A 56,397-nucleotide genomic window follows, 5' to 3' on the forward strand; every position below is an offset into this window, starting at 1 on the left:
ATCTTGAGGAATTCTTCTTCGAAACCCCCTATGTCATCAAAGAGCCAGCCCCATGACCGGACTGACGACACATGTGCTCGACACCGCCCTCGGCAAGCCCGCCGAGGGCCTCAGGATCGATCTTTTCCAGCTCGACGGCGAGATCCGCAGACATCTGAAAACGGTGGAGACCAATGCGGACGGCCGAGTCGATGGTGGCCCGATGCTTGCCGGCGAAAACTTTCACGTCGGCACCTACGAATTGGTCTTCCACGCCGGTGAGTATCTCAGGGCCTGCGGTACGCCGCTGCCGCATCCGGCCTTCCTCGACCTAGTGCCGATCCGCTTCGGTATCGCGGATGTCACTGCGCACTATCACGTGCCGCTGCTGCTTTCGCCCTATGGCTATTCCACCTACCGGGGAAGCTAGATGCGTTTTGCCGCAATCGCCGACATTCACGGCAACTATCTGGCGCTCGAGGCGGTGCTTGCCGATATTCAGGCGCAGGGCATCGAGGAGATCGTCAATCTTGGTGATTTCTTCAGCAGTCCGCTGAATGCCGGCCGGACAGCTGATCTGCTGATGGCGCTCGGCCTGACCTCGGTGCGCGGCAATCACGACCGCTATCTCATCGAGCAGGACCCGGCCCTAATGCACGCCTCGGATGCCGTCGCCTACCGGCAACTGACGCCATCCCATCTCGATTGGCTGCGGGGTCTGCCGTTCGATACCGTCTATCGCGGCGAGGCCTATCTCTGCCACGCGACGCCGAAGGACGACAATCTCTACTGGCTTGAGTCCGTCTCGCCGGAAGGGCTTGTCTTCCTGAAGCCGATCGAAGCGATCGAGGCGCTCGCCGAAGGCATCGACCTGCCGCTGATCCTCTGCGGCCACAGCCATGTGCCTCGCGCCGTTCGCGTCTCCAATGGCCGGCTTATCGTCAATCCCGGCAGTGTCGGCTGCCCTGCCTATGATGACGTGCTGCCCTATTATCACAAGGTCGAAGCCGGCCATCCGTTGGCCGGCTATGCCATTCTAGAAAAGACGGCGGCGGGATGGACATGGCAGTTCAGGAACGTCGCCTACGACCATATGGCGATGTCGGCACTGGCCGCCGAAAGGGGCCGTGCCGACTGGGCGAGCGCGCTGGCGACAGGCTGGGTGCGATAGCCCGGACCTGTCTGCGCTCTGATCAATCCTTCTCCGGCGCCTGAGGGGCGATCGTCTGTGCAGGAGCCGCGGCCGGTGCCACAGGCTTTACTGGCGTGGCAGGCGGGGTTGCCTGTTTTGCAGGAGCCGCGGCTGAAATTACCGGTTTTGCGCCATCAAGCTTTCCAAGCAGGGATGAAATGGCATTGTCGCCGTCGAAGCCGGCCTCCTTCAACAATTTGTCGAGGATCGGCTTGTTGGCCTGATAGGAGAGCAACTGGCCGGCCAGCCCATCGCCGAGACCAATGCCGCTTTCACCGTTCGCGCCGTTTCCGCGGCCGAGCATGCCGCCGGTGTCGAAGATCCTGATGTCGGAGATCTTCTCGATCGGCTTGACCGCCTCGGCGAGTGCCTCGGGAATGATGCGGATACGCTCGCGAGTGATCTCGAACTCGATGATGGTCTGGCTGAGCTTGTTGCGGGCTTCGTTGAGCAGGGCTTCGCTTTCAGCCTGAGCCCGGCCGGTTTCGAGAATGCCCTTGGCCTTGATGATCGCCGCATCCGCTTCGGCGGTCGCAAGCGTCTTGATGGCTTCCGCCTGGTCGATCGCGGCCTGTTTCTCGGCTTCGGCGCCGACGGTGACGGCGGTGGCTTCGGTTTCGGCAGTCTTGCGCGCGTCGATCACGGCGATCTGCTTTTCGCGCTCGGCGATTTCGATGGCCTTGGCGGTGCCGACCTTTTCCTCTGCCGCGATGGCGCGGGCGCGGGCCATTTCGGCAGTGGCCTTCGCCTCGGATTCCTCGCGGCTCTTGTTGGCAACGGCGATGGCGCTTTCCTGGGCGACGATCTGAAGGTCGCGCTTGGCTTCGGTATCGCGCTGCTGGACGGCGCGGGCGGCATCGATGTTTGCGCTTTCGCGGGCCTGCTTGGCGGCTGCCTCGCGCTCGGCGATCGCCTGTTCGGAGGCGATGCGGGCCTCCTCCTCGGCGCGTTTGGCCGCCTGTTCCTGCTGCGCGGTTTCGGCGCGGGTCGCGGCGGATTTGTTGGCGATGTCGCGTTCCTGGTTGAGCTCGGCTTCGCGCTTCGTCCGTTCGATCGCCAGCGACTGCTGGCGGGCTTCCAGATCCTTCTGGGCAATGGCGACTTCGGTATCGCGAACGATTTCGTTTCGCTCCTTCTTGCGGCCCTCGGTGATGCGGGTCAGCGCCGCCAGACCCTGGGCGTCGAAGAAGTTGTTGGCGTTGAAATGCTTGATGTCCGTTTGATCGAGGCGGGTGAGCGACACAGATTCCAGCTCGAGACCGTTCGACTGGAGGTCGGCGCCGACGGCTTCCTGCACCGCCTTGACGAAATCCATGCGCTGCTCCTGCAGCGCGTCGAGGTTCATGGTCGCCGCCACCGAGCGAAGGCCATCGACGAATTTCGCTTCGATGAGGATGCGGAGCGCCTCGGCGTCGTTGGTGCGGCTGCCAAGCGTCTGGGCGGCCAGCGCGATCGAGGAGCCGTCGGGTTTGACGCGGACGTAGAATTCGGCGCCGATATCGACGCGCATGCGGTCCTTGGTGATCAGCGCATCGCCTTCGCCGCGGCGGACTTCGAGGCGCAGCGTCTTCAGGTTCACCCGGGCGATCGAGTGGAAGATCGGCAGAACGACTGAACCGCCGTCGAGCACGACCTTCTGGCCGCCGAGACCGGTGCGCACATAGGCCTCGTCGCGGCTGGAGCGCGTATAGAGAGAGGCGAGGACAAAACCGATGCCGAAGATCAGAACGATGCCGATGCCGGCCGGTAGAATAATGTCATACATCATGGCTGCTCCCTGAAAGATTGATTATCCGCTGCAGCGGGATCCGCCAGTGCGGGAATGGCGATAAATACATCTGCCTTGCGATCGACGAGGAGAACCTCGGTGCCGACCTTGAGAGGGCCTTGGTCTCTGGCGGCCTTGGCTCTCAGCACGTGCCAGTTTCCATGCTGGTCCTTGACGCGGACGCGTCCGGGCAGTCCCTGGTCGAGCGGGCCGAGCGATACTTCGGCGGTCCGGCCGATCAGCGCGTCGAGATCGACGGCATAGGTCTCGTCGTGCGGCACGATCCGCGCCACGGTCCTGCTCGATGCCCTGACCATGGGAACCGTGACCAGGATGGCGGGAATGGCGGCGACGGCGGCGGGAAGCGGCGCCCAGAAGGCGTTGGCGACGGCCTGTATGGCAAAGCCCGTCATGGCGAAGAAGCCGAGCGCCAGCATGATGAGGATGAGCAGGGGAACGCCGCCGACATTGAGCCAGGACAGATAGCCCGAAAGCCCGTCATGGCCATGGAAATCCGGTTTTCCCAGAAATTCCATGATCGAAAAACCCATGACGGTCGCAAGCATTTCGATTGCGGTCAGGCCTGCGAGCACGGCGGCGGCGATGGCGAAGGGAGCACATTCGGGGGCGAAGAGAAGTGCCATCGGCGTTACCGGTTATCCGCCTTGAAGCGCGCGAGGCGCGCCTCGATTGCCTGTTCGCGGTGCAGCCGGTCGAGTTCGTCCAGTTCGGAACTATGGATATGCTCGTCTGATGGAACGCCGGTCAGCCGCGAGACCGCGGCGGCGGCGCGGGCCGCACCCGCGCCCGGCGTGGGCCTGCCGTGCCCGGCCGCGGCCTGTTCGGGATGCTGGGCGATGCTACGCTTGAAATCGGCAAGGCGGGCGTCGGCCTCGCGGCGCGTTGCAAGCACAGCCTGCAGGGCTTTCTGGCCGTCGTCCACCTGCTCGCTGGCATCGGCCAGCGCCTTGTCGAGCGCGGCGATCTGGGATTCCAGATCGATCTGGCGGGCGACGCCGGCCTTTGCAAGATCGTCGCGCCCGGAGGAGACGGCGAGGCGGATCTTTTCATCGAGCGCATTCATGTCCTCGACGATTTCGTCCCTGCGGCTCTGGATACGGTATTCCTCGGCGCGCGCCTTGCCGAGGTCGGTGCGGGCCTCGTCCGCCGCCGCATCGATCTCGCGGATCGCCTGTTCGATAACGGCGATCTTGTTGACGCCTTCCGCCTTGTCGACCGCTGCATTCGCGATGCCCGCGATCAGGCGACCCATGCGTGAAAGAATGCCTTCATTCGCCATGTTTTCCTCCATCCGAGCGGAATTCGGCGTGACGCCGATGTGAATCTCGTAATGATTGTGGCCGGCAACAAGATAGGCCGGAAAAATACTCTCCCATCCCCTGGAATAACCTGCGACGTCGAAGGGTACGGCAACGCGTCCGTGCACGGTGGCGATCGTCAGGTCCGCAGGGCCTTTGATGGCGAAGAGCTTGTCGTCGAGCGGCAGCTGCGGCGGATCGGCGATCACGCCGCGATTGGCGGCGAAATCGCGAAGGCCGAGTGTGACCAGCCGTGCCGGCAGGCCCGTCTGGTCGCGAACGGTTTCATAGGCAAGCTCATGCAGGACGACGAGATTGGCGCCCGCCTTGTCGTCGATGATCTCAGTGAGGATGTCGATCATCCTGCGATAGGCGGCAATGGTGTCGTCAAGCGCCTGCCGGGCCTGATGATCCGGCGCCAGTGTGTAGCGCAGCAGCGATGGGTGAGATGTCTTACCTATGTTTGCCATAGCATAAAACATAAAGCACCGCTTTTGTGCTTTCAAGAGGTTGCGCTGAAAATACAACCTGGTTTTAACGGAGGGAGGTTTGGAAGGAGCACGTGCCAAGCAACTCGAAAGAAACAGCGTTCGACATAGTTTCCGGAATACCTTGCCGATGCAAGGACCAGCGCCCGATCGGCTCCGCTTCCTATCCGGCGGCCGTTTGCGCCTCACGAATACCGGCGCGGATACGGTTGATGGTGGTCCATACGAGAAGCAGAGCCACAACTGCCCAAAGCCACGAGGTCCACGCTGCAAATGTACCTCCAACCGCGATAAAGATGCCGAGCGCGCCGAACAGCACCGCACGGTCGCTCTTGCCCAGCGGCCCGTCGTAACGCCGGCTTGCGCCGACCGTTTGACCGAGGATGCCGGCAACTTCCGTCAGCGCCGAGAGGAATATGACAGCCATGACCGGCATCAGATCGTTCGGATCGATGAGCGCAAACGGCAAATAAAGGGCGGCATCCGACACGACGTCCCCGATCTCGTTGAGATAGGCGCCCAAAATGCTCGTCTGCCCATGTTCGCGCGCCAGCATGCCGTCAATGGCATTGAGGCCCATGCGCAGCAGAAACCATACAGGCACCAAGAGAAACCAATGCGGAAGCGGGGCGACGCTCAGAAAAAGGCCAAGTGCAACCGAGATGGCGGCAGCAACCGAGGTCACCTGATTGGCGGTGACGCCTCGTGCCGCCAGGGAGCGCACCAGAGGGCGGAGAATATCCTGAAATCGGGACTTCAATTGGTAAACGGACATGCTACCTCAGTGGAATTTCGTGGCATGATCATAGTCTATCGGCTCGGACGTGCAGATCGTCGTACTTGTGAGGAAAGTCCCATTCCATGTCGGTCTTCTCAAGGACTTACATTTGCAGCTAGACTTTTGCAATAAAAGCAAATCACTGTTGCCGCTAATGGTTGCAACTCATCCATCAATCAGAATTGGAGAAGATCATGCTGCAAACTGCCGATAGCGTGCAACCGGCCTTGACGGCCAGACCAGTGCGTGAATCCGAATTTGTCTCGCATGACGGCACCCGACTGTTTTATCGGACATGGCCTGCGACCGGCGCTGTAGCGAAGGGCGCGATCATTCTTCTCCATCGCGGCCACGAGCACAGCGGCCGGGTCGCCCATCTCGCCACCGAACTCGGCCTCGATGATTTTGCCTTCTACGCCTGGGACGCACGCGGCCACGGGCGTTCGCCGGGAGAGCGCGGTTATTCGCCATCCTTTGCCGCCTCGGCGCGTGATCTCGATTGCTTCGTCCGTCATGTCAGCGAGACCAGCGGCACTGCTGTCGAAAACATCGCCGTCATTGCGCAGAGCGTCGGCGCGGTGCTGGCCAGCACCTGGGTGCACGACTATGCGCCGCCGATCCGTGCGCTGGTGCTGGCCTCGCCGGCCTTCAGCGTCAAGCTTTACGTGCCGTTTGCCAGGGAAGGCATTGCGCTCCGGGAAAAGCTCAAGGGAACGTTCTTCGTCAATTCCTATGTCAAGGCGAGGTTTCTGACGCATGATCCCGAGCGCATCGCCTCCTTTGAAGCCGACCCATTGATATCTAGGCCGATTGCCTCCAACATTCTGTTGCAACTCTATGAGGCGGCAGCCCGCGTCGTCGACGACGCCCGCGCCATCACCGTTCCGACCCAGTTGCTGATTTCCGGCAGCGACTCGGTGGTGCGGCATGCGCCGCAGCACCGGTTTTACGAAAACCTCGGCAGCCGCATCAAGGAACGGCATGTGCTCGCCGGCTTCTACCATGACACGCTTGGCGAAAAGGACCGCGCGATTGCGCTCGCCGAGATCCGCCGTTTCATCGATGCGCGTTTCGCCGAGCCTCGGGCGCCTGCCGACCTTCGCACAGCCCATGTCCAGGGCTATACCAAGGACGAGGCCGACCGGCTCGCGAGCCCTCTGGAGGCCACATCCCCGCGCGGCATCTACTGGGCGCTCAGTCGTCTCAACATCAGGCTCGGCGCTCTGGTGTCCGAAGGCATAAAGACCGGGGTGAAGACCGGTTTCGATTCCGGCTCGACGCTCGATTACGTTTACGAGAACGAGCCGCGCGGGCTCGGTCCCGGCGGGCGATTAATCGACAAGGTGTTCCTCGAGGCGATCGGCTGGCGCGGCATCAGGCAGCGCAAGCTGCACTTGCAGGAACTGATCGACCTGGGGCTGCAGCGCCTGAAGGCAGCCGGCCGGAGCACCCACATGCTCGACATCGCGGCCGGGCACGGCCGTTATGTCCTCGATGCCATCGAGACGGCTGTCGTGCGTCCCGATAGCGTGCGGCTGCAGGATTATTCCCCCATCAACGTCGAGGCCGGCCGCAACAGCATCGCCGCGCGTGGACTGGGTGATTTCGTGAGCTTCCGCCAGCAGGACGCCTTTGACGGCGAGGGGCTGGCTGCAATCACGCCGGCTCCGGATCTCGCGATCGTCTCCGGCCTTTACGAGCTGTTTTCCGACAATGCGATGATCGCCGCTTCGCTCGATGGGATCGCCCGCGCGATTCAGCCCGGTGGCCTGCTCATCTACACCAACCAGCCATGGCATCCGCAACTGGAGATGATCGCCCGCGCGCTCACCTCCCACCGCGGCGGCCAGGCGTGGGTGATGCGGCGGCGGACGCAAGAAGAAATGGACCAGCTGGTCGCCGCCGCCGGTTTCCGCAAGATCGAACAGCGCATCGACCAGTGGGGCATTTTCACCGTCTCGCTGGCGGAGAGAGTTTGAGGGCAAAGCCGTTGGAGCAGGCACGTTCTCCTCTTTCCCGGACAGCGCCGGTCCTGAAGCGGGCCGCACTCTGGCTCGCCTTCCTGGCGCCGTTCTTCTATCTGACCTATGGCGGCGCCAACTGGCTGGCGTCGCAACGCGCTGATGTGCCGAACATCGCCTTCACATGGGAAAGCGCCATTCCGTTTCTCGGATGGACGATCATTCCATATTGGTCGATCAACCTGTTCTACGGGCTCTGCCTGTTCATCAACACGACGCCGCGCGATGTGGATATGCTGGCGAGGCGTTATCTGACGATCCAGTTGATCGCGGTCGCCTGCTTTATCGTGTTTCCGCTCGAAGCGATCTTCGTGCGGCCGGCAACGAGCGGCCTGCCTGGTTTCATGTTCGCCGTCCTCGGCGGCTTCGATAAGCCGTTCAACCAGGCGCCGTCGCTGCATATCGCGCTGCTGGTGGTGATCTGGGACCATCTGCGCGGCCGGCTGCCGCGGAGGGCGCGGCTTGCCTGGCATGTCTGGTGCTTCCTCATCGGTGCCTCCGTGCTGACGACGTGGCAGCATCACGTCATGGACATACCGACCGGCGTGCTGCTCGGCCTTTTTGCCACCTGGCTTTTCCCGCGCGATGCCCGTTCCCCTCTTGCCGATTTTGCGTTGAGCGGCGATCCGAAGTCGCGCCGTCTCGGCACTTATTATCTGTGCGGTGCCCTGGCATTTCTCGGCATCGCAGCACTCTTTACTCCTCTATCGCCTGCAGCGCTTCTGTTGCTCTGGCCGGCCGTTGCGCTGGCGATCGTCGCAGTCGGATATCTCGGCGCCGGCCCGCAGATATTTCTGAAACGTGCCGATGGTCGAGCCGCACTTACCAGTCGCTGGCTACTGGCGCCCTACCGGCTCGGCGCTCTCATCAACGTTTGGCTCTGGACACGCAGAATGCCGGCATCCGTGGCGATCGCCGATGGCGTCCATCTCGGCCGTTTTCCGCGTCGCCACGAGGCCGACCGTTTTGCCACGGTGATCGATCTTACCGGCGAACTTCAGCGCCCGAGCGGGACGTCAACGCAATGGTGCAGCTTTCCCACCCTTGATCTCATAGGCCTCGACAAGATCCAGACGCTTGCCGCGGCGGACCTTATCGAGGTTGCCCGCCACCAGGGACCGGTTCTTGTCTGCTGTGCGCTCGGTTTCCAGCGGAGCGCCGGCGTCATCGTGCGTTGGCTGCTCATCAGCCGACGTTGTGAAAATCCAGCCGAAGCGCTGCGGCTGATCGAACGGGCGGGGCGGCGGGTTCATCTGCCCTTGGAAAGCATTCATGCCGTGACGGAGGGCTTGCAATGACGCAGTGGAATGCCACGGCCTCGGCGGCGGCGCGAAGTCTCGGCCGCAATTCGATCGTCTGCGGGCTGACGGCGCTGTTGCCGCTGACCGCCGGCCCGATCCTCGGGGGATATCGAGGCTTCGCTCCCGGGCTCGGCTGGCTCTTGATGCTCGTTTTCTGCGGGATCGTCCTTGCGCTGGCGATCCATCTCCTTTTCGATGCGCTGTTGTTCCGCCTCGCGTCGAGCCACGAGACAGAGGCCGCCGCTCTCGCCGCCGTCGACGACGTGCTGTCCCGGATGCAGCTTCGCAAGTTTGACGGGGCCGCGCGTGGCCTCGAGCGGCGGATTGCTGGATCGCGCCGCATCATCTGGCGGCAGCGTTTTGCGCTCGCCATCTATCTCGTGATTTTCGCGATCCTTTTGTTCAATGCCGCCGATGGCCAGCCGCTATGCTGAATGGCACGGCAGGTGATTGAGAGGCTCGCCAGCACGTCTGGCCGGCCTCGCCCGCGCAATCAGAGCAGGTCATTGCCGCCCTGATATGATCGACGAGTCTATGTCGTTGATGTCGCGCTTGCCGCAGAGCGCCATGGTGATGTCCATTTCCTTGCGGATGATGTTGAGCGCCAGGGTGACGCCTTCCTTTCCCATGGCGCCGAGCCCGTAAAGAAAGGGGCGGCCGATATAGGTACCCTTGGCGCCAAGCGCCACGGCCTTCAAGACGTCCTGGCCGGAGCGGATGCCGCCATCGAGATGGACTTCGATGCGGTCGCCGACGGCATCGACGATCTTCGGCAGCATGCTGATCGAGGAGGGGGCGCCATCAAGCTGGCGGCCGCCGTGATTGGAGACGATGATCGCATCGGCGCCGGTGTCGGCTGCGGCCTTCGCATCCTCCGGATCGAGTATGCCCTTGATGATCAGCGGGCCGCCCCATTGTTCCTTGATCCAGGCGACATCCGACCAGGACAGCCGCGTGTCGAACTGCTCGTGCGCAAATGTCGGCACCGAGGCGACATTGGCGACATTCTTTGCATGGCCGACGATATTGCCGAAATATCGGCGCTTCGTCTTCAGCATATCAAGGCACCAGAGGGGCCGGGTTGCCATCTGCCAGAGATGTTTCGCGGTCAATTTCGGCGGGGCCGAGAGACCGTTGCGCAGGTCCTTGTGGCGCTGGCCGAGGATCTGCAGGTCGGCGGTCAGCACCAGCGCCGAGCATTTCGCGGCCTTGGCGCGACGGATGAGGTCGAGGACGAAATCCTTGTCTCTCATCACGTAGAGCTGGAACCAGAAGGGACGCGTCGTCACTGAGGCGACGTCCTCGATCGAGCAGATGCTCATCGTCGAGAGCGTGAAGGGAACGCCGAATTCTTCCGCTGCGCGCGCGGCCAGCATCTCGCCGTCGGCATGCTGCATCCCGGTCATGCCGGTCGGCGCGAGCGCCACCGGCATGGACACTTTCTGGCCGATCATCGTCGTTTCGAGCGTGCGGTCGCTCATGTCGACCAGCACGCGCTGGCGCAGCTTGATGTCGCCGAAATCGCTTTCATTCGCCCGATAGGTGGATTCCGTCCAGGCGCCCGAATCCGCATAGTCGAAGAACATTTTCGGCACGCGGCGCTGCGCGAGTTTTTTCAGATCGTCAATGGTGAGCGGAGTGGCCATGAATCGAACCTTCTACACGTATAAATGCGACCATCGCCCATAACATGAATCCCAAAAGGAGCGTTACGGGAAACGGCCGCCCCAGACGGTCTTCACTGTACCTTGTTGGCGGGAACCGATATCGTCAAAGCCCTGTTTTCAAGGCAATGCCGGAAACGTAGGTCTCGGCGATCGCTCTGTCGTCGCCCATCGTCTGAAGCAGGAAGAGTTCCTCGGGCAGGGTCTTTACCGTTTCCATCTTCAGCGCCATGGCCGGCGTCGCGGCCGCGTCGAGGACGACGAGGTCGGCTTCGGTGCCAGGGTCCAGCGTGCCGATCCGGCCGGCGAGCGACAGCGCCTCGGCATTGCCGCGGGTCATCAGGTAGTAGCTTTCCAGCGGGTTCAGCCGTTCACCAAGCAACTGCTGGATCTTATAGGCCTCGTCCATTGTTTTCAGCATCGAATAGCTGGAGCCGCCGCCGATATCGGTTGCGACACCGATGCGGACCGGCTTTTCGCGTCGCGCCAAGGCCTTCAATGGAAAGAGGCCGGAGCCGAGGAAAAGGTTGGAGGTCGGGCAGTGAACGGCGACGGCGCCGGCCTCGCTCATGACATCGGCCTCGCGTTCGGACAGGTGGATGGCGTGGCCGAAGAGACTCTTCGGCCCGAGCAGACCATAGCGGGCGTAAATGTCGGTATAGTCGATCGCCTCGGGATAGAGCTCGCAGGTGAATTTGATCTCGTCGTGGTTTTCCGACAGATGCGTCTGAATGTGCAGGTCGGGAAATTCGCGGGCGAGCGCTGCTGTCGCTTCCATCTGCGCCGGCGTCGAGGTGATGGCGAAGCGCGGGGTGATGGCGACGTGGTTGCGGCCCTTGCCGTGCCAGTCCGCTATCACCTGGCGGGTCTCGTCATAACCCATCTCGGGCGTGTCGAGCAGGCCCTGGGGGGCGTTGCGGTCCATCATCACCTTGCCGCCAACCATGCGCATATTGCGCTTCATCGCCTCGGCGAAGAAGGCGTCGGCCGAGGTCTTGTGCACGGAGCAGTAGGCGACCGCCGTCGTCGTGCCGTGGCGGATCAACTCGTCGTAGAAATGTGTGGCGATCCTTTCGGCATGCGTGCTTTCGACGAAGCGGCATTCCTCGGGGAAAGTGTAGGTGTTCAGCCATTCGAGCAGGTTGGCGGCATAGGAGGCGATCACCTGCATTTGCGGAAAATGCAGGTGCATGTCGATGAAGCCGGGGAGGATCAGATGCGGGCGGTGATCGATCTCGGCCGTGCCTTCGGCGGCTTTCGCCTTGATCTCGGCATAGGGGCCGACAGCGGCGATCAGCCCATCCTCGATCAGCAGGCCGCCGTCTTCCTCGTAGAGATGACTCTGGCTGTCGGCGAGACTCAGGGGCGCGCGATGGAAAGAGAGGAGGCGGCCGCGAAGAAGTGTCGACGTCATTGTTTTTTGCCTTCGACTGCGCTTTCGAACCAGGCGACGAGCAGCCTGCGTTCGTCCGGCGTAATATCGGTCACGTTGCCGGGTGGCATGGCATGGCTGCGGCCTGCCTGTATATAGATTTCCCGGGCATGGGCGGCAATTTCCGCGTCGTTTTCGAGCATCACGCCTTTCGGTGGCCGCACGATGCCTTCATAGGCGGGCTCGGCGGCATGGCACATGGAACAGCGCGTCGAGACCAGCTGCTTGACGGCAGGAAAATGCGGATCGCCGGCGAAGTGCCGGAAGGCGGGGGCGACCGCCGCCGTATCCGCATCGCCGGTCAACAGCTTTGGCGCGGTCGAAAGCCACATGATCAGGATGAAGAGGACGACGGTGACGATCCAGGTCCAGGTCGGGCGGCCTTTCCTCGCATGGGTGGTGTTGAACCAGTGGCGGATGGTGACGCCCATCAGGAAGACGAGCGCCGCAATCACCCAGTTGAACGCCGTACCGAAGGCCAGCGGATAATGGTTCGACAGCATGAAGAAAATGACGGGCAGCGTCAGATAGTTGTTGTGCAGCGAACGCTGCTTGGCAATTTGACCGTATTTCGGATCGGGCGTGCGCCCGGCGATGAGATCGGCGACGACGATCTTCTGGTTCGGAATGATGATCATGAAGACGTTGGCCGACATGATGGTCGCAGTGAAGGCACCGAGATGCAGGAAGGCGGCGCGGCCGGTGAAAAGCTGCGTATAACCCCAGGCCATGAAGACGAGCACGACATAGAGCACTGCCATAAGACCCCAGGTATTCCGGCCAAGCGGGGATTTGCACAGCAGATCGTAGACGACCCAGCCGAAGGCCAGTGACGCCAACGAGATCAGGATTGCGACCGTCGGCGTGATATCAAGGACGTGGCGATCGATGAGAAAAAGGTCGGCACCGCCATAATAGACGATGCAGAGCATCAGGAAGCCCGAGATCCAGGTGAAATAGCTCTCATATTTGAACCAGGTCAGATGCTCAGGCATCTGAGCGGGCGCCACCAGATATTTCTGGATATGATAGAAGCCGCCGCCATGAACCTGCCATTCCTCGCCATAGGCGCCGGGCGGCAGATGCGGGCGTTTCACCAGTCCGAGATCGAGCGCGATGAAATAGAAGGACGATCCGATCCAGGCGATCGCGGTAACGACATGGAACCAGCGCGCCGCGAAGGCGAGCCATTCCCATGCTATGGCATATTCATACATCGAGTTCCCCTATCTTCCTCCGACTCGTGACATTGCGGAAAATTTGCCGGGGAGGGAAGAGGAGAATGATGAACCGCACATGCCCTTTGCAACGTGGCGAGCGTCGCGGGTCACGCCAGTTGCCAGCGATGTTGCCGAGGTCGCCAATCGCGGACGCACAGCCGATCTGTTACCCCCGTGCCTAAAAGCTGCCGAGAAGGCCATGCATTATTACTGTCTCATATTGGATCTGCTAAAATTGGCGGATCTTGAAACTATGATGAGCGGATACAGTTAGGTTTGCAGGCCGCCGGCATGAAATAACAAGAACCGTTGGAGATCGGCGGCGCATTCATCGACGGAGAGATGCCCATGCGCAGCATTCTGACGTGTGTAATGATGGCATACGCATCGTTGGCGATGGCTCACGACGCACCTTCGGGGTGGAGTTATGACCCCTATTGTTGCAATGGCGACAGTCATAATGGCGATTGCCAGATGATTCCGTCCAAAAGCGTCGCGGTGACACCAAACGGATATCGTGTGACATTGATGCCGGGCGACCACCGGCTGGTCACGCATGCTCACGTCTTTCTGCTGCCGATGACGAAGGCGATGCAGTCCGGCGATGGTGATTATCACCTCTGTCTGTTCCCCAACGAGAACACGCCGCGCTGCTTCTACGCGCCGGAAATGGGATTTTGAAGCCGAACCTACTAAGCCCTGTTCAGGTTGATTGGCCCTGATGCGTTTGTCGGGTCAGGTTCCGGCGGCGTTCATCTCCTCCAGGATCCAATTGCGGAAGGCCTTGATCTTCGGCACGTTGCGGCGATTTTCGGGATAGGCGAGCCAGTAGGCCTTGCCGTCGCTGCGGGTTAGATCGAAGGGCTGGTAGAGCCGGCCGAGCGCGATTTCGGCCTCATAGAAGGCAGGGTGAAGGATGGCGATGCCGTGGCCGGCCATCGCCGCGTCGGCTTCCATCGCCTGCGAGCCCAGCTGGTTGCGCGGGCGTCGATCGAGATCCGTATCGGTGACGCCGGCAGCCTCGAACCATTGTTTCCACCAGATGTCGCCGGCATCGAAGAGATCGAATTTCAGCAGATCGCGCGGCTCTTTGATGCCCCCTGCCGATTCCGCCAGCTTGGGGCTCAGCATCGGCGTGAACTCCAGGCCCATCAACCGGTGCAGCGCGAGCCCCGGCCAGTTACCGTCGCCCCAGCGGATGCCGACGTCGATCTGCTCGCGGCCGAAGTCGATGATGTCGGAGGTCGCCTGAAACCGAACCGCGATCGCCGGATGCTTCAAATGGAAGGAGCCGAGGCGCGGCGCCAGCCATTTCGACGCGAAGGTATGGGTCGAGCTGATGGCGAGCGTGCCTTCGACGCTGTCGCGCGCCGTCGCCATCGCGTCATGCAGCATGGCGAAGGCTTCGGTCACCTTCGGGGCCAGCCGTACACCGGTCTCCGTCAGCGCGATCTGGCGTGGGCGACGCAGGAAGAGCGGCTCGCCGACATTATCCTCCAGGAGCTTGATCTGGTAGCTGACGGCCGTCTGCGTCATTCCGAGCTCGTCACCCGCCTTGGTAAAGCTGCCAAGCCGGGCGGCGGCTTCGAAGACGCGCAGCGCATTCAGCGGAAATTGCTTCGAAAGTTTCATGGATAAGTTCTCTTGATGCAGGCAGACGATCGTTCGATTGGAATTGCACCATTTTTCGCGGCAGACTGCAACTCATACCATCAATCTGATGAGGTGACGTCATGGATTGCCATGCTATCGAAGAGAGCCAGCCGCAACGGAACAGCAGTGTTTTCCTACGTCTTGCCGGCTGGCTCATGGCCAGTTTCCACAGCTTGCCGCGCCTCGATCTTACGGCCGCGCCCGATCGGGTTAAGCGCGATCTCGGTTTCCTCGACGGGCGCGATCCCTATTATGAGGACGAGCGCATGCGGTAGGCCGCAAGCGCCATCAGGATCTCGGCAGCGGTCATGGCGGCGATCACTTCGGGGCGCTTGTCCCTGACCGTCGAGCCGCCGATCGGCAGCGTCAGCCGCTCCATCCAGCCGTGCTCGCCGTCGCCTTCGCGTGAAAGCCAGCTTGCGAGGGTGGCGCGCTTGGTGGCGGAGCCGATCATGCCGGTATAGGCGAGGTCGGTTCTCGCAAGCGCCTCGCGAGCGATGAGGAAATCCAGCGCGTGGTCATGGGTCAGGATGACGACCGCGCCGCCGGCGGAAATATCTTTCACCAACGCTTCCGGCATTGGCACGAGCCGGGCCTTGATTTCATCCGGCAGGTTGGCAAGCTCTTGCTGTCTCGTTTCGACGACCGTCACCGACAGCGGCAGCGGCGCAAGGGCTGCCGCCAGCGCCCGGCCGACATGGCCGGCGCCAAAGAGAAAAACCTCCGGCAGGCGCTCAATCTCGCCTGCAAGCCTTGCCTTGAGCTCATCCGTCAGCGCTTGCGTCAACCGCCGAAACCGCAGTTGCGTGCGCCCGCCGCAGCATTGGCCGATTTCGGGGCCGAGCGGGATGTCCATGATGGCCGTTCCGCCGGTTCCAGCCAGAATCTCGCGCGCATTTGCGATTGCCATGAACTCGAACTGCCCGCCACCGATCGTGCCCCAGAGGGCGTTCGCCGAAACAAGCATGAAAGCGCCGGCCTCGCGCGGAGTGGAGCCTTGCGTGCCGGTGATGTCGACCAGGACGCTCTCGGGGTGGGCGGCGAGGAAGGTGGGGAGGTCCTTCATGGCAAGGCAACCGATGGGTATGTGGCTGCGGTCCCCCCCTCTGTCCGGCAGGACAGAGGGGGGTGCCACCCACTCGGCCCGTCCTGCTCAAACAACAAATCAGCCGGACGCATCCTACACCCGCTTCATCCGCTCCACAGCCATCAGCACCCGTTCCGGAGTCGCCGGCGCATCGAGTCTCGGACAGACGTTATAATCGGCGACGCTAGCGACCGCCATCGACAGGGCTTCCAGCACCGAGATCGCCAGCATGAAGGGTGGTTCGCCGACCGCCTTGGAACGGCCGATCGTCGCTTCGGCATTCTCTGACCATTCGGCCAGCCGCACGTTGAAGATTTTCGGCCGGTCGGAGGCGAGCGGGATCTTGTAGGTCGACGGGGCATGGGTGCGCAGCCGTCCCTTGTCGTCCCACCAGAGCTCTTCCGTCGTCAGCCAGCCCAAACCTTGGACGAAGGCCCCTTCGACCTGGCCGAGGTCGATCGCCGGGTTCAGCGAGCGGCCGACATCGTGGAGAATGTCGGTGCGGTCGATCAGATATTCACCGGTCAGCGTATCGATCGAGACCTCGGTGCAGGCGGCGCCGTAGGCGAAATAATAGAAGGGGGTGCCGCGGCCGGCCTTACGGTCCCAGTGGATCTTCGGCGTCTTGTAGAAGCCGGCGGCTGAAAGCTGGACGCGGGCGAAATAGGCCTGCTTGATGAAATCACGGAAGGGGATCTCGAACTCGCCGACGCGCACGCGGTTCGGCAGGAAGACGACGTCGGAGGGGGCCACATCCCATTTTTCGGCGGCAAAGGCCACCAGCCGTTCCTTGATCTGGCGGGCGGCATCGTAGGCCGCCATGCCGTTCAGGTCCGAGCCGGAGGAGGCGGCGGTGGCCGAGGTGTTCGGCACCTTGGCGGTCGTCGTTGCGGTGATCTTCACCCTAGAGATATCGATCTGGAAGCTGTCGGCCAGCACCTGCGCCACCTTGGTATAGAGGCCCTGGCCCATTTCGGTGCCGCCATGGTTCAGGTGGATCGAGCCGTCCTGATAGATATGGACGAGGGCGCCGGCCTGGTTGAAGGCGGTCATGGTGAAGGAGATGCCGAATTTGACCGGCGTCAGCGCGATGCCCTTTCTGATGTAGCGGCTGTCGCGGTTGAAGGCGATGATGGCGTTGCGTCGCGCCCGGTATTCGGCCGTCTCCTCCAGTTCGTCGACGACACGGGCGATGATATTGTCCTCGACCTCCTGGTGGTAAGGCGTCAGCGTGCGCCCGGAGCCCGGCTGGCCGTAGAAATTCAGCTTGCGAATATCGAGCGGATCCTTGCCGAGGGCGTAGGCGATCTCCTCGATGAAGCGCTCGGCGCCGAGCATGCCCTGCGGACCGCCGAAGCCGCGGAAGGCGGTGTTGGAGACCGTGTGCGTCTTCAAGGGTTTCGACTGCAGATGCACATGCGGGTAGAAGTAACTGGAATCAGCGTGAAAGAGGGCCCGGTCGGTCACCGGCCCCGAGAGATCGGAGGAGAAGCCGCAACGCGCCGCATAAGTCGCATCGACAGCGTGAATACGGCCGTCAGCGTCGAAGCCCACTTCGTAATCGACGAGGAAATCATGGCGTTTGCCGGTGGCGCTCATATCCTCGTCGCGGTCGGGGCGGAACTTGATGGCGCGGCCGAGCTTCTTGGCCGCAAGGGCGGCAAGGGCCGCGAACTGGCTGCCCTGTGTTTCCTTGCCGCCGAAGCCTCCGCCCATGCGGCGCACATTGACCGTCACCGCGTTCGAAGGGATGTCGAGCACATGGCCGACGATGTGCTGGATCTCGCTCGGATGCTGGGTCGAAGACCAGACGGTTACCTCGTCATCCTCACCGGGAAAGGCGACGGCGATATGGCCTTCGAGATAGAAATGCTCCTGTCCGCCGATGCGCATTTGGCCTTTCAGCCGCATGGGTGCGTTCGGCATTTCCGTTTCCGGCTCGCCGCGCTGCAGCGTCATCGGCGTGGTGACCAGCGGGCTGCCGTTTGCAAGTGCGCCGTCGATATCGCTCCAATGCGGGAGGTCGCGATAGGCGATCTTCGCCAGCCAAGCGGCGCGGCGGGCGGCCTCGCGCGTCTCGGCGATGACGGCAAAGATCGGCTGGCCGTGGAACTGAACCAAAGTTTCGGCGAGCAGCGGCTCGTCATGGCTGCCGTTGGAGCTGACGTCGTTGACGCCGGGCACGTCCTTGCCGGTGAAGACCCAGACGACGCCGGGATAGGCGGCGACCTCGGAGAGATCGATGCTGAGGATTTCGGCGTGTGCCCGGTCGGAGAGGCCGAGCGCGCCGTGCAGCAGGCCGGCGGGTTCGGGGGTGTCGTCGATATATTCGGCCGTTCCGGTAACGTGTTTGTGCGCGGAATCATGGCGCAGAGAGCCGTACATTGGGCCCGAGATGACGACTTTGGGGTCTTCGAAGGTGGACTTGTCCATTAGATCAGCCCTCCGCGAACGGAGTTAGGAAATGCGGCTACTCCGCACTCCCTCATTCCTTTGCCCTCAGGGCTTCGCCCGAGGGATGTCACAGGAATCCAGCCACGGCGCGTCTGCGCCGTGAATGACTCATATGACGCTGAGGAAATGTCTCCTGCGCCCAGGGACTTGGGCGCGCTGAATTCCTGTGCCAAGCACAGGAATGAGGGAGAGGAGGAGACCGCGACTATTCCCATCAAGGCTTGCATTCCGGGCGTTCTGATCAATTTCTCCATCACGCCACCTCCTCGAACCGCTTCAGCTCCGCCGGCGCGCCGACAGTTTCCAGATAGAACCGCGTCAACAAATTCTTCGCCGTCAACTGGCGGTATTCCGCCGTGGCGCGCCAGTCGGTGAGCGGTTGGAAATCGACGTCGAAGGCGGGGCGGGCGGCCTCGATCGTTGCTTCAGTCCAGGATTTGCCGATCAGTTCGGTCTCCACCGTGCGAGCGCGTTTCGGCGTTGCCGCCATGCCGCCGTAGGCGATGCGGATGTCGGTGACGATCTCCGCGTCGTCGAGGGTCAGCAGGAAGGCGCCGAGCACGGCGGTGATGTCCTCGTCGCGGCGCTTGGTGATCTTGTAAGCGGCAAAGCGGCTGTTTGCGGGATAGGGCACGAAGACGCTCTCGACGAACTCGCCGGGCTTGCGGTCCTGTTTGCCGTAGGCGATGAAGAAGTCCTCGAGGGGGATTTTGCGCTGGCCTTCGAGGGAGCGCAGCGTCAACGTCGCCCCGAGCGCGATCAAGGGCGGCGGACTGTCGCCGATCGGGGAGCCGTTGGCGATGTTGCCGCCAATCGTGCCCATGTTGCGCACCTGCTCGCCACCGATGCGGTCGATCAGCCGCCCGAGCGCCGGGATTTTCCGGGCGATCGCTTCGAAGGCCCTGGTGTAGCTGACGCCAGCGCCGATGGTGACGCCGTCCTCGCTTTCGGTGACGGTCTGCAATTCGCTCAGGTGGTTGATGAATACGACCGGGCTCAGCCGCCGCATCTGCTTCGTCACCCAGAGGCCGACATCGGTCGAGCCGGCAACGACGGTCGCGTCGGGCTCCTGCGAGAGAACTTCGGCCAGTGCCTGGACAGAAGCCGGCACGATCAACCGGTCTTCGCCTTTGGCAATCCGGATGGTGCCGCTCGCCTGCATGGCCCAGAGCCGTGCGATGATTTCCGAGCGCGTGCGCTCCAGCGGGTCGAACAGCGCGCTCGGGCGCATCAGGCTCACCTGCTCGGCGGCCTTGACGATTGGCTCGTAGCCGGTGCAGCGACACAGATTGCCTTGCAATGCCTTTTCGATCTCGCGGCGACCGGGTTTTTCCTTTGTCAGCCATAACCCATAGAGCGACATCACGAAGCCCGGGGTGCAGAAGCCGCATTGCGACCCATGACAATCAACCAGCGCCTGCTGCACCGGATGCAGCGCGCCATCCCGGCCGGCCAGGTGCTCGACCGTCACCACGTGCGTGGCGTGCAGCGAGCCGGTGAAACGGATGCAGGCGTTGACGGATTCATAGGCAAGCTTGCCGTCGACGAGCCGGCCGACGAGCACGGTGCAGGCCCCGCAATCGCCTTCCGCGCATCCCTCCTTGGTGCCAGTGAGGCGCCGCTTCAACCGCAGAAAATCGAGAAGCGTCTCGGTCGGCCCGACATCGGTGAGCTCGATGTCCTCGCCATTCAGGATGAAGCGAATGCTGTCGTTCATGATATTCCCGGTTATGTTTTCCAAATGGTTAGGCCGCCGTCCAGCCACCGTCAATCGAGATGTGGGTTCCGGTCACCTGGCAGGCGGCATCGCTCGCAAGGTAGATCGACAGCGCACCGATCTCCTCGGCCTTGACGAATTCGCGCGTCGGCTGCGCCTTGAGGATGACTTCGCTCTTCACCTGCTCCTCGGTCATGCCGCGCGCCCTGGCGGTATCGGGTATCTGCTTTTCGACGAGCGGCGTCAGCACATAGCCGGGGCAGATGGCGTTGACCGTCACGCCGAACTCCGCAAGTTCCAGCGCCGCTGTCTTCGTCAAGCCTAATATACCATGTTTTGCCGCCACATAGGCGGATTTGAAGGGGGAGGCGACGAGCCCGTGAGCCGAAGCGATGTTGATGATGCGGCCATATTTCTTGGCCTTCATCAGCGGAATGGCGGCGCGCATGGTGTGAAAGGAGCTCGACAGGTTGATGGCGATGATCTGATCCCATTTTTCGACCGGGAAATCCTCGATCTTCTCGACATGCTGAATGCCGGCATTGTTGACGAGGACATCGACGGTGCCGAAGGTTTTTGCGGCGGTTTCGATCAGGTCGGCGATCTCGGCGGGCTTGGTCATGTCGGCGGGATGGTAGATTGCCCGGCCCTTCGATACCGATTCAAGCCGCTCGACGATCGCGTTGATTTCATCGGCATTTCCGAACCCGTTGATAACGACGTTGTCGCCGGTTTCGGCGAAGGCGGTGGCGATCGCAAGACCGATGCCGCTGGTGGAGCCGGTGACGACGACTGATCTGCTCATGCTGTTTCTCCGTGAATGCCGATGCTGCGTCGCAGCGTTAGCCTCGAGGTTATTCCCAAAGGCGGCAGGCTGGCAATTCCGCTTTATTCGCTTTTCTCGCCCGCATCCGTGTCCTATTGATTTGCCATGATAATCAGCGTGGAGCATTTCCGTTTTTCTCCGAATCACGGAAATGCTCTATCTCTTTGATCCACGCAATTCCGGACGCAAACCGCTACGCGCTTTTGCTGGAATTGCTCCAGGGAGAAGGATTTCATGAGCGGATATGTTCTGGCGATCGATCAGGGAACAACGTCGACACGGGCGATCGTTTTTGATGGCACCATGCAGGTCGTCGGCAAAGGCCAGAAGGAATTCACTCAAATCTATCCGCGCTCCGGCTGGGTGGAGCATGATCCTGAGGAGATCTGGGATTCAGTCGTCTCCACCATCCATATGGCGCTGCGTGAAGCCAAGGTGATGGCGAAGGACATTGCCGCGCTTGGCATCACCAACCAGCGCGAGACCGTTGTTGTGTGGGAGCGCGAGACCGGCCGGCCGATCCAGAATGCCATCGTCTGGCAGGATCGACGCACGGCGAGCTACTGCGACAACCTGAAACGGCAGGATCTGGAACGGGTTTTCACAAAGAAGACCGGACTCATCCTTGATCCCTATTTCTCCGGCACGAAGCTCTCCTGGATGCTTGCTAATGTGAAGGGGGCGCGGGCGCGGGCGGCCCGGGGCGATCTCTGCTTCGGGACGATCGACACCTTCCTGATCTGGCGGCTCACCGGCGGCAAGAGCTTTGTGACGGATGCCACCAACGCCTCACGCACGCTGATGTACAACATTGCCGAAAATGCATGGGACGAGGATCTGCTCGACATTCTGAGAGTGCCGGCCGCCATGCTGCCTGAGGTCAAGGATTGTGCCGCCGATTTCGGCACGGTCGATTTAGAGATATTCGGCGCTGCCATCCCGATCCTCGGCGTCGCCGGCGATCAGCAGGCGGCGACCATCGGCCAGGCCTGTTTTGCGCCGGGCATGCTGAAATCGACTTACGGCACGGGCTGCTTTGCGCTGCTCAACACCGGCACAGACATGGTGCGTTCGAAAAACCGGCTGCTGACAACAATCGCCTATCGCCTCAACGGCGAGACGACCTATGCGCTTGAGGGCTCGATCTTTATCGCGGGTGCTGCCGTGCAATGGCTGCGGGACGGGCTTCGCATCATCGGCAGTGCCGCCGAGACCAACACGCTTGCCGAAAAGGCCGATCCGACGCAGGAGGTCTATCTCGTGCCCGCCTTCACCGGCCTCGGCGCGCCATATTGGGATGCCCAGGCGCGCGGCGCGATTTTCGGGCTGACGCGCAACAGTGGGCCCGCTGAGCTTTCCCGGGCGGCGCTCGAAGCCGTCTGCTACCAGACCCGCGACCTGCTCGACGCCATGCAGAAAGACTGGAAGAACGGCGCCGAAGATACGGTGCTCCGCGTCGACGGCGGCATGGTCGCCTCCGACTGGACGATGCAGCGCCTCGCCGACCTGCTCGACGCGCCGGTCGATCGCCCGGTGATCCTGGAGACGACGGCGCTGGGCGCGGCCTGGCTCGCCGGCAGCCGGGCGGGGGTGTGGCCTGACAGGGATGGGTTTTCGGCGACATGGAAACGCGACCGGCGTTTCGAGCCTGACATGGACGAGAAGGTGCGGGCGGCAAAACTCAAGGGTTGGAAGAATGCGGTCAAGCGGACGCTTACCGAAGGCTAGCCTTCGGTAAGCGCCTTGGTTCCTGCAACCGCCGCTGACCCGGATAATTTTTTGATGCGGCCTGTCGGCTAAGCGGTTACTCCTTCGTCATTCGGAAAGAGGAGTGACCGATGCTTTATGCAATCCTTTGTTACGCCCATGAGGAAACCGTCTTCGCCTGGACCAAGGAGGAGGAGGCTGCCGTCATGGAAAAGCTTTACGCCGTGCAGGAGCCGCTTGCCAAAGCCGGTAAGCTGGGTCCCGTCGGTCGGCTGATGCCGACGACGGCGGCGACGACCGTTCGCAAGGGCAAAGACGAGGCTCTCGTCATCGACGGGCCTTTCGCGGAAACGAAAGAGGCGCTTCTCGGCTTTTACGTGGTTGACTTCGAAACGCTGGAGGAGGCGGTCGCCTTCTCGAAACAGCTATCCGCGGTCAATCCCGGCTCCTCCTCTTACGAAATTCGGCCTTTCTACGTGTTCAGGCCGGGAGATGCTGCATCATGACCGACATTGCCTGGATCGACCTCGCGCTTGCCTCGGCCCGCCCGAAGGCGCTCGGCGCGCTGCTGCGCTATTTCCGCGATCTCGATACCGCGGAGGAGGCGTTTCAGGAGGCATGCCTGAGGGCGATCCGGACATGGCCGGAAAGAGGACCGCCGCGCGATCCGGCGGCATGGCTCATTTTCGTCGGTCGCAACAGCGGCATCGATGCGGTGCGCAAACGATCGAAGCTGCAGGCGTTGCCGGACGAGGACGTCATTTCCGATACTGAGGATGCCGAAAGCGACATTGCCGAGCGGCTGGATGCTTCCAATTATCGCGACGATATCCTGCGGCTTCTCTTCATCTGCTGCCATCCCGATCTGCCGGCGACGCAGCAGATCGCGCTGGCGCTGCGCATCGTCTCCGGCCTTTCGGTGACGCAGATCGCGCGCGCCTTCCTGGTCTCCGAAAGCGCCATGGAGCAGCGCATCACTCGGGCCAAGGCGCGCGTCGCCAAGGCGGGCGTGCCTTTCGAAACGCCGAGCCCTGAGGAGAGGGCCGAACGCCTGTCGATCGTCAGCACGATGATCTATCTGATCTTCAACGAGGGCTACACCCAGGCGAATCCCAAACATGAGGCGGCCGCCTTCAGCGACGAGGCGATCCGGCTGGCACGGCTGATGCTGCACATGTTTCCGTCCGAACCGGAACTGATGGGGCTGCTTGCGCTCATGCTTCTGCAGATATCGCGCCGCCCGGCGCGTTTCAGCGCCGAAGGCGAGATCGTGCTGCTCGAGGATCAGGACCGCTCTCTCTGGAACCAGCTTTTCATCAATGAGGCTCTGGCGCTGCTCGACAAGGCGCTACGCCACCGCCGGCCCGGCCCCTACCAGCTTCAGGCGGCCATCGCCGCCATCCATTCGCGCGCGAAACGTGCCGAAGACACCGACTGGACGGAAATCGATCTGCTTTACCGGGCGTTGGAGCGTATTCAGCCCTCGCCTGTCGTAACGCTTAATCGCGCGGTCGTCGTTTCCAAGCTGCATGGGCCGCAGGAGGCGCTGGATCTCATCGATCCGCTCGGCGAGAAACTCGGAGGCTATTTCTATTATCACGGTCTGCGGGGCGGGCTGCTGAAGCAGCTCGGTTTGACCAGCCAGGCGCGCGAAGCCTTCGACCATGCCATCGCGCTTGCCCATTCGGCGGCGGAAGCCGCGCATATCCGCCGGCAGATCGACAAGATGCAGGAAGAGGCGGCGCAGCCGATTGCAAATTAATTCTTCGTGGTGTCGGAGCGGCGAAGTTTACACGTCCTTGTAACAACCTGAGACGAAACAGGTTTCATTCAAACGGAGAGATGTTGAAATGACCGCCAGCACGCAACATGAACTCGTCCTTATCAGGGAATTCCACGCCCCGCGCGATAAGATCTTCAAGGCATGGACCGATCCGGATCTCGTGAAGCAGTGGTTCGTCCCGCGCCCGTGGAGTGTGGCAGACGCGACGCTCGATGTGCGCCCCGGCGGCGCGAGTGTTGTCGTCATGCAGGATCCCGAGGGCAATCGGTATCCGAATCATGGCGTCTATCTCGAGATCGTCGAGAATGAGAAGATCGTCTTCACCGACGCCTATACCAGCGCCTGGGTGCCTGCCGAAAAGCCTTTCTTCACCGGCGTCATTCTGCTCGAAGACCTCGGTAACGGCAGGACGAAATATACAGCCAAGGCGCTGCACTGGCGCGCCGAAGACAAGGAAGCGCACGAGAAGATGGGCTTCCATGAGGGATGGGGCAAAGCCGCAGACCAGCTGGCGGAACTGCTGGCAAAGATGTGAGTGACAGGGACGGCGTGGTAAAGGCCGCGCCGTCCCGATGCTTCAAGTGCACTGTGAGGTGGTTTGGAAGATGATTCCGCTGAGGACTGGAAGCCGTTAAATTCAGATTCGAATCGGAGTTGGGCGTCATGTCGACGCGGGATTTATCCTGTGCCATCAAGATTCTCGAACAATCCGTTCCACAATTTGTGTTTGCGCTCCATCGCCGCCATCCTTATCTCCGGATCGAGTTCAACAGGATGCCGACGATGGAACTGGGCCTTTACACATTCGCCGATGTCAATCCCAATCCCTCCCGCAGCAAGGGAGCGGAAGGGGCCGAACGGCTGAAGCATCTGATCGAGGAGATCGAGCTTGCCGATCAGGTGGGGCTCGATGTCTTCGGGCTTGGCGAACACCATCGGCCGGACTATGCGGCGTCCGCTCCCGCGGTGGCGCTGGCGGCTGCGGCCGTCAAGACCAAAAACATCCGGCTGACGAGCGCGGTTACTGTGCTCTCCTCCGACGATCCGGTGCGTGTGTTCCAGCAGTTTTCGACGCTTGATCTCATTTCGAACGGCCGTGCCGAGATCATGGCAGGGCGTGGCTCGTTCATCGAGTCTTTCCCGCTGTTCGGCTACAACCTCGAGGATTACGACCAGCTTTTCGAGGAGAAGCTCGATCTGCTGCTGGCGCTGCGCGATGATGAGACTGTCGCGTGGAAGGGTGAGCTTCGCGCGGCGATCAACGGACGCGGCGTCTATCCCAGGCCGCTGCAGGATCCACTGCCGCTGTGGATCGCGGTTGGCGGCACACCGCAGTCGGTGGCGCGCGCCGGCGCGCTCGGACTGCCGGTGGCGCTCGCGATCATTGGCGGCGAGCCGAGCCGTTTCGCGCCGCTCTTCGATCTCTACCGCGAGGCTGCGCGCCGGGCCGGGCAGGATCAGGCGAAGCTGAAGACCAGTATCAATGTCCATGGCTTCATCGCGGACACGACGGAGAGAGCCGCCGACCAGTTCTACGGACCACAGGCGGAGGTGATGAACCGCATCGGCCGCGAGCGCGGCTGGGGACCGACGAGCCGGGCGCATTTCGATCTTTCGCGCGGGCCGAACGGCGCGCTTTTCGTCGGCGATCCCGAGCTGGTCGCGGAAAAGATCATCGCCCATCACGCGATATTCAAGAACGACCGCTTCCTGCTGCAGATGGCGATCGGCCTGATGCCGCATGATCAGATCATGCGTGGCATCGAGCTCTACGGGACGAAAGTGGCGCCGATCGTCAGAAAGGCATTGACTGAAAAGAGCGAAGGAGTGAAAGCCTCAGTTTGAGGCGGCCGCGGCCGCCCTGTGGAAGGGCGGAACAGACGAATGGTTATCGCAAACGAAGACGAACTGGTGAAGCTCAAGGAGATCGGCCGCATCTGCGCCAATGCCATCCAGGTGATGGCGGCAACGATGGAGCCCGGCATGACGACGCTGGAGCTCGACCAGATCGGCCGCAAGGTGCTCGAAGATGCGGGCGCACGCTCGGCGCCGGAGTTCTGCTATCAATTTCCGGGCGCGACCTGCATCAGCATCAACGAGGAAATCGCCCACGGCATTCCCGGCCCGCGCGTCATCCGCGCCGGCGATCTCATCAATATCGACGTCTCGGCCGAGAAGGACGGCTTCTTCGCCGATACCGGCGCCTCCTTCGCGGTGCCGCCCGTCAAGCCGAAAATCGAGCGGCTCTGCCGCGACGGTAAGCGGGCGCTCTGGGTCGGGCTCAACCAGGTGAAATCGGGCGAATCGCTGGCAAAGATCGGCACCGCCGTCGGCGCTTTCGCGCAGAAGAACCGCTATACGCTGGTCGCCAATCTGGCGAGCCACGGCGTCGGCCGCTCGCTGCACGAGGAGCCGGCCGAGCTCTCGACCTGGCCGGATCCTTCGGAAAAGCGTGTGATGACGGATGGCCTCGTCTTCACCGTCGAGCCATTCCTTTCGCTCGGCGCGACATGGGCCGAAGGCGGCGACGACGCCTGGACGCTCTATGCCGATCCGAAGGCGCCGACGGTGCAGTTTGAGCATACGGTGGTTGCGACGCGGAATGGGCCGGTGATATTGACGCTGCCGGATGGGCGGGTGTAGGGCTGGGGTCAGTGGGCTCGCCCTTGGGCTTGGAATCTTCAGGTCGCTTCGTGGGGAGCGCTCACCTCTCCTTTTTGTTCCTGTGCTTGTCACAGGAATCCAGCCACCGCGCGTCTGCGCGGTGATTGACCCCATATACAATTGAAGAGAGTCTCCAGCGCCCAAGGACTTGGGCGCACGGGATTCCTGTGACAAGCACAGGAAATGAGGGTGGTTGTGGTGGGCGCACATGTCAATTCATTCGGCTTGACCGCCACGTCCCTTCGCTCCCGCGCTTCGATCTGCGCCCTAGATATTGTGGTTCAAAAACGGCGGTGAAAATCCTACCTTTCGCAGAATTGATCGATCGATCAGAAATAGTCGTTTGTGGCCTTTGCGTTGCAGCGCGATAAGCGGTGCATGCTTTCCCGTCCGCCTCGCTCCGCGCCCAACCTGGTTTCGATTGCTGCTGCCGGCGCCGTGGCCATGGCGGCAGCCATGGGCTTCGGGCGCTTCTCTTATACGCCGATCCTGCCCGGCATGATGAGCGGCGTGCCGCTTTCGGCGGCGGATGCCGGCTTTATCGCGTCGGCGAATTTCGTCGGTTATCTCGTTGGCGCCGTGCTGGCGGCTTATGGCTGGGCGGCGGGGCGCGAACGGCTGGTGGCGCTCTTGGCACTGCTTGCCAACGCAATCCTGCTCGCTGCGATGGCGGCCACCGATTCCGTTGCGATCTTTGCGGTCATCCGGCTCCTGGCCGGCCTTGCCAGCGCCTTCGCGATGGTGTTCACCTCGTCGATCGTGCTCAGCCACGGGGCTGCTGCCGGCAATGACCATGTGCAGGCGGCGCATTTCGGCGGGCCTGGAGCGGGCATTGCGCTTTCGTCGGTCATGGTGCTCCTGATTGGTCTTGGCTTTCACGATGAGCCGGGCGGCTGGCGCGCCGATTGGATCGGCGGGGCGCTCTATTGCGCGGCAAGTCTCGCCATCGTCTGGTGGCTCTTGCCCACGGCGCCGGCACAGGCAGCGCGGTCGGGCAAGGAACCGGCGCTCAACTGGAGCCGGCCGATGGTGCTTGTCACGCTGTCCTACGGCCTGTTCGGCTTCGGCTACGTCATCACCGCGACCTTCCTCGTCACCATCGCACGCATGGCGGCGACGGGAGCTTTCGTCGAATTTCTCTGCTGGTTCATTGCCGGCGTGACGGCGGCGGTGGCGCTGTTTGCCTGGAAGCCGCTCGTCAGACCGCTTGGACTCGGCGGCGTCTATGTCGCGGCGCTTCTCATCGAGGCCGCCGGTGTGCTCGCCACCGTAGCGCTGCCGCCTTCGGTCGCGCCGCTGATCGGCGGGGCGCTATTCGGGGCGACGTTCCTGGCGATCACGGCCTACGGACTGCAAATCGGCCGCAAGCTTTCCCCGAAGAGTCCGCGGCGGATCCTGGCGATGATGACGGCCGCCTTCGGCGTCGGCCAGATCGTCGGACCGATTGTTGCCGGCTGGATTGCCGAACGCTCGGGCAGCTTTACCCTGCCGACGGTGATCGCTGCCATTGCCCTGGTGGCGTGCGCTTCAATGGCGATGCCGGTGATGAAGGAAATCCATTAAGTGGTTACAAGTGCGTAACAATGGCTTGAGTCCATTGCCGCTTTCTTCGAACTGCCTTAATTTCCGGGCAATCAGCATCTGCTGATGCTCCCGAGATTCCCGTTCAGGAAAGTGCCCCAGTGTTCCTTTCATTTTTCCCAAAACCAAAAGCTTTCTTTATATCGGCCGCGCTCTGGTGCCTGGCCGCGGTCCTTCTTTGGTATTTTGGTGGCGAGCAGGCCGGCGCAGCGATCGGACTGCCGCCGCTGCCCGAAGGGCAGGAAGCACCTATCGGTGTGTCTGTCTTTTGGACGGCACCTTTCCTGTGGTTCTATATCTATTACGCAATTGTCGTCGGTTTGTTCACAGCCTTCTGGTTCTGGTATAGTCCGCATCCCTGGCAGTCTTGGTCAGTTCTCGGTGCTTCGCTGATCGTTTTCACGACTTACTTTGGTGTACAGGTCAGTGTTGCTGTGAACGCTTGGTATGGGCCTTTCTATAATTTGGTCCAGCAGGCCCTAGAGAAGGTCGGTTCAGTTCCCGCTTCACGATTTTATGCGGAACTGCTGATATTTGCCAGTATAGCGTTTGTTGCGGTCGCGATTCGGGTGTTTACCTCGTTCTTCGTAAGCCATTGGGTATTTCGTTGGCGCACAGCGATGAACGACTACTATGTCGCTAACTGGCCCAAGCTGCGGCATGTGGAGGGCGCGTCTCAGCGCGTGCAGGACGACACGATGCGCTTTGCACAAACGATTGAGGGTTTGGGCGTCAGCTTTGTCGATTCCATCATGACTTTGATTGCATTCTTGCCGGTACTTTTTCGGCTTGGCGCAAATATTACGGAATTGCCGCTAATCGGCGCCATCCCGCATGCGCTTGTCTGGGCCGCGATCTTCTGGTCGTTGTTTGGAACAGTCTTTCTGGCTATTGTCGGTATCAAGCTGCCTGGGCTGCAATTCCTCAATCAGCGCGTGGAAGCCCACTACCGCAAGGAACTGGTCTATGGCGAGGATCATGCAGATCGCGCGGATCCGTTAACGTTGGCTGAATTATTCACGAATGTCCGACGGAATTATTTCCGTATCTATTTCCACTATACATACTTCAATGTCGCACGTCTCTTCTATTCCCAGGCTGATAATATATTCAGTTTTATCGTTCTCATTCCATCGATCGTCGCAGGTAAGCTGACGCTAGGATTGATGACGCAGATTACAAATGTTTTCGATCAGGTTCGCGGATCTTTTCAATATCTCGTAAGTTCCTGGACGACTATTATCGAGCTGTTGTCCATCTACAAACGTCTTAGGACTTTCGAGGCGGCGATCGACGATGAACCGCTACCTGCGATCGATCGGCACTATCTGGAGAGGGAAGCCGGCGTCGTGCATGTCGATGGTTAACTGGTGAGGTTTGGGCGGATGGAGCTGAACGGCACTACCCCTCAATTTTAAAACACCGTCAGAGCCCCGACGTCCGCTCCAATTTCCCACGCGCCTCGATCATCGGAATCGCTTCGGAATAGCTCACACAGGCTACGTCCGCCCGAATGCAGACGTCGCTGACCAGGCGGTCGAGCGCGCGCCAGTAGGCGCCGCCGTTCATTTCGACGAAATGGAAGCCGAGCTGGAGGGGGATGCGGTCGCCGTTGTATTGGCGGTCGAAGGCCTGGGAGAAGGCGGCGTAGGCGCGGTCTTCGAATGCCTTCGAATCCGCGCTGTCCTCCTCACCCTTGGAATGGCGGACGAAGAGGTTGTAGTCCATGCCGATGATCGGCTTTTCGCTGGGGCCTTCGGGGATCAGGGGGAGGCCGAAGCGGAGGATGCCGTCTTCTTCGACAGGCACGGCCGGGCCTTTGGTGACGAGGCTTGCGTCATAGGTGAAACCCGCCTTCTTCTCGGCGGCGATCATGTCGGTGCCCGCCGTCGCCGAGAGATAGGGGGCGCGAAAGCCCTTGATGCCGTGATCGACCAGATCCTGCCAGCCGGCGGGTTCTTCGAGGCCGACGCCCTTCCAGGCATTTTTCAACGTCGCATGGAAGGTCGCGTATTCGGCGGACCAGTCGGCCTCGCTCCAGAGGCGGCCGTCGAAATGGCCACAGGCATGGCTTGCTATGTCGTGGCCTTCGAGATGGGCGTGCCAGATATTGCCGAGGCGCTCGCGGATCTCGTCGTCGCTCCGGGCAAAGCCGACATTGGATTTTCCGGGTTTCTGGTGCGGCGCCTGATAGGCCTTCTTCGCCGCCTCGTTCATCAGGAAGGTGCAGGAAAGGAAATAGGTGAAATGGGCGCCGTTCCTGGCGGCCATCTCGCGGCTTTTCAGCCAGAGCGCGTTGTTGTGGGCACCGTCGAAGGAGATGATGACCAGTTGCTTCGGCCGGTCGGCCGCCTCTGCCACCGCGGGAAGAACGAGAGAGGCAATCAGACAGGTGGCGAGGAGAGGGCGAGACATGGGCACCGCGACAATTTGTTCGCGGTTTCCCTCCGATAGAATTGCGGCGAAGCTGCGGTCTTGCTGGTATTTTTTCCCGCCAACCGCTAAGTCATGTCAAACTGCACGGAAGGGACCGCAATGGCACTGCTTATCGTCGGCATCATACTTTTTCTCGGTGTGCACCTGGTGCGGGTGGTGGCTCCGGATCTGCGTCGCTCGATGATCGTGCGCCTCGGCGAGAATGGCTGGCGTGCCGGGTATTCGGTTGCGAGCATCCTCACACTGATCCTGTTGATCTACGGATTCGGGCAGGCCAGGCAGGTGACCGGCATGCTCTACAATCCGCCGGTCTGGATGGCGCATATCACCATTACGCTGATGTTGATCGCGCTGATCTGTCTCGTCGCCTCGCTGTTGCCGGCCGGACACATTGCGACCAAGACCAGGCATCCGATGGTGCTGTCGGTGAAGATCTGGGCGCTGGCGCATCTGCTTGCCAATGGCGAGACGTCGTCGGTCCTGCTGTTTGCGGCGTTCCTTGCCTGGGGCGTGATCGTGCGCATTTCGCTCAAGCGCCGCGAGCGGGCGGGGGAAATCACGCGCCGGCCCTTCGTCTCGGCCAAGTACGACCTCTATGCCCTTGTCATCGGCATCGTCGTCTGGGCGCTGATCATCTGGAAGCTGCACGAATGGCTGATCGGCGTTTCGCCGCTCGCCATGTGACGAATCTTTCACATCCCCCTTACAATGGCGGCAAAATGGGGTAGAAGGCCGGAAATGTGCGTGTCATGCACATGCGTATAGGTATTTCCGCGGCCGGAGACGAGAATGGCATTCAACGACGACAGCTTCATCCGTGAAGTCAACGAGGAATTGCGGTCAGACCAGATGAAGGGCGCCTGGCGCCGGTTCGGCCGCTATATCATTGTCGTCGCCATCCTGATCGTCGCCGGCACCGCCGGCAAGGTTCTCTATGAATATTGGGACGACAACCGCTCCTCCAGCGCCGGCGACCAGTTTCTGGCGGCGATGAAGCTTGCCGACGAAAACAAGAACGACGAGGCGCTGGCCGCGCTTGAAAAGCTGGAGAAGGAAGGCCATGGCGCCTATCCGGTGCTGGCGCGCATGCGGGCGGCGACCGTCAAGGCGCAGAAGGGCGACGCTGCGGCGGCGATCACCGCCTTCAACGAAATCGGCAAAGACAACAGCGTTCCGGCTGCCGTGCGCGATGCCGCCAAAATGCGCGCGGGCTGGCTGCTGATCGAGAACGGTTCTTATGAGCAGGTTTCGGCCGCGATCGAAGAAATGGCCGTGCCGAGCAGCGCCTTCCGCCATTCGGCGCGCGAAGCACTCGGTCTGGCCGCCTACAAGGCCGGCAACATGGCGCAGGCGCGGCAATGGTTCCAGTCGATTGTCGACGACACCGGCAGCCCGCGTCCTGTTGCCAATCGCGCTCAGATGATGCTTGATCTCATTACCGCATCCGGCAAGGCGCCCGCCGCGCAGGGCTGAGTTTTAAGGAAAAAGAATGAGTTTCACGGTCGCCATCGTCGGTCGTCCGAATGTCGGCAAGTCGACGCTTTTCAACCGCCTGGTGGGCAAGAAGCTTGCGCTCGTCGACGATACACCCGGCGTGACGCGCGACCGCCGGCCGGGTGACGCGCGGCTGATGGGTCTGACCTTTACGATTATCGACACGGCCGGTCTGGAAGAAGCCGACGAGGAAAGTCTGCAGGGCCGGATGCGCGCGCAGACGGAAGCGGCAATCGATGAGGCTGATCTTTCGCTTTTCGTCGTCGACGCCAAGAACGGGCTGACGCCAGTCGATACTGCCCTGGCCGAAATGCTGCGCCGGCGCGGCAAGCCGGTCGTGCTCGTCGCCAACAAATCCGAGGCGCGCGGCTCCGACAGCGGCTTCTACGACGCCTATACGCTCGGCCTCGGCGAGCCGACGCCGATTTCGGCCGAGCACGGGCAGGGCATGCTCGACCTGCGCGACGCGATCGTCGAGGCGATCGGCAAGGACCGTGCCTACGCCAAGGAGGATGTCGCCGTCACGGACGTTGATATCTCCCACTCGGCCGATGAAGGTGAGGACGAGGACGAAGAGCCCGCTTATGACGAGACCAAGCCGCTCCGGGTGGCGATTGTCGGCCGTCCGAATGCCGGCAAATCGACACTGATCAACCGTTTCCTCGGTGAGGACCGGCTGCTAACCGGGCCGGAGGCGGGCATTACCCGCGATTCCATCTCGGTCGAATGGGACTGGCGCGGCCGCACTATCAAGATGTTCGACACGGCCGGCATGCGCCGCAAGGCGCGGGTGACCGAGAAGCTGGAAAAACTTTCCGTGGCCGACGCGCTGCGCGCCATCCGTTTCGCCGAGACCGTCGTCATCGTCTTTGACGCGACGATCCCTTTCGAGAAGCAGGACCTGCAGATCGTCGACCTCGTGCTGCGTGAGGGCCGCGCGGCCGTACTTGCCTTCAACAAGTGGGATATGATCGAGGACCGGCAGGCGGTGCTGGCGGATCTGCGCGAAAAGACCGATCGGCTGCTGCCGCAGGCGCGCGGTATCCGCGCTGTGCCGATCTCCGGCCAGACCGGCTGGGGCCTCGACAAGTTGATGCAGTCGATTATCGATACCGACAGGGTCTGGAACAAGCGCATTTCGACGGCGCGGCTCAATCGCTGGCTGGAGACGCAGCAGATCCAACATCCGCCTCCGGCCGTTTCCGGCCGCCGCATCAAGCTGAAATACATGACACAGGTCAAGGCCCGTCCGCCGGCCTTCATGATTTCCTGCACCCGCTCCGACGCGCTGCCGGAATCCTATACGCGCTACCTGATCAACGGGCTGCGCGCCGATTTCGATATGCCGAGCGTACCGATCCGCATCCATTTCCGCTCGCCTGATAATCCGTACGAGCCGAAGAAGAGGCGGACGTAGGGTTTAAGGGTGGTTGGGCTCTTACGCGGCATTGTTGCGCCGCGCGCCCGTTCTTCTGCTCGTCTAGCGGCGACGATACTCTTCGCAGCGCCCTGCACAGAAAGAACTGATCAGTCTGCGGATGAGAGAGGCCCGGCGGTTTCGCCGGGCTTTCTGCTTCTTGGAAGCGACTTGGCAAATTGCCAGGCCTTTTTCCATTTGGGCGTGATGACCCCATTGGCCGCGCGAATATTGTTGATGAATTGCTGCGTTGCCGCTTCCCAGGAATATTGCATGGCAAGCTCACGCGCCTTGGTGCGCGAGGCGGAGAGAGCGGCCAGGCACGCGGCCTGCAGGTCGGCGTCCAATGATCCGACCTCGCTGTCCTCGCCGATGATATCGAGCGGGCCGGTGACGGGGTAGGCGGCGACCGGCACGCCCGATGCCAGGGCTTCGAGAATGGTATTACCAAAGGTATCGGTGAGCGAGGGGAAGACGAAGACATCGGCCTGCGCGTAGATTTTCGCCAGATCCTCGCCGAATTTCACTCCGGTGAAATGGACGTTCGGATAACGCTGCTCCAGCTCGGCGCGCGCCGGACCATCGCCGACGACGACTTTGGAGCCTGGCAGGTCGAGGTCGAGAAATGCCGGAAGGTTCTTTTCCAGCGCCACGCGGCCGACGGTCATGAAAATCGGGCGAGGGAGGCCAAGGGGCTCCGGCTCAAGCGGCATCGGATGGAATTGCGTGGCGTCGATGCCGCGGGTCCAGGGCATCAGGTTCTTGATGCCTCTCGCGGCCAGTTCGCGCGCAAGGCTTGGCGTCGCGACCATGCAGCCAGCGCCGCCATTGTGGAACCAACGCACGAAGGCATAGAGCCAGCTCTCCGGGATCGGCAGGCGGGCAGACACATATTCTGGAAAGCGTGTGTGATAGCTGGTGGAGAAAGGCATGCGCTTGCGCAGGCACCAGCGGCGGGCGGTCAATCCCAGCGGACCTTCGGTGGCAATATGCACATAGGTCGGATTGTGCTTTTCGATCTCTCGCGCGACACGTCGGTAATTGGCAATCGACAGCCGGATTTCCGGATAGGTCGGGCAGGGGATGCTATGGAAACGCTCCGGCGTCACCATCGCAACCTCGACACCCATTTTCGCCAGTTCGCGATTGGTGTTCTCGATCGAGCGAACGACTCCGTTGACCTGCGGATGCCAGGCGTCGGTAACGATTACCAGCCTTTCCGGCAGGTTTCCGGCGGCTGCGGCATGGGCCCAGCTCTCGCCGCTATAAGTGTTTGCCGGACGTTGCAGCATGTCGCGATTTCCATCCGCGTTGCAGTGATCTGTCAACGCTCAACCCCAAAGCGGGGTTCCGGAACGGCGATTCCCGCTTGCCTATTTTGAGGCATGACCATGATGGAAATATTACAGCCGCTTGCCAGTATTTTCAGGCGTTTAGCGGCTGGATCGGCGCGAATATGCCAGCGGCCGACGATGTTTTTCAGGCAGAAAGAATGACGGCGCCGGTCGGAGACCGGCGCCGCTTGGGAGGTTAGGCGGCAGCGGAAGCCGAACCGGCGAGCGGAACTTCCGAGATCGTCTTCAGAACCTGCGAAGCGATCTGGTAGGGGCAGCCCTGCGAGTTCGGGCGGCGATCTTCCAGATAGCCCTTGTAATCGTTCTTGACGAAGGAGTGCGGCACGCGGATAGAAGCGCCACGGTCGGCAACGCCGTAGGAGAACTTGTTCCACGGAGCCGTCTCGTGCTTGCCGGTCAGGCGCTTGTCGTTATCGGGACCATAGACGTTGATGTGATCCATCAGGTTCTTTTCGAACTGCGCCATTAGCGCTTCGAAATAGGCCTTGCCGCCGACTTCGCGCATGTACTTGGTCGAGAAGTTGCAATGCATGCCCGAACCGTTCCAGTCGGTGTCGCCGAGCGGCTTGCAGTGATATTCGATGTCGATGCCGTATTTTTCGGTCAGGCGCTGCAGGAGGTAACGTGCCATCCAGATCTGGTCGGCGGCCTTCTTGGAGCCCTTGCCGAAAATCTGGAATTCCCACTGGCCCTTGGCCACTTCGGCGTTGATGCCTTCGTGATTGATGCCGGCAGCGAGGCAGAGATCGAGATGCTCTTCGACGATTTCGCGGGCGACGTCGCCGACATTCGAATAGCCGACGCCGGTGTAGTAGGGGCCCTGCGGAGCCGGATAACCCTGCTCGGGGAAGCCGAGCGGGCGGCCGTTCTGGTAGAAGAAATATTCCTGCTCAAAGCCGAACCAGGCATCTTCGTCGTCGAGGATGGTGGCGCGGGCGTTGCTCGGGTGCGGCGTGACGCCATCGGGCATCATGACTTCGCACATGACGAGCACGCCGTTGGTGCGGGCCGGGTCAGGATAGATGGCGACGGGCTTCAGCACGCAATCGGAGCTGCGGCCTTCGGCTTGCATCGTCGACGAGCCATCGAAGCCCCAGAGCGGAAGCTGTTCCAGCGTCGGGAATGCGTCGAATTCCTTGATCTGCGTCTTGCCACGCAGGTTCGGTACCGGGGTGTACCCATCGAGCCAAATATACTCGAGCTTATATTTTGTCATCGTGACTCTCTCAATGCGACGAAGGTGAGCAAACCCGGATGATCTGGGCGCGCAAACGCATCCGACCGCCAGGGGATGCACCTAGTGAAGCACGTAGCGTGCCAGTTTGATCGCCGGCGAAAGAAAAATCTTCAATGAGCCGCTCGATCCGCGCTTTTTCTTTCTCGAAAAGAAGCCCGTTTGAACGGTCGAAGGCTGATTCCTCAGGAGGATAAAGAGGTTTTCTGCCTTGGAACCGGATGAAAATTTGGGCGTTTTGCTTGAAATGGTGAAGTGTTGAACAAATAGGCGGAAGCTTCGGGCGCAGACAGCATATGGATCAATCATAGTTACTTCATGCATATATTTTGTGCAATTTGCATAATCTATGTGCATCATGCTATGGTCGCAGTCCTGATATCGATGCGCCGAACGGAATGGAGGCGATCTCATGCCCACCGGTTTCCATCGCGAATCCGCGACGATCTACCAGTTTCCCGTCAAGCCGACCCGGGCCGCAAACCGGTTCGAACGCGCAAGGCTGATGGAGCGCGAGGCGGCTGATGTCTGCGACGCCGCACTCGACAGCTGCTGGTATCATGACGAGGCGGTTCGCGAGACAGATCGGCCGACGAAGTCCTGATTTTTACGCCCTTAACCGGGAAGAATGCTGAGAAGGCGGGGAGCGCCCGCGCATGGCATATCTGCGCGGCGGTCACGCGCGGGCTCAGCCACCACTCAACCCGAGTTTTTCTCTTGCAACCAACGCCCCATGCTCGCTGACGACGCGAGCCGCCACGCCTGCGGCGAAGCGGGCGGCTGCCGGCGCGTCCTGACTCTCAAGATAGCGTGCGAGGAAGGCACCATTGAAACTGTCGCCAGCACTGGTGGTGTCGACGACGTTTTCGACCTTTTCGGCCGGAACGAAGGTCTCCTCACCGGCGAAATTCAAGGTGACGCCGTCGGCGCCGTTCTTGACGACGACATTGATGGCGCCGAGTGCGAGATAGCGCTGGATCGTTGCTTCGATGGAATCGTCGCCGAAATGGGCGGCCTCGTCGTCGAAGCTCGGCATGACGAGCACGGAAGAGCGGGCGCCCTCGCTGATCGTCGCGTGCATGACATCGTAGCTCGACCACAGACGGGGACGGATGTTCGGGTCGAACACCACGAGCTTGCCGGCTGCCTTGGCGCGGCGGACCTCCGCGAGCAGCGTCGCGGCATCCTCCTGCGGCAGGATGGCAAGGGTGATGCCGGAGAAATAGACGAGATCGGCGCTCTCCACCGCCTCGCGCAAATGATCTGGATCGGCAGCCAGGCTGCGGGCGGCCGAACTGTCGCGCCAATAGCTGAAGGAGCGTTCGCCGTTCTTCAGGTTGATCATGTAGAGGCCCGGCGTCCTGCCCTTGATGCGGCGGATGAGGTTCGTGCCGATACCCGCTCCGGCGATAAAGGCAGCCATCTCGTCCGACATGGCGTCGTCACCGAGCGCCGTGAAATAATCGACCGACCAATCGGGACCGAGGCAAGCGCGAGCATACCAGGCGGTGTTGAAGGTATCGCCGGCAAAGCCCTTGCGCAGCAGACCGTCGCCGGCCTGCGAGAGCTCCACCATGCATTCACCGATCGACAGAAACCGTCTTCCGTTCACCTTGCCCTCCCGGCATCGGAGCGTCGCTGATGCAACAGCCGCTCTATCGCTTTGAATAAACGCTTCATGCGCTGATACGCGGAGCCGGGCGGAGTGACAAGGGTCGATATTGCGAGCGCCATTGCGACCAGAAACGGAAGCCGCCTTCGCAGGCTAAGCGAAGGCGGCGCCGGCGAAGGGTGTCTATTCGTGAATGGTGTAACTGCCGAGCGCGCAAAGGTCCTGCGTGTCTTCGGTGGTGTCGAGGTTCGAGTCTTCGTCGAATTCGAAGCGCATGTCGTATTTGCAGACGGTGCGGCCGTCGGCGATGGTGATGTTCACAGTCTCGCCCGGATTGAGGACATCCTCGCCAAAGACGTCTTCTTCCCAGTTGTTGACGCCGGTCGGCGAGCTGTAGAAGCGCGTCAGGACGGAATTGGTCCCGTTGGTGAGCTGGAATTTCAGATCTTCGGCATACGACGATACGGCGGAGGTGGCGATGATCGCGGCTGCAAGCGCGATCAATCCGGATAGTTTCGATTTCATATATGCGTTCCCCAGGCCCATGATCAGGCGGGGGCAGGGATAGCATATCCGCATCTAATTCTTTGTTATCGGAGACTATGGATTCCGAAGTAAGTGTGTTTTGGCCGTTTCGCGGCGAAGGGGACGTGAGAAGTCTTTGGAAAAGGCGGGCCGCTTCATAGGGCCCGCGTTCCATTCACGGCCTGTCCATATGATAGCAGGCCGCCTTCTGGCCGGGACGAACCTCCTCGGTCGGCGGCATTTCGGTGCGGCAGATGTCGGTTGCCTTCCAGCAGCGGGGAGAGAAGACGCAGCCTTTCGGCGGGTTGAGCGGCGAGGGCGGATCGCCCTGGAGGCGGATGCGGGTGCGCAGGCGCGCGAGCTTCGGATCCGGGATCGGCGCGGCGGAAAAGAGCGCCTGTGTATAGGGATGGGCCGGATGATCGAAGACGGTGGCGCAGTCGCCTGATTCCACTACCCGACCGAGGTAGAGCACCAGCACATCGTCGGAGATCAGGCGCACGACCGAGAGGTCGTGGCTGATGAAGATCAGCGTCAGCCCGAATTCCTTGCGCAACTTGCGCAGAAGCGTGATGACCTGGCCCTGGATCGAAACGTCGAGAGCCGAAACGGGCTCGTCGCAGACGATGAGCTTCGGTTTGGTGATGATCGCACGCGCAATGCCGATGCGTTGCGCCTGGCCGCCGGAGAATTCGTGCGGATAGCGGTTGATCATCTCCGGCACTAGGCCGACGGCGCCCATGATGTCGCGCACCCGCTGGGTACGCTCGGACTTCGAAAGTTTCGGTTCGAAGACAGTGAGCGGCTCGGCGATGATGTCTCCAACCGTCATGCGCGGGTCGAGCGAGGCGATCGGATCCTGGAAGATGATCTGCATGTCGCGGCGCGCGGCGCGCATTTCCTCCTCCGACAGGTCGAGAAGATTGCGGCCTTGCCAGAGAATGCGGCCCCTCTGCGATTTCAAAAGCCGCAGGATGGAGCGGCCGAGTGTGGATTTGCCACAGCCGGATTCGCCGACGACGCCGAGCGTGCGGCCTTCGGCGAGGTCGAAGCTGACATTATTGACGGCGGTAAGGAAGACCGGCGGCTTGAAGAGGCCTTTCGCCGGCAGTTCGAACTGGGTGGTGAGGTTTTCGACTCTCAGCAGCGATCGCTCAGCCATGGTTCAGCAACTCCTCACGACGCGGGAACGGGTGGTAGCAGGCCGCACAGTGGCGCGGCGCCAGGGTTTCGAGCGGCGGCGGGCGGTCGATGCAATCGTCCTGAACCTGCGAACAGCGTGGCGAGAAATTGCAGCCCTTTGGCAGGTGCTGCAGGTTCGGCGGGCGCCCCGGAATGACGACGAGGTGGTCGACATCCTGGTCCGGCCGCGGGATCGAGGCGTGCAGGGCCGCCGTATAGGGATGGGCGGGACTATCGAAGAGTTCGTCGACAGGCGCCTCCTCGACAATGCGGCCGGCATACATGACGGCGACGCGGTCGGCGAGGCCGGCGACGACGCCGAGATCGTGGGTGATCATGATGAGCGCTGTGTTCATCTCCGCCGTCAGATCGTTGAAGAGATCGAGGATCTGCGCCTGGATCGTAACGTCGAGCGCCGTCGTCGGCTCGTCGGCAATCAGGAGCTTCGGCTTGGTGAGCAGCGCCATGGCGATGACGATGCGCTGACGCATGCCGCCTGACAGTTCGTGCGGATAAAGGTGGAAGCGCCGCGTTGGGTCGGGGATGCCGACGCGTTTCAGCATGTCGAGGGCAGCGTCCGATGCGGCGCGCGCCGTCAGGCCGCGGTGAACCTCGAGCTGTTCCGTCAGCTGCCGGGAAATCTTCAGCGACGGGTTCAGCGCCGTCATCGGGTCCTGAAAGACCATGGCCATGTCCTTGCCGCGGATCTGGTCGAGCTCGCGCGGTCTCAGCGACAGCACGTCCTTGCCTTCGAGCAGCGCCTGTCCTGTCGTCTTGCCGTTCTTGGCGATGAGGCCCATGATGCCGAGGAAGGTCTGGCTCTTGCCGGAGCCGGACTCGCCGACGATGGCGATGCGCTCGCCGCGCCGCACGGTGAGGTTCATGTTGGAGACCGCCTTCACCTCGCCGTCGGGCGTCGCGAAGGTGATCGAGTAGTCCTTGAGTTCGAGCAGGATGTCTTTTTCTTGGAGCATTCTATCGATCCTTCGGGTCGAACGCGTCGCGCAGGCCGTCGCCGATGAAAAGCAGGCTGAGCAGCAGCATCACGAGGAAACTTGCCGGGAAAATCAGCAGCCAGGGCATGCTTTCCATGGCGTCGGTTCCCTCGGCAATAAGCGTGCCGAGTGAAGTCAGCGGTTCCTGCACGCCGAAGCCGAGATAGGAAAGGAAGCTTTCCGTGGCGATGATTTCAGGCACCGTCAGCGCCGCGAAGATGACCACCGGCCCGACGAGGTTCGGGATGATGTGCTTGACGATGATCTTGAACGGCCGCTGCCCGGAGGCCCGCGCCGCCTCAATGAACTCGCGATGCTTGATCGACAGCGTCTGGCCGCGCACGATACGGGCCATAGTCAGCCATTCCAGCGCGCCGATCGCGGCAAAGAGCAGGTAGACGTTGCGGCCGAAGATCACCATCAGCAGGATGACGAAGAGGATGTAGGGAAGCGCGTACATGATGTCGACGAAGCGCATCATGATCGCATCCAGCCTGCCGCCGATATAACCTGAGATCGCGCCATAAAGCACGCCGATGACGACCGAGACGACGGTCGCCGTCAGCGCGACGGCAAGCGAGACGCGGGTGCCGTAGAGCACACGGGCGAGAAGGTCGCGGCCGTTCGGGTCGGTGCCGAAATAATGGCCCGTCTCGATCGAGGGCGGGATGCGGAAGGCCGCCCAATCCGGATCCTCGTAGTTGAAGGGAATGAACCAGGGGCCGAGGAAGGCGGCGAGGATCAGGAGCCCGAGGACGGCGATCGACAGCACGGCGGCCTTGTTGCGCGCCAGGCGACGCAACGCATCCTTGGTCAGCGAACGGCCTTCGGGTGCGAGACCCTCCGCTTGCAGAAGCTCCTGGGCGAGCAGCTCGCGCTTTGCGGGATTGAGGATCATCGGTTTCTCACTTTCGGATCGAGCCACGCATAGGCGATATCGACGAGAAGGTTCAGGAACACGATCAGCACCATGTAGAAGATGACCGTACCGAGAACCATTCCATAGTCGCGGTTCAACGCCGCATTGACGAAGTAGCGGCCGATGCCGGGCAATCCGAAGATGCTCTCGACAACCAGCGAGCCGGTGAGAAGGTAGCTTGCCGCCGGTCCGAGATAGGAGACGACAGGCATCAATGCAGGCTTCAGCGCGTGGCGCATCACCGTCAGCCGCGGGCCGATGCCCTTGGCCTTGGCGGTGCGGATGAAGTTCTGGTTCATCACCTCGATCATCGAGCCGCGGGTGATGCGCGAGATGCGCCCGGCATGCGGCAGGGCCAGAACGATGATCGGCAACACGAGGAATTTGAGCGAGCCGTCACCCCAGCCGCCGACCGGAAACCAGGCGAGGTGGATGCCGAAGATCAATTGAAGGATCGGCGCGATGAGGAAGTTCGGCAGCACGACGCCGATCAAGATGAGGCTGCCGAGAATGTAGTCCGGCGTCTTGTTCTGGTAGAGCGCCCCGAGACAGCCGACGGTCACGCCGACGAGGATGGCGAGCAGGAAAGCGGCCGTGCCGATCGTGAAAGTATAGGGCAGACCGATCATGATCTGCTGAGCGACGCTGAAATCCTCACTGGAGAAGGAGGGCCCGAGATCGCCCTTGAGCAGATCTCCGACGTAGAGCAGGTATTGCTGGATCAGCGGCTTGTCGAGATTGTAGTGGGCCGCGAGGTTCTTGAGGATGACCGGCGGCAATGGCCTTTCGCCATCGAAAGGGCCGCCGGGGGCAAGGCGCAGGACGAAAAACGAGGCTGTCACGGCGATCCACATGACGGGGATCGTCGACAGCAGGCGACGGAGAGCGTATTTGATCATGGTCGTGGGCCGGTCCTTCCCGCGCGGGGCGGGAAGGACCGTTTTCCCTTACTCTTTCATCGACAGCCAGCGCGTGCGGTGGATGTCCTGGATGTTGTCGACGAAGCCTTCGACCTTCGGTGAGACGACGTTCTTCGAGACATAATAATAGATCGGCAGGGCGGCGGATTCATCAAGCGCCAGCTGCTCGGCCTTCTTGAAGATTTCGGCGCGCTTCTTCAGATCGGTTTCCGCGTTGCCGTCCTTGATCAGCTTGTCGTAATCGGGATTGGACCAGCGGCCGTAATTCATCTGGACGCCTGTTACCAGCAGGTTCAGGAAGTTGTCCGGATCATTGTAATCGGCAAGCCAGCCGGCACGGCCGATTTCGACCTGGCCACGCTGCATCTGGTCGTAATGCACCTTGGTTTCGGCATTGACGAGTTCGACGTCGACACCAAGCGGCTTCCACATGGATGCGATCGCAACGGCGATGCGCTTGTGGTTGTCGTTGGTGTTGTAGCTGAGAACGGCGTGAAGCGGCTTGTCCGGGCCGAAGCCGGCCTCAGTGAGCAGCTTCTTGGCTTCGGCGACCTTGTCCTTATACGGCAGGTCCTTCCAGCTGACATAGGCCGGCTCGCCGTAATTGGCGGTGCCCGGCGGAACCCAGGAATAGGCTGGCAGCTCGCCGGTGCCGAGGATCTGCGGGCCGATGACTTCACGGTTGATCGCCATCGACAGTGCCTGGCGGACGCGCTTGTCGCTGAAGGGCGGCTTCTGCGAGTTGACGACATAATAATAGAGGCCGGAGAAGGGAGCGACATGCGCCTGGCCCGGCAGGTTCTTCTTCATCCACTCGTACTGGTCGGTCGGGAAGTCGGTGAGGATGTCGAATTCGCCGGCACGGTAACGTTTCAGTGCGGCTTCCTGATCCTCGAGCACGAAGAACTTGGCGCCGTCGATCTTCAGGTCCTTGGCCCCGTACCACTGGTCGTTCTTGACTGTTGTGACGTGCGAGCCGGGAACCCATTCGACTGGCTTATAGGGGCCGTTGGTGACGATGTTGCCGATCTTGACCCAATCCTGGCCCTTCGCCTCGACGACATGCTTCGGCAGCGGATAGGCGGTGTAGTGCATCAGCGCATTGAGGAAATAGGGGGTCGGATTTTCGAGGGTGATCTCAAGCGTCTTGTCGTCGATCGCCTTGACGCCAAGCTGGCTGAGATCGGTGATCTCGCCCTTGTTGATCTTTTCGGCGTTCTTGATGGTGAACTGCAGATAGGCATAATCGGCGGCGTTCTTCGGGTCGACGAGGCGCTGGAAGGCGAAGACGAAGTCTCCTGCCGTTACCGGCTGGCCATCGGACCACTTGATGCCGTCGCGAAGCTTGAACGTGTAGACCTTGCCATCAGGCGAGATGGTCCAGCTTTCGGCCTGGCCGGGGACTGGATTGTCCTTGGCATCCTCGGTGACGAGGCCTTCGAAAATGTCGCCGGCGATGCGGTTCTCCCAGTCGCCGGAAAGTTTCTGCGGATCGAGCGACTGCGGATCGCCGCCATTGTGGATGTTGAGCGTCGCCGCGTGCGCCGAAAACGCCAGCAATGTGCCAAGCATCGCGGAGGCGAGAAATTTTTTCGTGAACTGGTTCATCGTGGGTCCACCTTTCTAGGCTTTGCGCCTTTATTAGACATCTGTTCCCGATTTTCGACCTCTTACGTGCAGGTCAGTGCGCACCTTATCGCAAAGGCTTTGCGTTGCAACCCCAAATCCGGGGGCTGGATTGAGGTTGTGGACAAGCCCATATGCGTCTCCCTCTTGTTGGATCGCGACGAAACGTCGCGGCGGTCGCGGTTCCGTTCATAACGGCTTCACGTGGTTGTCTTTTGTTTCGTCCGCTTTAGTGTGTCGAGCGCAAACGAGGCAGGAGATGTAGCCGATGGCATTGCAGGCAGGCGGGAATGCGGGCTGGTGGCGCGGAGCGGTGATCTATCAGGTCTACCCGCGCTCGTTTCAGGATACGAACAGCGATGGGCTCGGCGATCTCAAAGGCATCACCCGCCGGCTGCCGCATATCGCCAGCCTCGGCGTCGATGCGATCTGGCTTTCACCCTTCTTCAAGTCTCCCATGGCCGACATGGGTTACGACGTGTCCGATTATTGCGACGTCGACCCGATCTTCGGCACGCTCGCCGATTTCGACGAGATGATGGCCGAGGCGCACAGGCTCGGCATCAAAGTCATCATCGACCAGGTGATCTCGCACACCTCCGACCGACATCCCTGGTTTGTCGAGAGCCGGGCGAGCCGGAGCAATGCGAAGGCGGACTGGTATGTCTGGGCCGACCCGAAGCCGGACGGGACGGCGCCGAACAACTGGCTGTCGATCTTCGGCGGGCCGGGCTGGGAATGGGACGGCGTGCGCCGGCAATATTACCAGCACAATTTCCTGACGTCGCAGCCCGACCTCAATTTCCACAACGCAGAAGTGCAGGAGGCGGTGCTGGAGACGGTGAAGTTCTGGCTCGATCGCGGCGTCGACGGCTTCCGGCTGGACACGGTCAACTATTATTTCTGCGACAAGCAACTCAGAAGCAATCCGCCGCACGAGCCCGATACCAATGATGGGGGCCTCGATGCGCCCGACACCAATCCCTATGGCATGCAGAACCACCTCTACGACAAGACGCAGCCGGAAAACATTGGCTTCCTCAAGCGCTTCCGCGCACTGCTCGACCGCTATGAGGATCGCACGACCGTCGGCGAAGTCGGCGACGGTGCACGCTCGCTGAAGACGGTGGCCGCCTATACGAGCGGCGATGATAAGCTGCACATGTGCTACACGTTCGATCTGCTGGGACCGGATTTCACCGCCGCACATATCCGCGGCTGCGTCGAAGCCTTCCAGAAGGTGGTGACCGACGGCTGGGTCTGCTGGGCATTCTCCAATCACGACGTCATGCGCCATGTCAGCCGGTTCGCGCTGACCGAAGAGGAGCGGCCCGTCATCGCCAAGCTCGCGATCTCCGTGCTTGCGGCGCTGCGCGGTTCGATCTGCCTTTACCAGGGCGAGGAGCTCGGACTGCCGGAAGCGGAGCTTGCCTTCGAGGATCTGCGCGATCCCTACGGCATCCGCTTCTGGCCGGCCTTCAAGGGCCGCGACGGATGCCGCACGCCGATGCCTTGGGAAGCCAGCAAGGCGCATGCAGGCTTCACCTCGGCTGAAAAGAGCTGGCTGCCGGTGCCTTACGAGCAGGCTGCGCTTTCCGTGGATACGCAGGAGGACAGCAACAGCTCGGTGCTGCACCACTACCGCAGGACGCTCGCCTTCCGGAGGAGCCAGCCGGCGCTTGTTGACGGCGAGATGACCTTCATCGGCACCAACCAGGACCTGCTCGCCTTCACCCGCGAAAAGGGTGAAGAGAAACTGCTGTTCGTTTTCAACCTGACGCGCAAACCGGCGGAATTCCGCCTGCCTGACGGCATGGTGTTCGGAGAGCCGTTGACCATGCCGGGGTACGAGGCTGTGGACGGAGCCGGAACGGTCACGCTTGGGGCGCTGGACGGGTTCTGTGCGCGGGTTGGTGGCCTCTCGAAGCTGCTCGGGACGGTGCCCGTTGCGAAACCTGTTGAGAGTGAATTGCCGGAAGCCTGGCAGTAAGCACTCCAACCCTGGCGCTACTCACCCGATCAGCGCGAATTTGTCCACATCGACCATGCCGCGGTCGGAAATCTTCAGATGCGGGATGACGGGCAGCGGCAGGAAGGCCAACTGGAGGAATGGCTCTTCCAGCGTGGCGCCGAGTGCCAAGGCGGCCTTGCGCAGATGGTGCAGCGTGTCGCGCACCTTCTCGTAGGGTTCCAGACTCATCAGGCCGGCGACGGGCAGGGCGATTTCGCCGGTTATCTTGCCGTCCTCGACCACGACGAAACCACCCTTGATCTCGCCGAGGCGGTTTGCGGCGCGGGCCATGTCGTCCTCATTGACCCCGACGACGCAGATATTGTGGCTGTCATGGCCGACGGTGGAGGCGATCGCGCCCTTCTTCAGGCCGAAGCCTTGGACGAAGCCGTTGGCATGGTTGCCGTTCTTGCCGTGGCGCTCGATGACGGCGACCTTGATGATGTCGTTGGTTAGATCGACCGTCGTCTCGTTGCCCTTGGCCGGCAGGCGGTAGCGGCGATGCTCGGTGATGATCTTGCCCGGCATGACGCCGATGACCGATGTTTCGCCCTCGGCGACCGGCACACCGAAATGGGCGGCATTGACCGGCCGGGCCTTGACGCTGTCGAGGCCGATCGGGGCGACCGGTCTGCGCGTGGCAAAAAGCGCGTCGGTGACGCGGCGGCCGGCGGAAAAAACCATCTCTGCACGGCAGCTTTCCAGGCTGTCGAGAACCACGAGATCGGCGCGCCAGCCGGGCGCCACCAGGCCGCGGTCTCTAAGGCCGAAGGCGCGAGCGGCCGAGATCGAGGCGGCGCGGTAGATCGCCAAGGGCTCGACGCCGTTGGCGATCGCCGTGCGGATCATATGATCGAGATGGCCCTGTTCGGCAATATCGAGTGGATTGCGGTCGTCGGTGCAGAGCGCGAGGTAGGGGGAAAGCCGCTCGGTGATGATCGGGATCAGCGCGGCGAGGTCCTTGGACACCGAGCCCTCGCGCACCAGGATATGCATGCCCTTGCGGATCTTCTCCAGCGCCTCGGTGGCGCTCGTGCACTCATGCTCGGTGCGGATGCCGGCCGAGAGATAACCGTTGAGATCCTTGCCGGACAGAAGCGGCGCATGACCGTCGATATGACCGCCCTGGAAGGCGTCAAGCTTGGCCATGCAGATGGGATCTTTGTGGATCACGCCGGGGAAATTCATGAACTCGGCAAGGCCGATCACCTTGGGATGGTCGCGGAAGGGCAGCAGGCTTTCGATCGGCAAGTCAGCGCCCGCAGTTTCGAGATGCGTTGCCGGCACGCACGAGGAGAGCTGGACGCGGATGTCCATGATCGTCTCCAGCGACGATTCGAGGAAGAATTCGATGCCCTCGGTGCCGAGCACATTGGCAATCTCGTGCGGATCGCAGATAGCGGTCGTGACGCCATAGGGCAGGACGCAGCGGTCGAATTCATGCGGCGTGACCAGCGAGGATTCGATGTGCAGATGCGTGTCGATGAAGCCGGGAACGACGGTTCTGCCCGAGATGTCGATCTCGGTCTCGCCCGCATAGTCGCCCGCGGTGCCGACGATGCGGTCGGCGCCGATGGCGATGTCGGAGCGGACGATTTCGCCGGTGACGAGATCGAAGAAGCTGCCGCCCTTCAGCACGATGTCGGCGGGGATACGGCCCACACCCTGGTCGATGAGACGTTCGAGTCTGTTGGTCATGGCACCGCTCACATTGCAACCGATTCCGGAACTTATAACCGATCTGCAGCGACATGCGATGCCCACAAGCGAAACCGGGCGCTTATAGCGCCCGGTCGCAATCTCTATATCCTGATTTATTCCGCAGCGACGATCTTCCCGCCTTCCCACTTGTAAAGCGAGAAGCTTTGCGAGGTCAGGTCGCCGGTCTCGCCGTAGGTGAGCTTGCCGATGGCGGTCGGAACCTCCATCCCGTCCTTCAGAGCAGCCGCGACGGCTTCCGCATCCTCGGCGCTGCCGGCCTTTTCGATGCCGGCTTTCAGAACTTCGACGGCGGCATAGGCGTTGAGGGTGAAGGCCTCGGCCGGAATGTTCTTGGCGGCGAGCGCATCGGCAGCCGTCTTGGAGTCCGGGCTCTTGGTGGCGTCGGAAGCATTGGTGAACAGCGTGCCTCCCGCCGCATCGGTGCCGATCGCCCAGAATTCGGTGTTCGAGAGGCCGTCGCCACCGATGATCATCGCGTTGGCGGAGAGGTCATGCAGCTGGCGGGCGAGCAGGCCGCCCTCCGGGTGGTAGCCGCCGAAATAGACGATGTCGACCTTCTCGGACTTGATACGGGTGGTGAGGGCGCTGAAATCCTTGTCGCCAGGGGTGATCGCGTCATTGACGACTTCGGTGACGCCGCCGGCGTTCAGCGTTGCCTTGAAGGCGTCGGCAAGACCTTTGCCGTAGGCGCCCTTGTCGTTGACGATGGCGATGCGTTTGTCCTTGAAATTCTTCAGCACGTATTTGGCGGCGACTTCGGCCTGTTGATCGTCGCGGCCGCAGGTGCGCAGCACATTGGTGAGGCCGCGCTTGGTGAGGTCCGGGGCTGTTGCGGTCGGGGTGACCATCAGCACGCCGTTTTCAGCCAGAACGTCCGACACCGGGATCGCAACGCCCGATGTCACCGGGCCGACGACGAAGCGGATGCCGTCGCCAACAACCTTGTTGGCGGCGGAAACGCCCTGCTTCGGTTCGCCGGCATCGTCGGCCAGTTCCAGCACGACCTTCTCGCCGAGAATGCCGCCCTTCTTGTTGATCTCGTCGACGGCAGTCTGAGCGCCGTTCTTCACCTGATCGCCATAGGCGGCGACGGGACCGGTCAGCGGCGCGATCAGGCCGATGGTGATGTCGGCATGAGCAAGGGGCGCAAAGGCGAGTGACGCGACGAGGGTCGCCGTCAATGTCTTGAGGGTCATTGTCTGTCTCCTTGGATGGGGTCGTCGACCCGCGATGATGTGCCGCGCCGGCTTTCCCGATCATTCAACAGACTCCAGAGGCTGCGCCAAGGACGATCGGTAACGGTGCGATCAGCGAACCCGCCGGCCATGTTTGACTCGGGGAGGGCTCATGGCAAGATTTCTAGAAATTTTGATGGGATTGCGCAAGTTCATAACAAAATGGAAGGAAAATTCGGCGGATCCGGCTGAAAATTCAGTTGGAACGGATCATTTTCTCCGTTTTGTCGCGATTTTCAAACGCGAGGCGGCGAATGGTCACGACCTGCTTCCGGACAAAATCACATCCATAAGGTTGTCTTTAATTTCCCTATTAACCGTTAGTTTGGCCAATGGCAGTAGTATCCATGGGACCCCGAATACCGCCGCATTGAAAAAGAGAACAATACAAAGAATTAGATAGACCTATCGGGAAACAGAGATCTGCATGCTCAAGCGTATCGACGCCGGTCAGGTGTGTATCGGAATGTTTGTGGAGGTTATCGAGGGCCTGTGGCAGGATCCGTTTTTGTCCAAGCGCAGATTTTCCCTGCGGCGTGAGATTGATGCTGCAAAAATTCGTAAATGCGGCACTGCCGGCGTCGTCATCAATACCAGCAAGGGGCTCGATACCAACGGCCTGCCGGGCCGCGACGTCGAGATCGACATTCAGGCCGCGCGCGAGACCGTCCAGAAATCCGTGCAGTTGCTGGAAGAGGCTTTCGCAAAGCTGCGGAACGGCGATGGAGTCAGCATAGATCACGTGGCGCCGGTGATTTCGTCCGTCTCCAAGTCGATGGATGAGAACCCCGCGGTGTTCCTGAGCGTCACGCGCCTGAAATCAAAGGACGAGGTAACCTTCCTGCATTCCATTTCGGTGAGCGCGCTGATGATCCTTTTCAGCCGTCATCTCGCACTCGACGAGCATAGGATTCAGATGCTCGGCACCGCGGGTTTGCTGCACGATGTCGGCAAGCTTGAAATTCCGCTTGAGGTGCTGAACAAGACGGGGCCCCTGGAAAAGGATGAAATCGGCTTGCTTCGGGGCCATCCGGAGAAGGGGCACGCGATCCTGTCGCGGCAGGAGGGGATGTCGGACATCGTTCTCGACGTTTGCCTCAATCATCACGAACGCATCGACGGCAAAGGCTATCCGCGCAGCTTGCCCGCCAGCGAGGTGAGCCTGCACGCGCGGATGGCCACGATCTGCGATGTGTATGACGCCATTACCTCTGTGCGGCCATATAAGGCGCCGTGGAGTGCCAGCCAGGCACTGAAATGGATGTTCGGCGCCGAGGGGCATTTCGATCGCCAGCTCCTGAAAAAGTTCGCCCTCTGCCTTTCCGTCGCCTCTGTGAACTGAGGTTTAAATTTTCAGACGGAAAGACCCGCGAGAACATTGTCTATCGCGGGTCTTTTGATGAGAGCCTCGTGAGCGTCTTCAGATGTTGTTCTGAAGAATGGTCCGCAGCTTGCCGAAGAGTTCGTCGATATGCTGCTTCTCGATGATCAGCGGCGGGGAGAGTGCGATGATGTCGCCGGTGGTGCGGATCAGAAGCCCGCTCTCATAGGCCTTCAGGAAGGCGGTGAAGGCGCGTTTCGTCGGCTCGCCGGCGATCGGGTCGAGTTCAATTGCGCCGATCAGGCCGGTGTTCCTGATGTCGATGACGTTGGGGCAATCCCTGAGTGAATGCAGCGCGTCGGCCCAGTAGTTGGAAAGTTCGCCGGCGCGGGTGAGCAGACCTTCTTCCTTATAGGTGTCGAGCGTGGCAAGGGCTGCGGCGGAAGCGATCGGGTTACCGGAATAGGTATAGCCGTGGAAGAACTCGATCATGTGCTCCGGGCCGTTCATGAAGGCATCATGGATCTCGGAGGTGACGAAGACAGCGCCCATCGGAATGACGCCGTTGGTCAGTCCCTTGGCGGTAGTGATCATGTCGGGCTTGACGTCGTAATATTGCGCGGCGAAGGGGGCACCGAGACGGCCGAAGCCGGTGATGACTTCGTCGAAGATCAGAAGGATGCCATGTTTGGTGCAGATTTCGCGCAGCTTCTGCAGGTAGCCTTTCGGCGGAATCAGGACACCGGTGGAGCCCGCCACCGGCTCGATGATGACGGCGGCGATGGTGGAGGCGTCATGCAGCGTGACGATGCGCTCGAGTTCGGTAGCGATGTCACCGCCATGCTCAGGTTCGCCGCGGGTGAAGTTGTTCTTGCCGGGCTGGTGGGTGTGCGGCATGTGGTCGACACCGGTCAGGAGCGTGCCGAACATCTTGCGGTTGGCGACGATGCCGCCGACGGAGATGCCGCCGAAATTGACGCCGTGATAGCCGCGCTCCCGGCCGATCAGGCGGAAACGCGAACCGTTACCCTTCACGCGGTGATAGGCAAGCGCCACCTTGAGCGCGGTCTCGACGGATTCGGAACCGGAATTCGTGTAGAGGACGTGGTTCATGCCCTCCGGAGCGATATCGACCAGCCGGTTCGCCAGTTCGAACGCCTTGGGATGGCCGAGCTGGAAAGCCGGCGCGTAATCGAGTTCGCCCGCCTGCTCGCGGATCGCTTCGGTGATTTTCGGGCGGCAGTGGCCGGCGTTGACGCACCAGAGACCAGCCGTGCCGTCCAACACCTGACGACCGTCATGGGTGGTATAATACATGTCCTTGGCGCCGACGAATAACCGCGGCTCCTTCTTGAACTGGCGATTTGCCGTAAACGGCATCCAGAAGGCACGAAGATCGTTCGGTGCATTGAGGCGGTTGGACATGCTGTTCTCCTGACCGTTGGCGGCCCGTTCCCAGGGGCTTGTCGCCCGAATTTTTACTGCCCGGTCAAATTATCAGGGCTTCCCAACGCGTCAACGAGAAAAGTCCCGACACAAAAGCGCGACCGGCAAATTGCGAGAGTTGCCGGTCGTTTTGAGTTCAGCTGCTGGAATACGTTGCCGAGATTTGCGGGGAGCATTTCCTACGGCGCGGCACCGGCCGACGTTCCTGTCAGCGCTATCATCAGGCTGCGGATCTGCTTCTGCTCGGAACGAGGTAGATGTCTTCGAGCGTCGCCAGGATCTTCATGACCGGCTCGGATGTACTCGAATAGTAGATGGTTTGGGCGTCGCGGCGGGTCTTGACCAGCTTCTGCGCGCGCAGTTTCGAAAGGTGCTGTGAAAGCGCCGACTGGCTAAGGCCGACTTGTGTGGCAAGCACTCCGACGGCGACCTCGCCTTTTACCAGGCTGCACAGGATCAGCAATCTTTTGGGATTGGCCATGGCTGACAATAGTGCTGCCGCCACATTCGTGTGGTCAGCCAAATCGGGGGTTTCCATATTGTTATCTTCCTAATGCGAAACGTACATCATCTATCTGGTAAGGGCTGTCTGCCGGAGCCCGCGGCAAAATTAGCAACTGGGCTCGAAGATTGTATATACCTAAATTTAAGGTATCGAGTATGCTATTTTAGATATGTTTGAACAAATGTGATCGGAATCCACAGCGAGCGTTTCGAATTCGCATCGCACCAAAAAGTCGCTGGAAATGATCTCAAAACCCGCCGGATCGATACCGCAGATGCGCCAAGAAGCCGATTTCGGGGCTTTTAAGCGCATGGCAAGGGTTTGCGCCACATCGGAATGGCGCTCTACTAAATCTCGCACTATTTCGGCCGCTTTGGCGGCAACCTCTTCGTTTGCCGGTGATTGGATGATGAGATCCCCGCCGTCGAGATGGTAGGCGCGGCCGAAGCCGGCGTTGAGGCTCGCCTGCTCCGGTTTGAGACGGAAGAAGAGGAAATCGGGGAAATCGATATAGAGATTTGCCTTGGGATGGCGATCGAGGAAACGCGTGCGAATGCGCTCGTGGAGCCGATGACCATGCTCAATCGGCTCCGCCGTGCATTGGGTCGTCAGCCGGCCATGGGCAAGCGGATCGCCCTTGCCGGGCTCGCCGGTCAGCAGCGAGGCGCGCGGGTCTCTTGCGAGCGCCTTTGTGTGAGCCGAAAGTTTCGAAACCAGGATGACGGGGGCGCCGTCGATATCGGTGGCGAGGAGCACTCGGCTGGCAAAGGGAAAACCAGTATCGGGATCGAGAACGGCAATCGCCGCGTACCGTGCGGAGCGCAACAGCACGCGGGCGAGCCTGCGGGCCTCGTCGTCGGTTTCGCGTAAGGGCGAGGGCTGATCTTTCATACCCGCTTTGTGGCAAAGCGGATCGAAAACATCAAGCGTCCTCCTTGCGGCGATGACGCGTGAGGCCGGCGACGACATCCTGGGCGGTGATCGTGCCGATGACCGTACCGTTTTCCACGATGCCGATGCTGCCCGGCTGGCGGGCGAGTACGTCGAGGACATCGACGAGCGGAGTTGCGGCACGGGCCGTGGCGCTGACGCTCATGCCGGCCGCCGTCTGGCCGAGACCGGGCTGCATGACGTCGGCGGCGGTCAGCATGTTGATCGGGTTGAGGTTCTGCACGAAGTCGGCGACATACTGGTCCGCGGGGTTCTTGACGATGTCGTGCGGCGTTCCGCACTGAATGATCCGGCCACCCTCCATGATGGCGATGCGATTGCCGATGCGGAAAGCCTCGTCGAGATCGTGGCTGACGAAGAGAATGGTCTTCTTCAGCCGCCGCTGGAACTCCAGGAGTTCGTCCTGCAGGCGGGTGCGGATCAGCGGGTCGAGCGCCGAGAAAGGCTCGTCCATGAGCAGGATCGGGGCGCCGGTGGCAAAGGCGCGGGCAAGGCCGACACGCTGCTGCATGCCGCCGGACAATTCGTTGACCTTGCGGTTCGCCCATTTCGTCAGGTTGACGAGTTCGAGCTGCTCGCCGACGCGGGCCTTGCGTTCGGCCTCCGGCATGCCGGCGAGTTCGAGACCGAAGCCGACATTTTCCGCGACGGTGCGCCAGGGCAGCAGGGCGAACTGCTGGAACACCATGGAGACGGTGTGGGTGCGCAGTTCGCGCAGCGCCTTGGCATTGCATTTGTAAGGATTGACGAGGCCGGTGGTCGTGGAGACCGCGACGTCGCCGCGCACCACGGGAGCGAGCCCGTTGACGGCGCGCAGCAAGGTCGACTTGCCCGAACCGGAAAGGCCCATCAGCACGAGGATCTCGCCTTCCTCGATCGTCAGCGACGCATCGGCGACGCCGAGCACCAGACCAGTCGCGGCGCCGATCTCGTCACGCGTTTTGCCCTGGTCGGCCATGGCAAGAGCGGCTTCCGGCCGATCGCCGAAGATAATGCTGACATCCTTGAAGCTTACCGCGGTCATGCGCCGTCTCCTTCACCCGCCGTGCGGAACATGCGGTCGAGAATGATCGCCAGGATGACGATACAGAGACCGGCTTCGAAGCCTTTTGCGACATTGACGGTGTTCAGCGCACGCACGACCGGCACGCCGAGACCATCAGCGCCAACGAGTGCGGCGATGACCACCATCGACAGCGACAACATGATAGTCTGTGTGAGACCCGCCATGATCTGCGGCGCCGCGAAGGGGAGCTCGACCTTGCGCAGCACCTGCATCGGCCGCGCGCCGAAGGCGACCGCGGCTTCGACAAGGGAGGGCGGCGTCGAGATAATGCCGAGACGTGTCAATCGAATGGGAGCGGGGATCGCGAAGATGACGGTCGCGATCAGGCCCGGAACCATTCCAAGGCCGAACAGGATCAGTGCCGGGATCAGGTAGACGAATGTCGGAATGGTCTGCATCAGATCAAGTACCGGGCGCATGGCGGCATAGACCCAGGCGCGGCGGGCGGCCGCGATACCGAGTGGAATGCCAATCACCATGCTGACGAAGGTGGAGGCGAGCACGAGGGCGAGCGTCTCCGTCGTCTCCTTCCAGTATCCTTGGTTCATGATGAGCAGCAGCCCAAGACAGGTGAAGAGCGTGATCGCGATCGACCGCCGCAGCCAGAAGGCGAGGGCGGAAATAATCGCGATGACGATCAGCGGATGCGGCTTTTGCAGCACGAAGAGCAGGCCGTCGATGACGTGCGACAGCAGAAAGGCAAGCTGGTTGAAGAACCATTCGCCATTCGAGGTCAGCCAGTCCACGAAGGATTTGGCCAATGGGCCGATGGGAATCTTAGAGTCGGTGATCCAATTCAAGAGCGCGCCTATCCAGAAAAATAACAATCGGACAAAAATGAAGCGGGGCGGCGAACCGCCCCGTTCATGTGATCAAAGGCCGAGGCTGGTCTTGGCGGCCGCCAGAGCGTCGCCCTTGCCGTCGCGGGTCTTGACGCCGGCGAGCCAGGGCTCGAGCGCCGACGGGTTGGCCTTCAGCCATTCGGTAGCCGCGGCTTCCGGCTCCTTGCCGTCGTCGAGGATCTTACCCATGATCTGGTTCTCCATGTCGAGGGAGAACGTCAGGTTCTTCAGCATCGCGCCGACATTCGGGCATTCGCCGAGGTAGCCGGCGCGGACATTCGTGTAGACCTTGGCGCCGCCGAAGTCGGGACCGAAGACGTCGTCGCCGCCCGTGAGATAGGTCAGCTTGAAGTTGGTGTTCATCGGATGGGGTTCCCAACCGAGGAAGACGACGGGCTTGCCTGCCTTCTCGGCGCGAGCGACCTGGGCGAGCATTCCCTGTTCGGAGGATTCGACGACTTCCATATCCTTCATGCCGAAGGTGTTCTTTTCGATCAGATCCATGACGAGGCGGTTGCCGTCATTGCCGGGTTCGATGCCGTAGATCTTGCCGTCGAGATCGTCCTTGTGGGCGGCGATATCCTTGAAGTCCTTAATGCCGAGCTCAGCACCCTTGGCGTTGGTGGCGAGCGTGTACTTGGCGCCAACGAGGTTGGGGCCAAAGGATTCAACCGACTTGTCATCGATATAGGGCCGGACGTCCTTTTCCTGCGTCGGCATCCAGTTGCCGAGGAAGATGTCGATGTCCTTGTTCTTCAGCGAGGTATAGGTGACCGGCACCGAGAGTACCTTGACGTCGGTCTGGTAGCCGATGCTCTTCAGGACGACGGAGGCGGTCGCCGTCGTGGCGGTAATGTCAGTCCAGCCGACATCGGAGAAGTGGACGGTGGAGCAGCTGTCGGGATCGGCGGCGAAAGCGGCGGTCGCAACGGAGAGGGCGGCGACGGCA

Annotated in this window: 53 protein-coding genes (2 of these 53 cut by a window edge); 23 read left to right on the forward strand and 30 right to left on the reverse strand. The window is 61.4% G+C overall.

The window, feature by feature from the left end:
* The 3 genes in view from HJB91_RS17725 to HJB91_RS17735 are tightly spaced (each overlapping or abutting the next) and all read left to right on the forward strand, a layout consistent with a single transcriptional unit that may run on beyond the window.
* A protein-coding gene (locus HJB91_RS17725) for an ureidoglycolate lyase (protein ID WP_221146933.1) crosses the window boundary here: on the forward strand, positions 1–56 show its 3' end. It extends 466 nt beyond the left edge of the window; the window shows 56 of its 522 coding nt (coding positions 467–522); its start codon lies off the left edge, out of view; the stop codon is at positions 54–56.
* The gene (uraH, locus tag HJB91_RS17730) at positions 53–409 is read left to right on the forward strand and encodes a hydroxyisourate hydrolase (RefSeq protein WP_210630353.1); all 357 of its coding nucleotides are present in this window, start codon (positions 53–55) and stop codon (positions 407–409) included. Before HJB91_RS17725 ends, uraH begins: the two co-directional genes overlap by 4 nt.
* Complete coding sequence (locus HJB91_RS17735; protein WP_221146934.1) at positions 410–1,150, forward strand: metallophosphoesterase; 741 nt, start codon at positions 410–412, stop codon at positions 1,148–1,150.
* Positions 1,151–1,172: 22 nt separating this feature from the next.
* On the opposite strand, the gene HJB91_RS17740 is transcribed toward HJB91_RS17735, so the two are convergent.
* From HJB91_RS17740 to HJB91_RS17755, 4 genes are all read right to left on the reverse strand, one after another.
* A complete protein-coding gene (locus HJB91_RS17740; protein WP_221123048.1) occupies positions 1,173–2,939 on the reverse strand; it encodes a flotillin family protein in 1,767 nt (588 codons plus the stop codon).
* On the reverse strand, positions 2,936–3,583 hold the full coding sequence (locus HJB91_RS17745) for an OB-fold-containig protein (protein WP_221146935.1): 648 nt from the start codon (positions 3,581–3,583) through the stop codon (positions 2,936–2,938). Before HJB91_RS17745 ends, HJB91_RS17740 begins: the two co-directional genes overlap by 4 nt.
* A 5-nt stretch (positions 3,584–3,588) precedes the next feature.
* Positions 3,589–4,728: a PspA/IM30 family protein gene (locus HJB91_RS17750; RefSeq protein ID WP_405047670.1), complete on the reverse strand. Its 1,140-nt coding sequence runs from the start codon at positions 4,726–4,728 to the stop codon at positions 3,589–3,591.
* A 181-nt stretch (positions 4,729–4,909) separates the two neighbouring features.
* A complete protein-coding gene (locus HJB91_RS17755; RefSeq protein ID WP_210630357.1) occupies positions 4,910–5,521 on the reverse strand; it encodes a CDP-alcohol phosphatidyltransferase family protein in 612 nt (203 codons plus the stop codon).
* Between the two features lie 197 nt (positions 5,522–5,718).
* On the opposite strand from HJB91_RS17755, the gene HJB91_RS17760 reads away from it, so the two are divergent.
* The 3 genes from HJB91_RS17760 to HJB91_RS17770 are packed head-to-tail and all read left to right on the forward strand — an operon-like array spanning position 5,719 to position 9,280.
* A complete protein-coding gene (locus HJB91_RS17760) occupies positions 5,719–7,503 on the forward strand; it encodes a bifunctional alpha/beta hydrolase/class I SAM-dependent methyltransferase (RefSeq protein WP_221155589.1) in 1,785 nt (594 codons plus the stop codon).
* 11 nt (positions 7,504–7,514) lie between these two features.
* Entirely contained in the window at positions 7,515–8,843 is a 1,329-nt protein-coding gene (locus tag HJB91_RS17765) for a phosphatase PAP2/dual specificity phosphatase family protein (RefSeq protein WP_221123044.1), read from the forward strand.
* A complete protein-coding gene (locus HJB91_RS17770) occupies positions 8,840–9,280 on the forward strand; it encodes a hypothetical protein (protein ID WP_210630360.1) in 441 nt (146 codons plus the stop codon). The genes HJB91_RS17765 and HJB91_RS17770 overlap by 4 nt, the downstream gene beginning before the upstream one ends.
* A gap of 69 nt (positions 9,281–9,349) precedes the next feature.
* On the opposite strand, the gene HJB91_RS17775 is transcribed toward HJB91_RS17770, so the two are convergent.
* The 3 genes from HJB91_RS17775 to HJB91_RS17785 form a co-directional block, all read right to left on the reverse strand.
* Positions 9,350–10,492: an alpha-hydroxy acid oxidase gene (locus HJB91_RS17775; protein ID WP_210630361.1), complete on the reverse strand. Its 1,143-nt coding sequence runs from the start codon at positions 10,490–10,492 to the stop codon at positions 9,350–9,352.
* A gap of 124 nt (positions 10,493–10,616) precedes the next feature.
* On the reverse strand, positions 10,617–11,924 hold the full coding sequence (gene guaD, locus HJB91_RS17780; protein ID WP_221155594.1) for a guanine deaminase: 1,308 nt from the start codon (positions 11,922–11,924) through the stop codon (positions 10,617–10,619).
* A complete protein-coding gene (locus tag HJB91_RS17785; protein WP_221146937.1) occupies positions 11,921–13,159 on the reverse strand; it encodes a urate hydroxylase PuuD in 1,239 nt (412 codons plus the stop codon). Before HJB91_RS17785 ends, guaD begins: the two co-directional genes overlap by 4 nt.
* Before the next feature lie 351 nt (positions 13,160–13,510).
* On the opposite strand from HJB91_RS17785, the gene HJB91_RS17790 reads away from it, so the two are divergent.
* Positions 13,511–13,843: a hypothetical protein gene (locus HJB91_RS17790; protein ID WP_011426364.1), complete on the forward strand. Its 333-nt coding sequence runs from the start codon at positions 13,511–13,513 to the stop codon at positions 13,841–13,843.
* A gap of 54 nt (positions 13,844–13,897) precedes the next feature.
* On the opposite strand, the gene HJB91_RS17795 is transcribed toward HJB91_RS17790, so the two are convergent.
* A complete protein-coding gene (locus tag HJB91_RS17795; RefSeq protein ID WP_210630364.1) occupies positions 13,898–14,794 on the reverse strand; it encodes a LysR substrate-binding domain-containing protein in 897 nt (298 codons plus the stop codon).
* Between the two features lie 101 nt (positions 14,795–14,895).
* Here HJB91_RS17795 and HJB91_RS17800 point away from each other — a divergent pair, with 101 nt between their 5' ends.
* Entirely contained in the window at positions 14,896–15,090 is a 195-nt protein-coding gene (locus HJB91_RS17800; protein WP_221155595.1) for a hypothetical protein, read from the forward strand.
* On the opposite strand, the gene xdhC is transcribed toward HJB91_RS17800, so the two are convergent.
* The 4 genes from xdhC to HJB91_RS17820 all read right to left on the reverse strand — a co-directional run bounded on the left by xdhC (position 15,066) and on the right by HJB91_RS17820 (position 20,878).
* Positions 15,066–15,881: a xanthine dehydrogenase accessory protein XdhC gene (gene xdhC / locus HJB91_RS17805; protein ID WP_221155602.1), complete on the reverse strand. Its 816-nt coding sequence runs from the start codon at positions 15,879–15,881 to the stop codon at positions 15,066–15,068. The genes HJB91_RS17800 and xdhC overlap by 25 nt on opposite strands.
* Positions 15,882–15,995: 114 nt before the next feature.
* Positions 15,996–18,335: a xanthine dehydrogenase molybdopterin binding subunit gene (xdhB, locus tag HJB91_RS17810; protein WP_210630367.1), complete on the reverse strand. Its 2,340-nt coding sequence runs from the start codon at positions 18,333–18,335 to the stop codon at positions 15,996–15,998.
* 274 nt (positions 18,336–18,609) lie between these two features.
* Positions 18,610–20,073 (reverse strand): xanthine dehydrogenase small subunit, encoded by a 1,464-nt coding sequence (gene xdhA / locus HJB91_RS17815; protein WP_221155603.1) that lies wholly within the window; start codon positions 20,071–20,073, stop codon positions 18,610–18,612.
* Positions 20,074–20,101: 28 nt separating this feature from the next.
* Positions 20,102–20,878, reverse strand: coding sequence for a 3-hydroxybutyrate dehydrogenase (locus tag HJB91_RS17820; RefSeq protein ID WP_221123040.1), 777 nt, complete (start codon positions 20,876–20,878; stop codon positions 20,102–20,104).
* A gap of 255 nt (positions 20,879–21,133) precedes the next feature.
* Here HJB91_RS17820 and glpK point away from each other — a divergent pair, with 255 nt between their 5' ends.
* The 8 genes from glpK (at position 21,134) to sbmA (ending at position 30,001) form a co-directional block, all read left to right on the forward strand.
* Positions 21,134–22,627 carry a glycerol kinase GlpK gene (glpK, locus tag HJB91_RS17825; RefSeq protein WP_210630370.1) on the forward strand — a complete coding sequence of 498 codons (1,494 nt, stop codon included), beginning with the start codon at positions 21,134–21,136 and terminating at the stop codon, positions 22,625–22,627.
* A 110-nt stretch (positions 22,628–22,737) separates the two neighbouring features.
* Positions 22,738–23,112 carry a YciI family protein gene (locus HJB91_RS17830; RefSeq protein WP_210630371.1) on the forward strand — a complete coding sequence of 125 codons (375 nt, stop codon included), beginning with the start codon at positions 22,738–22,740 and terminating at the stop codon, positions 23,110–23,112.
* Positions 23,109–24,368, forward strand: coding sequence for an RNA polymerase sigma factor (locus HJB91_RS17835; protein WP_210630372.1), 1,260 nt, complete (start codon positions 23,109–23,111; stop codon positions 24,366–24,368). Before HJB91_RS17830 ends, HJB91_RS17835 begins: the two co-directional genes overlap by 4 nt.
* An 88-nt stretch (positions 24,369–24,456) precedes the next feature.
* Entirely contained in the window at positions 24,457–24,924 is a 468-nt protein-coding gene (locus tag HJB91_RS17840; RefSeq protein WP_221123038.1) for an SRPBCC family protein, read from the forward strand.
* A 248-nt stretch (positions 24,925–25,172) separates the two neighbouring features.
* Positions 25,173–26,234: an LLM class flavin-dependent oxidoreductase gene (locus HJB91_RS17845; protein ID WP_221155604.1), complete on the forward strand. Its 1,062-nt coding sequence runs from the start codon at positions 25,173–25,175 to the stop codon at positions 26,232–26,234.
* A 39-nt stretch (positions 26,235–26,273) separates the two neighbouring features.
* Positions 26,274–27,032: a type I methionyl aminopeptidase gene (map, locus tag HJB91_RS17850; protein WP_221155610.1), complete on the forward strand. Its 759-nt coding sequence runs from the start codon at positions 26,274–26,276 to the stop codon at positions 27,030–27,032.
* Between the two features lie 399 nt (positions 27,033–27,431).
* The gene (locus tag HJB91_RS17855) at positions 27,432–28,616 is read left to right on the forward strand and encodes a YbfB/YjiJ family MFS transporter (protein ID WP_221155612.1); all 1,185 of its coding nucleotides are present in this window, start codon (positions 27,432–27,434) and stop codon (positions 28,614–28,616) included.
* A gap of 119 nt (positions 28,617–28,735) precedes the next feature.
* Positions 28,736–30,001, forward strand: a complete 1,266-nt coding sequence (gene sbmA / locus HJB91_RS17860; protein WP_221155622.1) for a peptide antibiotic transporter SbmA — start codon at positions 28,736–28,738, stop codon at positions 29,999–30,001.
* Between the two features lie 58 nt (positions 30,002–30,059).
* Here sbmA and HJB91_RS17865 read toward each other — a convergent pair whose 3' ends face one another.
* A complete protein-coding gene (locus HJB91_RS17865; protein ID WP_221155624.1) occupies positions 30,060–31,049 on the reverse strand; it encodes a polysaccharide deacetylase in 990 nt (329 codons plus the stop codon).
* Between the two features lie 120 nt (positions 31,050–31,169).
* Between HJB91_RS17865 and HJB91_RS17870 the strand changes: the two genes are divergently transcribed.
* From HJB91_RS17870 to der, 3 genes are all read left to right on the forward strand, one after another.
* Positions 31,170–31,754 (forward strand): NnrU family protein, encoded by a 585-nt coding sequence (locus tag HJB91_RS17870; RefSeq protein WP_221155625.1) that lies wholly within the window; start codon positions 31,170–31,172, stop codon positions 31,752–31,754.
* A 105-nt stretch (positions 31,755–31,859) separates the two neighbouring features.
* Complete coding sequence (locus HJB91_RS17875; protein ID WP_210630386.1) at positions 31,860–32,543, forward strand: tetratricopeptide repeat protein; 684 nt, start codon at positions 31,860–31,862, stop codon at positions 32,541–32,543.
* Positions 32,544–32,559: 16 nt separating this feature from the next.
* Positions 32,560–33,981, forward strand: coding sequence for a ribosome biogenesis GTPase Der (gene der, locus HJB91_RS17880; RefSeq protein ID WP_221123032.1), 1,422 nt, complete (start codon positions 32,560–32,562; stop codon positions 33,979–33,981).
* Positions 33,982–34,091: 110 nt separating this feature from the next.
* Here the strand turns inward: der and HJB91_RS17885 are convergent, their stop codons facing one another.
* Complete coding sequence (locus HJB91_RS17885; protein WP_221123030.1) at positions 34,092–35,273, reverse strand: glycosyltransferase family 1 protein; 1,182 nt, start codon at positions 35,271–35,273, stop codon at positions 34,092–34,094.
* A 238-nt stretch (positions 35,274–35,511) separates the two neighbouring features.
* Positions 35,512–36,552 (reverse strand): glutamine synthetase beta-grasp domain-containing protein, encoded by a 1,041-nt coding sequence (locus tag HJB91_RS17890; protein ID WP_064804195.1) that lies wholly within the window; start codon positions 36,550–36,552, stop codon positions 35,512–35,514.
* A 430-nt stretch (positions 36,553–36,982) separates the two neighbouring features.
* Between HJB91_RS17890 and gstI the strand changes: the two genes are divergently transcribed.
* Positions 36,983–37,174 carry a glutamine synthetase translation inhibitor GstI gene (gstI, locus tag HJB91_RS17895; RefSeq protein ID WP_064804193.1) on the forward strand — a complete coding sequence of 64 codons (192 nt, stop codon included), beginning with the start codon at positions 36,983–36,985 and terminating at the stop codon, positions 37,172–37,174.
* 84 nt (positions 37,175–37,258) lie between these two features.
* Here gstI and HJB91_RS17900 read toward each other — a convergent pair whose 3' ends face one another.
* The 7 genes from HJB91_RS17900 to HJB91_RS17930 all read right to left on the reverse strand — a co-directional run bounded on the left by HJB91_RS17900 (position 37,259) and on the right by HJB91_RS17930 (position 44,331).
* Positions 37,259–38,182 (reverse strand): sugar kinase, encoded by a 924-nt coding sequence (locus HJB91_RS17900; RefSeq protein WP_221123028.1) that lies wholly within the window; start codon positions 38,180–38,182, stop codon positions 37,259–37,261.
* A gap of 183 nt (positions 38,183–38,365) precedes the next feature.
* A complete protein-coding gene (locus tag HJB91_RS17905; RefSeq protein WP_210630395.1) occupies positions 38,366–38,707 on the reverse strand; it encodes a hypothetical protein in 342 nt (113 codons plus the stop codon).
* Positions 38,708–38,882: 175 nt separating this feature from the next.
* On the reverse strand, positions 38,883–39,869 hold the full coding sequence (locus tag HJB91_RS17910) for an ABC transporter ATP-binding protein (RefSeq protein WP_210630396.1): 987 nt from the start codon (positions 39,867–39,869) through the stop codon (positions 38,883–38,885).
* Positions 39,862–40,863, reverse strand: coding sequence for an ABC transporter ATP-binding protein (locus tag HJB91_RS17915; protein ID WP_221146941.1), 1,002 nt, complete (start codon positions 40,861–40,863; stop codon positions 39,862–39,864). The genes HJB91_RS17910 and HJB91_RS17915 overlap by 8 nt, the downstream gene beginning before the upstream one ends.
* Position 40,864: 1 nt before the next feature.
* Positions 40,865–41,782, reverse strand: a complete 918-nt coding sequence (locus tag HJB91_RS17920) for an ABC transporter permease (RefSeq protein ID WP_210630399.1) — start codon at positions 41,780–41,782, stop codon at positions 40,865–40,867.
* The gene (locus HJB91_RS17925; protein ID WP_210630401.1) at positions 41,779–42,702 is read right to left on the reverse strand and encodes an ABC transporter permease subunit; all 924 of its coding nucleotides are present in this window, start codon (positions 42,700–42,702) and stop codon (positions 41,779–41,781) included. Before HJB91_RS17925 ends, HJB91_RS17920 begins: the two co-directional genes overlap by 4 nt.
* A gap of 48 nt (positions 42,703–42,750) precedes the next feature.
* The gene (locus HJB91_RS17930; RefSeq protein WP_221102657.1) at positions 42,751–44,331 is read right to left on the reverse strand and encodes a peptide ABC transporter substrate-binding protein; all 1,581 of its coding nucleotides are present in this window, start codon (positions 44,329–44,331) and stop codon (positions 42,751–42,753) included.
* A 286-nt stretch (positions 44,332–44,617) separates the two neighbouring features.
* On the opposite strand from HJB91_RS17930, the gene HJB91_RS17935 reads away from it, so the two are divergent.
* A complete protein-coding gene (locus tag HJB91_RS17935) occupies positions 44,618–46,339 on the forward strand; it encodes an alpha-glucosidase family protein (protein ID WP_221146943.1) in 1,722 nt (573 codons plus the stop codon).
* A gap of 21 nt (positions 46,340–46,360) precedes the next feature.
* Here HJB91_RS17935 and ade read toward each other — a convergent pair whose 3' ends face one another.
* Together ade and HJB91_RS17945 are read right to left on the reverse strand one after the other, a co-directional pair.
* Complete coding sequence (gene ade / locus HJB91_RS17940; protein WP_210630406.1) at positions 46,361–48,058, reverse strand: adenine deaminase; 1,698 nt, start codon at positions 48,056–48,058, stop codon at positions 46,361–46,363.
* Positions 48,059–48,174: 116 nt separating this feature from the next.
* Positions 48,175–49,278: a branched-chain amino acid ABC transporter substrate-binding protein gene (locus HJB91_RS17945; protein WP_210630408.1), complete on the reverse strand. Its 1,104-nt coding sequence runs from the start codon at positions 49,276–49,278 to the stop codon at positions 48,175–48,177.
* Positions 49,279–49,429: 151 nt separating this feature from the next.
* On the opposite strand from HJB91_RS17945, the gene HJB91_RS17950 reads away from it, so the two are divergent.
* Positions 49,430–49,720: a hypothetical protein gene (locus HJB91_RS17950; protein WP_210630410.1), complete on the forward strand. Its 291-nt coding sequence runs from the start codon at positions 49,430–49,432 to the stop codon at positions 49,718–49,720.
* 24 nt (positions 49,721–49,744) lie between these two features.
* On the forward strand, positions 49,745–50,659 hold the full coding sequence (locus HJB91_RS17955; protein ID WP_221155626.1) for an HD-GYP domain-containing protein: 915 nt from the start codon (positions 49,745–49,747) through the stop codon (positions 50,657–50,659).
* A gap of 78 nt (positions 50,660–50,737) precedes the next feature.
* On the opposite strand, the gene HJB91_RS17960 is transcribed toward HJB91_RS17955, so the two are convergent.
* The 6 genes from HJB91_RS17960 to HJB91_RS17985 form a co-directional block, all read right to left on the reverse strand.
* Positions 50,738–52,063 (reverse strand): aspartate aminotransferase family protein, encoded by a 1,326-nt coding sequence (locus HJB91_RS17960; protein ID WP_221146947.1) that lies wholly within the window; start codon positions 52,061–52,063, stop codon positions 50,738–50,740.
* Between the two features lie 241 nt (positions 52,064–52,304).
* Positions 52,305–52,622 (reverse strand): helix-turn-helix transcriptional regulator, encoded by a 318-nt coding sequence (locus HJB91_RS17965; protein WP_064684394.1) that lies wholly within the window; start codon positions 52,620–52,622, stop codon positions 52,305–52,307.
* A 108-nt stretch (positions 52,623–52,730) separates the two neighbouring features.
* On the reverse strand, positions 52,731–53,480 hold the full coding sequence (locus tag HJB91_RS17970) for a HugZ family protein (RefSeq protein ID WP_221146948.1): 750 nt from the start codon (positions 53,478–53,480) through the stop codon (positions 52,731–52,733).
* A 31-nt stretch (positions 53,481–53,511) separates the two neighbouring features.
* Positions 53,512–54,564, reverse strand: coding sequence for a choline ABC transporter ATP-binding protein (choV, locus tag HJB91_RS17975; RefSeq protein ID WP_210630416.1), 1,053 nt, complete (start codon positions 54,562–54,564; stop codon positions 53,512–53,514).
* Positions 54,561–55,406 carry a choline ABC transporter permease subunit gene (gene choW, locus HJB91_RS17980; protein WP_210630418.1) on the reverse strand — a complete coding sequence of 282 codons (846 nt, stop codon included), beginning with the start codon at positions 55,404–55,406 and terminating at the stop codon, positions 54,561–54,563. Before choW ends, choV begins: the two co-directional genes overlap by 4 nt.
* 72 nt (positions 55,407–55,478) lie before the next feature.
* Positions 55,479–56,397: the 3' portion of a choline ABC transporter substrate-binding protein gene (locus HJB91_RS17985; protein ID WP_210630419.1), read on the reverse strand. The gene runs 38 nt beyond the window's last position; 919 of the gene's 957 nt are visible here — the last part of the coding sequence; the start codon falls outside the window, past its right edge; its stop codon occupies positions 55,479–55,481.

Origin of the sequence: Rhizobium sp. NLR10b, from assembly GCF_019685435.1 — a bacterium.
Classification (GTDB): Bacteria; Pseudomonadota; Alphaproteobacteria; order Rhizobiales; family Rhizobiaceae; genus Rhizobium.

Coding starts and splice junctions, on each gene's coding strand:
- HJB91_RS17970 (WP_221146948.1), bottom strand. CDS start 53,480: ATGAAAGATCAGCCCTCGCCCTTACGCGAAACCGACGACGAGGCCCGC.
- HJB91_RS17845 (WP_221155604.1), top strand. CDS start 25,173: ATGGAACTGGGCCTTTACACATTCGCCGATGTCAATCCCAATCCCTCC.
- HJB91_RS17885 (WP_221123030.1), bottom strand. CDS start 35,273: ATGCTGCAACGTCCGGCAAACACTTATAGCGGCGAGAGCTGGGCCCAT.
- HJB91_RS17910 (WP_210630396.1), bottom strand. CDS start 39,869: ATGGCTGAGCGATCGCTGCTGAGAGTCGAAAACCTCACCACCCAGTTC.
- HJB91_RS17795 (WP_210630364.1), bottom strand. CDS start 14,794: ATGAAACTTTCGAAGCAATTTCCGCTGAATGCGCTGCGCGTCTTCGAA.
- HJB91_RS17915 (WP_221146941.1), bottom strand. CDS start 40,863: ATGCTCCAAGAAAAAGACATCCTGCTCGAACTCAAGGACTACTCGATC.
- HJB91_RS17790 (WP_011426364.1), top strand. CDS start 13,511: ATGCGCAGCATTCTGACGTGTGTAATGATGGCATACGCATCGTTGGCG.
- HJB91_RS17945 (WP_210630408.1), bottom strand. CDS start 49,278: ATGACCCTCAAGACATTGACGGCGACCCTCGTCGCGTCACTCGCCTTT.
- HJB91_RS17890 (WP_064804195.1), bottom strand. CDS start 36,552: ATGACAAAATATAAGCTCGAGTATATTTGGCTCGATGGGTACACCCCG.
- HJB91_RS17935 (WP_221146943.1), top strand. CDS start 44,618: ATGGCATTGCAGGCAGGCGGGAATGCGGGCTGGTGGCGCGGAGCGGTG.
- HJB91_RS17875 (WP_210630386.1), top strand. CDS start 31,860: ATGGCATTCAACGACGACAGCTTCATCCGTGAAGTCAACGAGGAATTG.
- HJB91_RS17770 (WP_210630360.1), top strand. CDS start 8,840: ATGACGCAGTGGAATGCCACGGCCTCGGCGGCGGCGCGAAGTCTCGGC.
- glpK (WP_210630370.1), top strand. CDS start 21,134: ATGAGCGGATATGTTCTGGCGATCGATCAGGGAACAACGTCGACACGG.
- ade (WP_210630406.1), bottom strand. CDS start 48,058: ATGACCAACAGACTCGAACGTCTCATCGACCAGGGTGTGGGCCGTATC.
- xdhA (WP_221155603.1), bottom strand. CDS start 20,073: ATGAACGACAGCATTCGCTTCATCCTGAATGGCGAGGACATCGAGCTC.
- der (WP_221123032.1), top strand. CDS start 32,560: ATGAGTTTCACGGTCGCCATCGTCGGTCGTCCGAATGTCGGCAAGTCG.
- choV (WP_210630416.1), bottom strand. CDS start 54,564: ATGACCGCGGTAAGCTTCAAGGATGTCAGCATTATCTTCGGCGATCGG.
- HJB91_RS17930 (WP_221102657.1), bottom strand. CDS start 44,331: ATGAACCAGTTCACGAAAAAATTTCTCGCCTCCGCGATGCTTGGCACA.
- HJB91_RS17775 (WP_210630361.1), bottom strand. CDS start 10,492: ATGGCCACTCCGCTCACCATTGACGATCTGAAAAAACTCGCGCAGCGC.
- HJB91_RS17750 (WP_405047670.1), bottom strand. CDS start 4,728: ATGGCAAACATAGGTAAGACATCTCACCCATCGCTGCTGCGCTACACA.
- HJB91_RS17800 (WP_221155595.1), top strand. CDS start 14,896: ATGGATTGCCATGCTATCGAAGAGAGCCAGCCGCAACGGAACAGCAGT.
- HJB91_RS17870 (WP_221155625.1), top strand. CDS start 31,170: ATGGCACTGCTTATCGTCGGCATCATACTTTTTCTCGGTGTGCACCTG.
- HJB91_RS17955 (WP_221155626.1), top strand. CDS start 49,745: ATGCTCAAGCGTATCGACGCCGGTCAGGTGTGTATCGGAATGTTTGTG.
- HJB91_RS17960 (WP_221146947.1), bottom strand. CDS start 52,063: ATGTCCAACCGCCTCAATGCACCGAACGATCTTCGTGCCTTCTGGATG.
- xdhC (WP_221155602.1), bottom strand. CDS start 15,881: ATGAAGGACCTCCCCACCTTCCTCGCCGCCCACCCCGAGAGCGTCCTG.
- HJB91_RS17745 (WP_221146935.1), bottom strand. CDS start 3,583: ATGGCACTTCTCTTCGCCCCCGAATGTGCTCCCTTCGCCATCGCCGCC.
- HJB91_RS17785 (WP_221146937.1), bottom strand. CDS start 13,159: ATGTATGAATATGCCATAGCATGGGAATGGCTCGCCTTCGCGGCGCGC.
- map (WP_221155610.1), top strand. CDS start 26,274: ATGGTTATCGCAAACGAAGACGAACTGGTGAAGCTCAAGGAGATCGGC.
- HJB91_RS17965 (WP_064684394.1), bottom strand. CDS start 52,622: ATGGAAACCCCCGATTTGGCTGACCACACGAATGTGGCGGCAGCACTA.
- HJB91_RS17735 (WP_221146934.1), top strand. CDS start 410: ATGCGTTTTGCCGCAATCGCCGACATTCACGGCAACTATCTGGCGCTC.
- uraH (WP_210630353.1), top strand. CDS start 53: ATGACCGGACTGACGACACATGTGCTCGACACCGCCCTCGGCAAGCCC.
- HJB91_RS17740 (WP_221123048.1), bottom strand. CDS start 2,939: ATGATGTATGACATTATTCTACCGGCCGGCATCGGCATCGTTCTGATC.
- HJB91_RS17840 (WP_221123038.1), top strand. CDS start 24,457: ATGACCGCCAGCACGCAACATGAACTCGTCCTTATCAGGGAATTCCAC.
- guaD (WP_221155594.1), bottom strand. CDS start 11,924: ATGACGTCGACACTTCTTCGCGGCCGCCTCCTCTCTTTCCATCGCGCG.
- xdhB (WP_210630367.1), bottom strand. CDS start 18,335: ATGGACAAGTCCACCTTCGAAGACCCCAAAGTCGTCATCTCGGGCCCA.
- HJB91_RS17905 (WP_210630395.1), bottom strand. CDS start 38,707: ATGAAATCGAAACTATCCGGATTGATCGCGCTTGCAGCCGCGATCATC.
- HJB91_RS17835 (WP_210630372.1), top strand. CDS start 23,109: ATGACCGACATTGCCTGGATCGACCTCGCGCTTGCCTCGGCCCGCCCG.
- HJB91_RS17830 (WP_210630371.1), top strand. CDS start 22,738: ATGCTTTATGCAATCCTTTGTTACGCCCATGAGGAAACCGTCTTCGCC.
- HJB91_RS17855 (WP_221155612.1), top strand. CDS start 27,432: ATGCTTTCCCGTCCGCCTCGCTCCGCGCCCAACCTGGTTTCGATTGCT.
- HJB91_RS17755 (WP_210630357.1), bottom strand. CDS start 5,521: ATGTCCGTTTACCAATTGAAGTCCCGATTTCAGGATATTCTCCGCCCT.
- HJB91_RS17760 (WP_221155589.1), top strand. CDS start 5,719: ATGCTGCAAACTGCCGATAGCGTGCAACCGGCCTTGACGGCCAGACCA.
- HJB91_RS17820 (WP_221123040.1), bottom strand. CDS start 20,878: ATGAGCAGATCAGTCGTCGTCACCGGCTCCACCAGCGGCATCGGTCTT.
- HJB91_RS17925 (WP_210630401.1), bottom strand. CDS start 42,702: ATGATCAAATACGCTCTCCGTCGCCTGCTGTCGACGATCCCCGTCATG.
- HJB91_RS17920 (WP_210630399.1), bottom strand. CDS start 41,782: ATGATCCTCAATCCCGCAAAGCGCGAGCTGCTCGCCCAGGAGCTTCTG.
- HJB91_RS17950 (WP_210630410.1), top strand. CDS start 49,430: ATGGCAAGATTTCTAGAAATTTTGATGGGATTGCGCAAGTTCATAACA.
- gstI (WP_064804193.1), top strand. CDS start 36,983: ATGCCCACCGGTTTCCATCGCGAATCCGCGACGATCTACCAGTTTCCC.
- HJB91_RS17865 (WP_221155624.1), bottom strand. CDS start 31,049: ATGTCTCGCCCTCTCCTCGCCACCTGTCTGATTGCCTCTCTCGTTCTT.